The organism is Modicisalibacter tunisiensis (assembly GCF_020148005.1).
Classification (GTDB): domain Bacteria; phylum Pseudomonadota; class Gammaproteobacteria; order Pseudomonadales; family Halomonadaceae; genus Modicisalibacter; species Modicisalibacter tunisiensis.
Map to the genome: position 1 here is coordinate 2743593 of NZ_JAGXFD010000001.1, position 55801 is coordinate 2799393.

Annotated in this window: 55 protein-coding genes and 2 pseudogenes (1 of these 57 running past the window's edge); 23 read left to right on the plus strand and 34 right to left on the minus strand. The window is 64.0% G+C overall.

Annotated elements, in window-relative coordinates:
• Both KGQ91_RS12910 and KGQ91_RS12915 read right to left on the minus strand, forming a co-directional pair.
• Nucleotides 1–160: pseudogene (locus tag KGQ91_RS12910) on the minus strand (helix-turn-helix domain-containing protein); the annotation flags it as partial.
• A 240-nt stretch (nucleotides 161–400) separates the two neighbouring features.
• A pseudogene (locus KGQ91_RS12915) lies at nucleotides 401–1125 on the minus strand (IS5 family transposase); the annotation flags it as partial.
• A gap of 41 nt (nucleotides 1126–1166) precedes the next feature.
• Between KGQ91_RS12915 and KGQ91_RS12920 the strand changes: the two are divergent.
• Complete coding sequence (locus KGQ91_RS12920) at nucleotides 1167–2162, plus strand: YjbH domain-containing protein (protein WP_263479101.1); 996 nt, start codon at nucleotides 1167–1169, stop codon at nucleotides 2160–2162.
• A gap of 72 nt (nucleotides 2163–2234) precedes the next feature.
• On the opposite strand, the gene KGQ91_RS12925 is transcribed toward KGQ91_RS12920, so the two are convergent.
• The 6 genes from KGQ91_RS12925 to KGQ91_RS12950 form a co-directional block, all read right to left on the minus strand.
• Nucleotides 2235–2999: an aldolase/citrate lyase family protein gene (locus KGQ91_RS12925; RefSeq protein WP_163650572.1), complete on the minus strand. Its 765-nt coding sequence runs from the start codon at nucleotides 2997–2999 to the stop codon at nucleotides 2235–2237.
• Between the two features lie 167 nt (nucleotides 3000–3166).
• On the minus strand, nucleotides 3167–4171 hold the full coding sequence (locus tag KGQ91_RS12930) for an Ldh family oxidoreductase (protein ID WP_163650571.1): 1005 nt from the start codon (nucleotides 4169–4171) through the stop codon (nucleotides 3167–3169).
• Nucleotides 4168–5097, minus strand: a complete 930-nt coding sequence (locus KGQ91_RS12935) for a hydroxyacid dehydrogenase (protein ID WP_163650570.1) — start codon at nucleotides 5095–5097, stop codon at nucleotides 4168–4170. Before KGQ91_RS12935 ends, KGQ91_RS12930 begins: the two co-directional genes overlap by 4 nt.
• 17 nt (nucleotides 5098–5114) lie before the next feature.
• Nucleotides 5115–5597, minus strand: coding sequence for a tripartite tricarboxylate transporter TctB family protein (locus tag KGQ91_RS12940; protein ID WP_163650569.1), 483 nt, complete (start codon nucleotides 5595–5597; stop codon nucleotides 5115–5117).
• A complete protein-coding gene (locus tag KGQ91_RS12945; RefSeq protein ID WP_224421139.1) occupies nucleotides 5587–7098 on the minus strand; it encodes a tripartite tricarboxylate transporter permease in 1512 nt (503 codons plus the stop codon). Before KGQ91_RS12945 ends, KGQ91_RS12940 begins: the two co-directional genes overlap by 11 nt.
• A gap of 66 nt (nucleotides 7099–7164) precedes the next feature.
• Nucleotides 7165–8148 (minus strand): tripartite tricarboxylate transporter substrate binding protein, encoded by a 984-nt coding sequence (locus KGQ91_RS12950; protein WP_224421140.1) that lies wholly within the window; start codon nucleotides 8146–8148, stop codon nucleotides 7165–7167.
• A gap of 409 nt (nucleotides 8149–8557) precedes the next feature.
• On the opposite strand from KGQ91_RS12950, the gene KGQ91_RS12955 reads away from it, so the two are divergent.
• The gene (locus tag KGQ91_RS12955; RefSeq protein ID WP_224421141.1) at nucleotides 8558–9283 is read left to right on the plus strand and encodes a GntR family transcriptional regulator; all 726 of its coding nucleotides are present in this window, start codon (nucleotides 8558–8560) and stop codon (nucleotides 9281–9283) included.
• 83 nt (nucleotides 9284–9366) lie between these two features.
• On the opposite strand, the gene KGQ91_RS12960 is transcribed toward KGQ91_RS12955, so the two are convergent.
• The 7 genes from KGQ91_RS12960 to KGQ91_RS12990 all read right to left on the minus strand — a co-directional run bounded on the left by KGQ91_RS12960 (nucleotide 9367) and on the right by KGQ91_RS12990 (nucleotide 15912).
• A complete protein-coding gene (locus KGQ91_RS12960) occupies nucleotides 9367–10356 on the minus strand; it encodes an alcohol dehydrogenase catalytic domain-containing protein (protein ID WP_205596290.1) in 990 nt (329 codons plus the stop codon).
• A 19-nt stretch (nucleotides 10357–10375) separates the two neighbouring features.
• Nucleotides 10376–11137, minus strand: a complete 762-nt coding sequence (locus KGQ91_RS12965; protein WP_224421142.1) for an SDR family NAD(P)-dependent oxidoreductase — start codon at nucleotides 11135–11137, stop codon at nucleotides 10376–10378.
• 1 nt (nucleotide 11138) lies between these two features.
• Complete coding sequence (hisD, locus tag KGQ91_RS12970; protein WP_224421143.1) at nucleotides 11139–12452, minus strand: histidinol dehydrogenase; 1314 nt, start codon at nucleotides 12450–12452, stop codon at nucleotides 11139–11141.
• Between the two features lie 147 nt (nucleotides 12453–12599).
• Entirely contained in the window at nucleotides 12600–13907 is a 1308-nt protein-coding gene (locus KGQ91_RS12975) for a TRAP transporter large permease (RefSeq protein ID WP_224421144.1), read from the minus strand.
• Nucleotides 13908–13918: 11 nt separating this feature from the next.
• Nucleotides 13919–14464, minus strand: coding sequence for a TRAP transporter small permease (locus KGQ91_RS12980; protein WP_224421145.1), 546 nt, complete (start codon nucleotides 14462–14464; stop codon nucleotides 13919–13921).
• Nucleotides 14457–15641, minus strand: coding sequence for a TRAP transporter substrate-binding protein (locus tag KGQ91_RS12985; protein ID WP_224421146.1), 1185 nt, complete (start codon nucleotides 15639–15641; stop codon nucleotides 14457–14459). The genes KGQ91_RS12980 and KGQ91_RS12985 overlap by 8 nt, the downstream gene beginning before the upstream one ends.
• Nucleotides 15642–15705: 64 nt before the next feature.
• A complete protein-coding gene (locus KGQ91_RS12990; protein WP_163650560.1) occupies nucleotides 15706–15912 on the minus strand; it encodes a hypothetical protein in 207 nt (68 codons plus the stop codon).
• Between the two features lie 176 nt (nucleotides 15913–16088).
• Between KGQ91_RS12990 and KGQ91_RS12995 the strand changes: the two genes are divergently transcribed.
• Nucleotides 16089–17126 (plus strand): LacI family DNA-binding transcriptional regulator, encoded by a 1038-nt coding sequence (locus KGQ91_RS12995; protein ID WP_163650559.1) that lies wholly within the window; start codon nucleotides 16089–16091, stop codon nucleotides 17124–17126.
• Between the two features lie 52 nt (nucleotides 17127–17178).
• Here the strand turns inward: KGQ91_RS12995 and suyB are convergent, their stop codons facing one another.
• From suyB to KGQ91_RS13010, 3 genes are all read right to left on the minus strand, one after another.
• Nucleotides 17179–18348 carry a (2R)-sulfolactate sulfo-lyase subunit beta gene (gene suyB / locus KGQ91_RS13000; protein ID WP_163650558.1) on the minus strand — a complete coding sequence of 390 codons (1170 nt, stop codon included), beginning with the start codon at nucleotides 18346–18348 and terminating at the stop codon, nucleotides 17179–17181.
• 2 nt (nucleotides 18349–18350) lie between these two features.
• The gene (locus KGQ91_RS13005) at nucleotides 18351–18635 is read right to left on the minus strand and encodes a UxaA family hydrolase (protein ID WP_163650557.1); all 285 of its coding nucleotides are present in this window, start codon (nucleotides 18633–18635) and stop codon (nucleotides 18351–18353) included.
• Between the two features lie 218 nt (nucleotides 18636–18853).
• Complete coding sequence (locus tag KGQ91_RS13010; protein WP_163650556.1) at nucleotides 18854–19744, minus strand: LysR substrate-binding domain-containing protein; 891 nt, start codon at nucleotides 19742–19744, stop codon at nucleotides 18854–18856.
• Nucleotides 19745–19856: 112 nt separating this feature from the next.
• Here KGQ91_RS13010 and KGQ91_RS13015 point away from each other — a divergent pair, with 112 nt between their 5' ends.
• Nucleotides 19857–20855: a YeiH family protein gene (locus KGQ91_RS13015; RefSeq protein ID WP_163650555.1), complete on the plus strand. Its 999-nt coding sequence runs from the start codon at nucleotides 19857–19859 to the stop codon at nucleotides 20853–20855.
• A 99-nt stretch (nucleotides 20856–20954) separates the two neighbouring features.
• Here KGQ91_RS13015 and KGQ91_RS13020 read toward each other — a convergent pair whose 3' ends face one another.
• The 8 genes from KGQ91_RS13020 to KGQ91_RS13055 form a co-directional block, all read right to left on the minus strand.
• A complete protein-coding gene (locus KGQ91_RS13020; protein WP_224421147.1) occupies nucleotides 20955–22292 on the minus strand; it encodes a UDP-glucose dehydrogenase family protein in 1338 nt (445 codons plus the stop codon).
• Nucleotides 22293–22314: 22 nt separating this feature from the next.
• On the minus strand, nucleotides 22315–23322 hold the full coding sequence (locus KGQ91_RS13025; RefSeq protein ID WP_163650553.1) for an NAD-dependent epimerase: 1008 nt from the start codon (nucleotides 23320–23322) through the stop codon (nucleotides 22315–22317).
• A gap of 85 nt (nucleotides 23323–23407) precedes the next feature.
• Nucleotides 23408–23914 carry a hypothetical protein gene (locus tag KGQ91_RS13030; RefSeq protein ID WP_224421148.1) on the minus strand — a complete coding sequence of 169 codons (507 nt, stop codon included), beginning with the start codon at nucleotides 23912–23914 and terminating at the stop codon, nucleotides 23408–23410.
• Between the two features lie 103 nt (nucleotides 23915–24017).
• Nucleotides 24018–24251, minus strand: coding sequence for a hypothetical protein (locus tag KGQ91_RS13035; protein WP_163650551.1), 234 nt, complete (start codon nucleotides 24249–24251; stop codon nucleotides 24018–24020).
• 71 nt (nucleotides 24252–24322) lie between these two features.
• Nucleotides 24323–25270: an OmpA family protein gene (locus KGQ91_RS13040; RefSeq protein WP_224421149.1), complete on the minus strand. Its 948-nt coding sequence runs from the start codon at nucleotides 25268–25270 to the stop codon at nucleotides 24323–24325.
• Nucleotides 25263–26081 (minus strand): motility protein A, encoded by an 819-nt coding sequence (locus KGQ91_RS13045; protein ID WP_163650549.1) that lies wholly within the window; start codon nucleotides 26079–26081, stop codon nucleotides 25263–25265. The genes KGQ91_RS13040 and KGQ91_RS13045 overlap by 8 nt, the downstream gene beginning before the upstream one ends.
• A 178-nt stretch (nucleotides 26082–26259) precedes the next feature.
• Entirely contained in the window at nucleotides 26260–26604 is a 345-nt protein-coding gene (locus KGQ91_RS13050; RefSeq protein WP_224421150.1) for a hypothetical protein, read from the minus strand.
• A gap of 144 nt (nucleotides 26605–26748) precedes the next feature.
• Complete coding sequence (locus tag KGQ91_RS13055; RefSeq protein ID WP_224421151.1) at nucleotides 26749–27126, minus strand: histone-like nucleoid-structuring protein, MvaT/MvaU family; 378 nt, start codon at nucleotides 27124–27126, stop codon at nucleotides 26749–26751.
• A 284-nt stretch (nucleotides 27127–27410) separates the two neighbouring features.
• Between KGQ91_RS13055 and bioA the strand changes: the two genes are divergently transcribed.
• Nucleotides 27411–28715, plus strand: coding sequence for an adenosylmethionine--8-amino-7-oxononanoate transaminase (gene bioA / locus KGQ91_RS13060; RefSeq protein ID WP_224421152.1), 1305 nt, complete (start codon nucleotides 27411–27413; stop codon nucleotides 28713–28715).
• Between the two features lie 233 nt (nucleotides 28716–28948).
• Here the strand turns inward: bioA and KGQ91_RS13065 are convergent, their stop codons facing one another.
• On the minus strand, nucleotides 28949–30244 hold the full coding sequence (locus tag KGQ91_RS13065) for a D-amino acid dehydrogenase (RefSeq protein ID WP_224421153.1): 1296 nt from the start codon (nucleotides 30242–30244) through the stop codon (nucleotides 28949–28951).
• 75 nt (nucleotides 30245–30319) lie between these two features.
• Nucleotides 30320–30493 carry a hypothetical protein gene (locus KGQ91_RS13070; RefSeq protein ID WP_224414813.1) on the minus strand — a complete coding sequence of 58 codons (174 nt, stop codon included), beginning with the start codon at nucleotides 30491–30493 and terminating at the stop codon, nucleotides 30320–30322.
• Nucleotides 30494–30748: 255 nt separating this feature from the next.
• Here KGQ91_RS13070 and KGQ91_RS13075 point away from each other — a divergent pair, with 255 nt between their 5' ends.
• From KGQ91_RS13075 to KGQ91_RS13105, 7 genes are all read left to right on the plus strand, one after another.
• On the plus strand, nucleotides 30749–32104 hold the full coding sequence (locus KGQ91_RS13075; RefSeq protein ID WP_224421154.1) for an 8-oxoguanine deaminase: 1356 nt from the start codon (nucleotides 30749–30751) through the stop codon (nucleotides 32102–32104).
• Nucleotides 32105–32173: 69 nt separating this feature from the next.
• A complete protein-coding gene (locus KGQ91_RS13080; protein ID WP_163650543.1) occupies nucleotides 32174–33523 on the plus strand; it encodes a uracil-xanthine permease family protein in 1350 nt (449 codons plus the stop codon).
• 202 nt (nucleotides 33524–33725) lie between these two features.
• Entirely contained in the window at nucleotides 33726–34895 is a 1170-nt protein-coding gene (locus KGQ91_RS13085) for an isovaleryl-CoA dehydrogenase (protein ID WP_224421155.1), read from the plus strand.
• A 12-nt stretch (nucleotides 34896–34907) separates the two neighbouring features.
• A complete protein-coding gene (locus KGQ91_RS13090; RefSeq protein WP_224421156.1) occupies nucleotides 34908–36515 on the plus strand; it encodes a carboxyl transferase domain-containing protein in 1608 nt (535 codons plus the stop codon).
• A gap of 19 nt (nucleotides 36516–36534) precedes the next feature.
• Nucleotides 36535–37356 (plus strand): enoyl-CoA hydratase-related protein, encoded by an 822-nt coding sequence (locus KGQ91_RS13095; protein ID WP_224421416.1) that lies wholly within the window; start codon nucleotides 36535–36537, stop codon nucleotides 37354–37356.
• Nucleotides 37353–39407 (plus strand): acetyl/propionyl/methylcrotonyl-CoA carboxylase subunit alpha, encoded by a 2055-nt coding sequence (locus KGQ91_RS13100; RefSeq protein WP_224421157.1) that lies wholly within the window; start codon nucleotides 37353–37355, stop codon nucleotides 39405–39407. Before KGQ91_RS13095 ends, KGQ91_RS13100 begins: the two co-directional genes overlap by 4 nt.
• 203 nt (nucleotides 39408–39610) lie before the next feature.
• Nucleotides 39611–40513, plus strand: coding sequence for a hydroxymethylglutaryl-CoA lyase (locus KGQ91_RS13105; protein ID WP_163650539.1), 903 nt, complete (start codon nucleotides 39611–39613; stop codon nucleotides 40511–40513).
• Between the two features lie 85 nt (nucleotides 40514–40598).
• Here KGQ91_RS13105 and KGQ91_RS13110 read toward each other — a convergent pair whose 3' ends face one another.
• The 5 genes from KGQ91_RS13110 to KGQ91_RS13130 all read right to left on the minus strand — a co-directional run bounded on the left by KGQ91_RS13110 (nucleotide 40599) and on the right by KGQ91_RS13130 (nucleotide 44800).
• Entirely contained in the window at nucleotides 40599–41546 is a 948-nt protein-coding gene (locus KGQ91_RS13110; RefSeq protein WP_163650538.1) for a LysR family transcriptional regulator, read from the minus strand.
• Between the two features lie 129 nt (nucleotides 41547–41675).
• Entirely contained in the window at nucleotides 41676–43316 is a 1641-nt protein-coding gene (locus tag KGQ91_RS13115; protein ID WP_224414806.1) for an acyl-CoA synthetase, read from the minus strand.
• On the minus strand, nucleotides 43313–43462 hold the full coding sequence (locus KGQ91_RS13120; protein ID WP_224414805.1) for a hypothetical protein: 150 nt from the start codon (nucleotides 43460–43462) through the stop codon (nucleotides 43313–43315). The genes KGQ91_RS13115 and KGQ91_RS13120 overlap by 4 nt, the downstream gene beginning before the upstream one ends.
• Nucleotides 43463–43523: 61 nt before the next feature.
• Nucleotides 43524–44306 (minus strand): enoyl-CoA hydratase, encoded by a 783-nt coding sequence (locus tag KGQ91_RS13125; protein ID WP_224414804.1) that lies wholly within the window; start codon nucleotides 44304–44306, stop codon nucleotides 43524–43526.
• A gap of 44 nt (nucleotides 44307–44350) precedes the next feature.
• Nucleotides 44351–44800 (minus strand): OsmC family protein, encoded by a 450-nt coding sequence (locus KGQ91_RS13130; RefSeq protein ID WP_163650536.1) that lies wholly within the window; start codon nucleotides 44798–44800, stop codon nucleotides 44351–44353.
• A 287-nt stretch (nucleotides 44801–45087) separates the two neighbouring features.
• On the opposite strand from KGQ91_RS13130, the gene KGQ91_RS13135 reads away from it, so the two are divergent.
• From KGQ91_RS13135 to folD, 11 genes are all read left to right on the plus strand, one after another.
• A complete protein-coding gene (locus KGQ91_RS13135) occupies nucleotides 45088–46509 on the plus strand; it encodes a dihydrolipoyl dehydrogenase (RefSeq protein ID WP_163650535.1) in 1422 nt (473 codons plus the stop codon).
• A 503-nt stretch (nucleotides 46510–47012) separates the two neighbouring features.
• Nucleotides 47013–47477, plus strand: a complete 465-nt coding sequence (locus KGQ91_RS13140) for an iron-sulfur cluster assembly scaffold protein (protein ID WP_224414803.1) — start codon at nucleotides 47013–47015, stop codon at nucleotides 47475–47477.
• Nucleotides 47478–47528: 51 nt separating this feature from the next.
• Nucleotides 47529–48719, plus strand: a complete 1191-nt coding sequence (locus KGQ91_RS13145; protein ID WP_163650166.1) for an NAD(P)/FAD-dependent oxidoreductase — start codon at nucleotides 47529–47531, stop codon at nucleotides 48717–48719.
• Between the two features lie 16 nt (nucleotides 48720–48735).
• Nucleotides 48736–49182, plus strand: coding sequence for a helical membrane plugin domain-containing protein (locus KGQ91_RS13150; RefSeq protein WP_205596272.1), 447 nt, complete (start codon nucleotides 48736–48738; stop codon nucleotides 49180–49182).
• A gap of 549 nt (nucleotides 49183–49731) precedes the next feature.
• Nucleotides 49732–50109, plus strand: coding sequence for an Lrp/AsnC family transcriptional regulator (locus tag KGQ91_RS13155; RefSeq protein WP_224414802.1), 378 nt, complete (start codon nucleotides 49732–49734; stop codon nucleotides 50107–50109).
• Nucleotides 50051–50230, plus strand: coding sequence for an Lrp/AsnC ligand binding domain-containing protein (locus tag KGQ91_RS13160; protein WP_224414801.1), 180 nt, complete (start codon nucleotides 50051–50053; stop codon nucleotides 50228–50230). Before KGQ91_RS13155 ends, KGQ91_RS13160 begins: the two co-directional genes overlap by 59 nt.
• A gap of 413 nt (nucleotides 50231–50643) precedes the next feature.
• Entirely contained in the window at nucleotides 50644–51837 is a 1194-nt protein-coding gene (locus KGQ91_RS13165; RefSeq protein WP_224414800.1) for a glycine cleavage T C-terminal barrel domain-containing protein, read from the plus strand.
• A 282-nt stretch (nucleotides 51838–52119) separates the two neighbouring features.
• On the plus strand, nucleotides 52120–52596 hold the full coding sequence (locus KGQ91_RS13170) for a methylenetetrahydrofolate reductase C-terminal domain-containing protein (protein ID WP_224414799.1): 477 nt from the start codon (nucleotides 52120–52122) through the stop codon (nucleotides 52594–52596).
• The gene (locus KGQ91_RS13175; protein ID WP_224414798.1) at nucleotides 52593–53606 is read left to right on the plus strand and encodes a methylenetetrahydrofolate reductase; all 1014 of its coding nucleotides are present in this window, start codon (nucleotides 52593–52595) and stop codon (nucleotides 53604–53606) included. Before KGQ91_RS13170 ends, KGQ91_RS13175 begins: the two co-directional genes overlap by 4 nt.
• A 143-nt stretch (nucleotides 53607–53749) precedes the next feature.
• Entirely contained in the window at nucleotides 53750–54625 is an 876-nt protein-coding gene (gene purU / locus KGQ91_RS13180) for a formyltetrahydrofolate deformylase (RefSeq protein ID WP_224414797.1), read from the plus strand.
• 13 nt (nucleotides 54626–54638) lie between these two features.
• Nucleotides 54639–55499 carry a bifunctional methylenetetrahydrofolate dehydrogenase/methenyltetrahydrofolate cyclohydrolase FolD gene (gene folD, locus KGQ91_RS13185; protein ID WP_224421158.1) on the plus strand — a complete coding sequence of 287 codons (861 nt, stop codon included), beginning with the start codon at nucleotides 54639–54641 and terminating at the stop codon, nucleotides 55497–55499.
• Nucleotides 55500–55647: 148 nt separating this feature from the next.
• On the opposite strand, the gene KGQ91_RS13190 is transcribed toward folD, so the two are convergent.
• Nucleotides 55648–55801: the 3' end of a YbcC family protein gene (locus KGQ91_RS13190; protein WP_224414795.1), read on the minus strand. Its footprint extends 2330 nt past the window's final position; only the last 154 of its 2484 coding nucleotides appear in the window; its start codon lies off the right edge, out of view; its stop codon occupies nucleotides 55648–55650.

Consider the following 55801-nt stretch of genomic DNA (forward strand, 5'->3'; position numbering starts at 1 on the left):
GGTCATGGACATCGTCACGGTACCGCCAGCGCCGGATCGTCGCGGGGGAGACGCCATACTGGCGAGCCAGCTCGCTATCCGTGATGCTGGACGGTGCCGCCTGGATTTCAGCACGGACCTTCGGTGTCGTGGTGGCCTGCTTATGCAGCTTGATGTCCATGAACCTGCTCCCGAATGAATTGCTGTAGAAGCTCTCTGGCTGCCAGCAGAGAATAACTCCTATAACTCATTTGATCATCCGGGCCCCTACATTTATGCGCTCGTGATCAAAACCGGGCAGCCATGTAAAACGCCCAGCGAGCTGGGCGTTTTACGGAAAAGGCGAGAAAATATTAGATTTTATATATACAGATCATTTCGGTAACAATGTTTCAGTTACCCAACCTATTAAGAGCGCCTTTCAAAACCTGCCTTGAAGCTTGTTCAGATAGACCAAGGAACAGCCCAGCAGCGTAAAGGCATAATGGATATCGACTCGTCGCTCATAGCGCGTGGTGAGTCGCCTCATCCGGCCCAGCCAGGCAAAGGTTCGTTCGACAACCCAGCGATGGCAGCCGAGTCGCTGACTATCCTCGACACCTCGACGAGCAATACGGGGCTGAATGCCACGTCGCCGACAGGCTCGGCGGCAACGGCGATGATCGCACGCCTTGTCCGCATGGAGTTTGTCGGGACGACGGCGAGGCCGTCCCGGTCGCCCCGACGAAATCGGTGGAACGCTATCGAACAGAGCCGTTAATGGCACACTATCGTTCATGTTGGCTCCCGAAAGCAGGACAGCCAACGGGACTCCCTGACGATCGGTCAGGAGGTGCCGCTTGGTGCCCGGTCTTCCTCGGTCTGTCGGGTTGGGGCCGATCGATGAGCCCCCTTTTTTGCCGGTAAGGAGGCACTGTCCATACAGGCTCGCTCCCAATCCAGTTGATCCGCATGCTGCAAGTGTTCCAGCAGCGTCTGATGCAAGCGTTCCCAGACGCCCGCTTCCTGCCAGTCACGCAGGCGCCGCCAACAGGTCACGCCGGAACCGCATCCCATCTCTTGAGGCAACATCTCCCAAGGGATACCCGAGCGCAGGACGAATAGGATGCCTGTCAGGGCTGCACGATTGGAAACTATCGGCGGACGTCGATACCTTCCGCTACCGCTGGCAGTCCCGCGGCCTGGGGCTGCGGGAGGATATCCAGCCACGTCGTGCCTTTCTCGCCGCCAGCCGGTCGGCGGCCCACGATGCGATCTATCGCCACAGCCTTTACGCCACCGCCCTGACCCGGCCCGACGCCACGCCGCCTCGCGGCGAAGTGCTCCACGAATCCTCGTTGCGCGACTTTTCCTGGGCCCTGTCGCCGGGGCTCAACCAGAACCTCGGTGGGCCGGACGGCTATCTGTATCAGCTCTATGCGCGCCTGGATGCCGAATACCGCACCGACACCAACGGCTGGTTATCCGGCGAAATCGGCGTCAACCTGGCCGACAACCTCGACAATTACACCTACATCGCCGACTCCGAGCTGCCCCGCGTGCGCACGCACATCGGTGACTACCTGGCCGGCAGCCGTGTCGGCATCCACACTCTCCAGTACACCCGCACCACGCATTTCGCCCGCAACTGGTACGCGATGGGCTATGGCGGCCTGCTGGAGATGATGTATGCCGGTGCCGGCGGCGAGGTGCTCTATCGCCCGTTCAACAGCCCGCTGGCCCTGGGCGCCGACCTCAACTGGGTCCGGCAGCGTGATTTCGACCAGCGCTTCGACCTGCGCGATTACAGCACCTGGACCGGCCACGCCACCGCCTACCTGCAGACCGGCGTCGGGGACGTGCTCGCCAAGCTCAGCGTGGGTCGCTATCTCGCCGGAGATCTCGGGACCACGCTCGACCTGTCGCGCCGGTTCGCCAACGGCGTGAACGTGGGCGCCTGGGTGACCCTGACCGATGCCGGCAACGCCTATGGCGAAGGAGATTTCGACAAGGGTGTCTACATCAGCATCCCGCTCGATGCGTTCTTCGTCGAATCCAGCCGCGGTTACTCGACCATTGCCTGGCAGCCACTGACCCGGGACGGTGGCGCGCGTCTCGCCCGGCGCTACTCCCTCTACGGCCTGACGCAGGAGCGCGACATGGGCAGCTACTGGGAAGACGCCAGGACGATCATGGAGCCGTAGCGAAACCTCGCTCGTCCATGGCCGCCGGTCAGCCGCGAGCCCGCACGTCATGGACGACCGGCAAGCGCCTCCTCAGCGGTAACGCCGGGCCAGTTCGCGCATCGCCCCGGCCAGCAGCAGGGCATCGACGCCCACGCCGACGAAGGTGCAGCCGGCGTCCCGCCAGGCCCGGGCCTGGGCGTCATCCAGCGTGATGATGCCGGCGGCCTTGCCGGCGTCGCGAATGCGCCGGATGGCGTCGTCGATGGCCCGCGTGACGGCCGGGTGGTCCGGCTGCCCCGGGTAGCCCATGGCGGCGGAGAGATCCGCCGGGCCGATGAACAGGCCATCCACGCCCTCCACGGCGGCGATGGCCTCGATATTGTCCAGTGCCGCCGGGCTCTCGACCTGCAGGATCAGGCAGACCTCGTCATCGGCCCGGGCAACATAGTCCTCGATCTCGCCCCAGCGCGAGGCCCGCGCCAGCACGCTGCCGACCCCGCGAATGCCCGCGGGCGGATAGCGCGTCGCGGCGACCAGCCGCGCGGCCTGCTCGGCATCCTCGACCATGGGGATCAGGAAGTTCTGCACCCCGATGTCCAGATACTGCTTGAGCAGGACCGGGTCACCGGTCGGCGGGCGCACGACCGGGTGACTCGCATGCGCGGCCATGACCTGCAACTGCCCCAGCAGGCTCTGCAGATCGTTCGGCGCGTGCTCGCCATCGAGCAGCAGCCAGTCGAAGCCGGCCGTGGCCGCCATGTCCGCCACATAAGGGCTCGCCAGCCCCAGCCAGATCCCGTGAAGCACGTCGCCGGCGCTAAGCCGGCGCTTGAAGTCATTTTCGCCCATTTGCATCGTTCATCTCTCCCCATCCCGGATTTCCCGACGTGACGGCGTCAATGACCGTCACGTCACACAACCTGTCATGCAAGCATACACAAGACGTTCGGAATGGCGAGAGCGAACAGCCGATGCTTCAGGCGTTCAGGCAGAGGGCCGATGACGCCGCCCTGCCGCCGAACTCAATCGGCCGGCGTTCCACAATAGGCCCTGAGCTCCTCGACGAGTGCCGCGGGGAGTTCGATGCGCTCGGCATGACGCGCACGCGTGGCATAGCGACGAGCGCCCGGCAGGCGCACGCCATCCTGCTCGAGCATCGCCGTCAGCAGGGTCTCGACATGGGCCGTGTAACCTTCGCCGAAATGCGCCGGATCGAAGGCCAGGATCAGGTGGCCGACCCCGGGCGGCTCCCCTTCGGCTTCGAAGAAGGAAGACGCCTGGAAGCCGAAGTGGCTGCCGGTGAGCCCGGCGGTCAGCAGCTCCACCATCAGTGCCAGCGCTGCGCCCTTGGCATCCCCCGCGGGCACCATGCTGCCGGCGATGGCGGCATCGGGGTCGGTGGTGGGCCGGCCCTCGGTATCGAGCGCCCAGCCCTCGGGAATCGACTCCCCCGCCTTCTTCGCCAACATCACCTTGCCCCGGGCGACCTTCGACAGCGAGAGATCGATCACCAGCGGGTCGGCCTCCGCCCGCGGCGTGGCGAAGGCGATCGGGTTGGTGCCATACAGCGGCCGCTTGCCGCCCCAGGGGGCCATCGCCGAGGGCGCATTGCTGAAGGCCAGCGCCACCAGCCCTTCCCGCGCCAGTTGCTCGACCGGCGCTCCGGCAACACCGAAGTGATGGGACTGGGCGATGGCCACCGCGACCATGCCCAGCTCGCGGGCCAGCGGGATCGCCCGTTCGACGCCGCGGGCGATCGCCGGGAACGCCAGGCCGTGCCGGGCATCGACCCGAATCACCGAGCCCTTGACGTCGACCCGGGCGCGGGCATCGGCGACCACCTTGCCGCTGCGCGCCTGGGCCAGGTAGAACGGCAGGCGCGACAGCCCGTGAGACGGCAGGCCGTCGCGTTCGGCGTCCAGCAGGGCGCGCGCGCAGACACCGGCCTCCCACTCGGGAACACCGACGGCCAGCAGCGCATCGTGTGCCAGAGCCTGCGCCTCGTCCAGCGTCAGTTGCGTCTTCATGCGGGGACTCCCAGCGCGCGGCGCACGTTGTCGATGGTGATCCAGCTGATGCGGGTGTTGGACTCGTGGGTGACCCCGGCGATGTGCGGCGTGGCGATCAGCCCCTCGACCCCGGCCAGCACCGAGCCTGCAGCAAGCGGCTCGTTCTCGAAGACGTCGAGCATCGCCCCGCCCAGGTGGCCTTCGCTCAGGCTGGCCGCCAGGGCCGCCTCATCGACGATGCCGCCACGGGCCGTGTTGATCAGTACGCTGCCGGCTTTCATCCTCGCCAGCGCCGCGGCGTCGATCAGGTGTCGCGTGCCTTCGGTCAGCGGTACATGCAGGCTGACGGCATCCGCCTTCTCCAGCAGCGTCTCGAGTTGCTCGACGCGCCCGACCGTCGCCCAGGCGGCATCGTCCTCGGCCACGAAGGGGTCGAAGGCCATCACCTGCAGCCCCAGATACTGGGCACGCCGCGCCAGATCCCGGGCAATGCCACCGAAGCCCACCAGCCCCAGCACGGCACCCTGGGTTTCATGTCCCATCAGCGCCTGACGCGGCCATTCACCGTCGAGAACCCGCGGTGTCGACAGATAGGCCCCGCGACGCAGCATGAAGATACCGGTCAGCACGTACTCGGCGACCGACACGGTATTGCCGCCGGTCGCCGGCAGTACCTCGATGCCCCGCTCGCGACAGCTATCGAGATCGATGTTGTCCAGCCCGACCCCCAGCCGCCCCACGGCTGTCAGGTCGGGGAACCGATCGAGCAGTTCACGATCGACACGAGTGCGATTGCGCACGATCAGCGCCTTCACACCCTGCCCCAGCCCCAGCAGACGCTCGCGTTCCTCCACCAGCGTCGGGTCGAAGGTGACCTCGCAATCCTTCGCCAGGGCCGCGACGGCCGCCTCGTCCATGAACTCACTGATCAACACATCCGTCATGCCGTTTTCCTCGTTAATCACAATTGACGCCACAGCAGGCCCACCGGCAGCGGCACGTTCAGCACCACGGCGAACAGGGTGTAGAAAGCGCCGATAATGGCCGCCAGGGCGATGGCGTAGCCCCCGACGCGTCGCGGCGTCCAGGCGTGGTAATGCGCCAGCACGGCCAGCGCCGCGGCGCTGATCAGGCTCGCCGCCAGAAAGCCCAGCCACTTGAGCGCGAAGCTCCAGACCAGCATCACCGCGATCAGCCCCAGGCGCCGGCCGACGCTGCCCGGCTCGGGCCGCGCACGCCGCGGATGGACCACGAAGCTCTTGATCAGCAACGCCGCGCTGAAGACCAGCAGCAGCGTGGCGATGGTGCGCGGGAAGACGCTGGCCATGATCGACATGTCCCGGCTGAAGACGATCGCCCCGGTAGCGATGACGATCATCACCACGGCCAGCACGCGATCCGACGGACGGGCGTCGAGCGTCGACGTTTCGTGGTCAGTGGCCATTGGCGGTCTCCTTGGGTGAACGGGTGCGCCAGGCGCGCCACAGCGGGAAGAGCACCGAGAGCAGCACCAGCGCGATGATCGCCAACGACAGCGGCCGACCGAAGAAGGCGCCCATCACCGAGCCGGAGGCATTGCCCATCAGGTAGCCCTGGACGAAGCCCTGCTCGGCGATCGGTCCCAGGATCAGCCCCAGCACGATCGGCGACGGCTTCACGCCGTAGCGCGACAGCACCCAGCCGACCACGCCCAGCACCACCATCACCACCACGTCGAAGGGATTGTTGCGGATGGCGTAGGTGCCGATGATGGTCATGAAGGCGATGCTCGGCACCAGCAGTGCCTTGGGGATGCTGACGATCGACTTGAAGGCATAACGGCCGATCAGCAGCCCGATGGGCAGCATCAGCAACGTGGCGATGAACAGCCCGCCGATGAAGGTGTAGGTGACGCCGACATTGGTGGTGAACATCTCCGGCCCGGTGCGGAATCCCTGGACCAGCAGCGCACCCAGGATCACCGCGTCGGGCGGTGTGCCCGGAATGCCCAGCACGAAGGTAGGGATGAAACCGCCGCCGACGGTGGCATTGTTGGCGGTCTCGGTGGCGATCACGCCGTCCGGCTCGCCCTTGCCGAACTGGTCACTGCGCGGCGAGGTGCGCCGGGCCTCGGAATAGGACACCAGGCTGGCAATCGAGCCGCCGGCCCCCGGCAGGATCGCCACGGCGGTGCCGATGATCGCGCTGCGCAGGGCATTGAACTTGCCCCGCCACATCAGCGAGAGCCCCTCGCCGAAGCGGATGCCGCGCCCCTCCTCGGGCGGCTCCAGGTGAGCGCTGGGTGTGGCCACCAGGTCGATCAGTACCGGGATGCAGTACAGACCGATCAGCGCCGAGATAACTTCCACCCCGCCGAGCAGGAACTGCGAGCCGAACGCGTAACGGATATCAGCGCCGATCACCGAGACGCCGACCGTCGACAGCAGCAGCCCCAGCCCGGCGCCGATGAAGCCCTTGAGAGCGGAGCCTTCCGATAATGCAGAAATCAGGGTCAGTCCGAAGATTGCCAACCAAAAATACTCGACGGATCCGAATTTAAGCGCAACCTGTGCCAGAAGCGGCGCCAGTGTCAAAAGCGCTAACGCCCCCACTAGCCCCCCGACCATCGAGGACATCGTAGAGAGGGTAACCGCCAGATCACCGTCACCACGTTGCGCCATAGGATAGCCGTCGAATGTCGTGGCGATCGCCGCTGGAGTGCCCGGCGTATTGACGAGGATGGCAGCATAGGAGCCGCCATAGATGGCGCCGGTATAGATCGCCCCGAGCATGATCAGTGCGGCTTCGGGCGGCATGCCGAAGGTGACCGGTACCAACACCGCCACCGCCATAGTGGCGGATAGTCCCGGCAAGGCCTCGATGAAGATCCCCGCGGCAACACCCAATACAGCGAGTAGAAAGTTTATTGGGGAGAACGCCACCATCATGAAACTCAAGTTTTCCATAGAACTACCTCCGTACAGGATAACCCTCGAGGTCGGAGTACCGTTTTCCAGGAATTACCGATTGGCTCATTCGATGATGCCCATGCTGCGTGCAACCTCCTCGTAGGCCTGTTTCTGCTCGGCCATGAACTCATCCACATCGCCGTAGGGCACATTGATCAGCACGAAGCCCAGGTTTTCCATCTTCTGACGGAACTCTGGATTCTGGTTGATCTGCTGGAAGAGGCTCGAGAGGTTCTCGGTCACGTCCTCAGGCGTTCCCTTGGGTACCGCCATGCCGCGGTAGGCCCCGCCGGTCATGTCGTAGCCGAGCTCCTTGAAGGTCGGCACGTCCGGGAACAGCGGATGACGCTCGTCGGCGGCCACCGCCAGCATGCGTACCTTGTCCTTGTGGTTGGCCGCGGTGGTGGTATAGCCCCACTCGGCCTGCACCTGGCCGCCGAGCAGCGCGGTGACCGCCGCCCCGGTGCCCTTGAAGGGGATGTAGGTGGTCTTGACGTCGGCCATGGACTCGAAGCGCCGGTTGGCGATGTCGTTGGCCGACTGGGTCCCGCTGCCCGAGACGGTGACGCTGCCCGGCGCCTTCTTGGCGGCGGCGATCAGGTCATCGAGGGTCTTGTAGGGACTGTCCTTCTTGACGATCAGCGCGTCCGGCGAATAGTGGAAGTAGAAGAAGTTCTTCAGGTCCTCGGTCTTGAAACCCGGGTCCTTGCCCATCGGCTTGAGAATGATGTGCGGCAGGTTGGTGCCCATGATGGTATAGCCATCGCCATCCATCTCGTTGAGCTGCGACCAGCCGACCGCACCCCCGCCACCGGCCATGTACTGGATGATCAGCTGCTGGCCGGTGATGTCCTGGAAGTACTTCTGCTGCAGGCGGGCGCTGATGTCCGACTCGCCGCCCGGGCCGAAGGGAATGATGTACTGGATGTTGTGATCGGGAAAGGAGCCCGCATCGGCGGCCATGGCAGGGCCGGCGATGGCGGCGGCGCTGAGCAGCCCGCCCATGAGGGCACCCAGTTTCCAGGTCTTGAAGCGTGTCTGGCGCATGTTTCGGTCTCCGATTCGGTTTGTTGCTGTTGTTGTGCTTCGGTATGGAGCGAGCCCGCGGGCCCGGCGACACATCGCCCATCGCCATGTCGCGATGCGCGGTGTTGCTCTTGTCGTTCTCGGTTGGCGGCGGACCGGCCCCAGTATTACGCATTCCGGCCTCGCCGCGCTGTCTGTCGATACCGTTCTTTGGTCTAGACGCCCTCGGCCTTTTTGCTCAAGGCCATGCTGTTCTCGCCAGACGAGGCCGTCATGGTGCCGTGAGGGAGAAGCGGTTTACCTCGCCTGCAACTCATGTATATGACATAGTATATAAAACAGTCAAGGAGATGTCGGCATGCCCTTTCCCCGGTATACTTCGGCCCACGACACATCCTCATCGCCAAGGACGACCCAGGCCCCCTCCAACATGAGTGCTCCGAAAAGCCCCACGTTTCAGCCCCTCTACCGGCAGATCAAGGACCTGCTGCTCGAGCGGATCACCGCCGGCGAATGGCCGCCGGGGACCTTCATCCCCAGCGAGGCCTCGCTGGCCGCCAGCTACAACGTCAGCGTCGGTACCCTGCGCAAGGCGCTTGACGAACTGGTGGCCGACAACGTCGTGGTCCGTCGCCAGGGCAAGGGCACCGCCGTGGCCACCCACGATGCCGACCGGGCCCTGTTCCGCTTCTTCAACGTGGTACGTCGGGACGGTGAGCGCAGCCTGCCGGTCTCCCGGGTGCTGGGCCGCTCGCGCCGCCGGGCGACGGACGAGGAAGCCACGGCGCTGCAGCTCCCCGCGGACGCCGAGGTGATCCATATCCGGCGCATTCGCGAGCTGGAAGGCAAGCCGACCCTGCTCGAGACCATCGTGCTGGATGCCGGCACCTTCGCCACGCTCGAGCATCAGCCCGAGGTGCTGCCCAATACCCTCTATCAGCTCTATCAACAGCAGTTCGGCGCCACCGTCGCCCACGCCGACGAGCAGCTCGTGGCGGTGCGTGCCGACGTTCAGGACGTGGCCCACCTGGGCGTGGAACCCGGCGAGCCGCTGATCGAGATCCGCCGTGTCGCCCAGGACTATCAGGACCAGCCGCTGGAGCTGCGCATCTCGCGGCTGGCGACAAATGAGTACTGCTATGCCAGCCGGCTGTAGCATCGAGAATGAATCCAATGACGCGGCCGCCGGGCGTTGCCGGCGGCCGTGTGTCGTGAGTGAAAGGAAGGCGCGGGGCGAGTTCAGGGGGTAAGCACGATCTTCGCGGCGGCGGTACGCCCCGCGGCCAGGTCGGCGAAGGCATCGGCGCCGTCGGCGAGCTGGCGGATCTCGACCCACTCCAGGTTGCCGAGGGCCCTGGACGCCAGCAGGTCGACCGTCGCCCGCAGGTCGTTCTGCGTGTAGGTGTAGGCGCCGAGAAAGGTGACTTCCTTGAGGGTGAGGCTGCGCACATCCAGCGGCCCGTCGTTGTCCTGCAGGCCCAGGTGCATCACGGCCCCGCCCGGGCGCACCGCCTGTATCGCCATCGCGCGTGTCGCCGACGCCCCCACGCAGTCGAACACCGCCTCCACGCTGTCGGCGTCGACAGCCGTGTCGCGCGGGTCGATCACCGTCAGCCCCGCCTTCTCGGCGGTCTCGCGGCGCAGCGGGTTGGTGTCGGCCAGGGTCAGCCGACGCACGCCGCGCTGGCGCAGCATCAGGCCGACCAGCAGCCCCACCGCCCCGGCACCGATCACCAGCGCATTGGCCTCGGCCAGCGGCCGGGTGAGGCTGCGCTCCAGGCGGTTGATGGCGTGCAGCGCCGTCGCCGCCGGCTCGGTGAGCGCCGCGGCCACCGGCTCCAGGTCCTCGGGCAGCTCGATCAGGCAGTGATCCGGCACCACCACGCTCTCGGCAAAGGTGCCGGGCCGGTTCATCCCCAGCATGGTGCGGTTGCTGCACAGGTTCTGGCGGCCCTCGAGGCAGTAGTCGCAGTGGCCGCAGACCACCAGCGGGTTCATGGTCACCCGCTTGCCGGCCAGCGCCCCCTCGATGACCTCGCCGGCCGCTTCGTGACCGAGGATCATCGGCGGCACCCGACGCGGGTCGTGGCCGTGGTAGGCATGCAGGTCGGAGCCGCAGATCCCGGTCGCCAGGATGCGCACTCGCGACTCGCCGGCAGCCAGCGGCGGCACCTCGGTCTCGCGGATCTCGAGCCGATCGGGGCCCGTATAGAAAAGCGCTTGCATCATGTGTTCCTCCAGTGAGTCGCTAGCGCGCGGTAAAGCCGCCGTCGACGAACAGCGTCTGCCCGGTGACGTAGGCCGAGGCCGGCGAGGCGAAGAAGACCGTGGGCCCGGCGATATCCTCCAGGGTGCCGTTGCGGCCGATCGCGGTGCGCGCCGCCAGTTCGCGGGCGCGTTCCGGGTCGTCGAACAGCGAGGCGGTCAGCTCGGTGGGAAAGAAGCCGGGAGCGATGGCGTTGGCGTTGATGCCGTCCCGCGACCAGGCCTCGGCCATCGCCCGGGTCAGCTGGACGATGCCGCCCTTGCCGGCGCCGTAGGGCGCACTGTCCGGGAAGGCGCGCTGTGACTGCAGCGACGCCAGGTTGATGATGCGCCCGTAGCCACGCTCGCGCATGCCGGGCACCAGGGCCCGGGCGAGAAAGAACGGCGTGCCCAGATGCAGCTGCAGGGTCAGGTTCCAGCTGGCCAGGTCCACCTCGTCGATGGGCTGGCGCAGGTTGACCCCCGCCGCGTTGACCAGCACCGTGACCGGGCCGAACGGCTCGGCGGCGCGCTGTGCCACGCTCTCGAGTGCGGCCGCATCGGCGAGATCGGCGACCAGGGCGGCCGCACGACCGCCCTCCTGCTCGATGGCCGCCACCGTGTCGTCGAGCGCGGCTCGCCGCCGCGCCGCGACCACCACCGCGGCCCCGGCCGCGGCCAGCGCCTGGGCCATGCCCCGACCCAGTCCGCTGCTGCCGCCGGTGACCAGCGCCACCTGCCCCGTGAGATCGAAGGCCGGGCGCATGTCACACCTCCTCGTCGATCACCAGATCGAAGTGCTCGCCGGGATAGTACTTGGCCAGACGCACGTCGCCGGTCCGCGCATGCCCTTCCATGCCCTCGCAGCGCGACAGCCGCGCGGTCGTCGCCGCCACGTCGCGGGTCGCCTCGCGGGACTGGCGCTGGTAGGTGACGATCTTGAGGAACTTCTGGGCACACAGGCCGCCGGTGTAGCGGGCCGCCCCCTTGGTGGGCAAGATGTGGTTGGTCCCGGAACACTTGTCGCCGAAGGCGACCGTGGTCTCCTCGCCGACAAACAGCGACCCGTAGCTGGTTAATTTCGCCACCCACCAGTCCAGATCCTCGACCTGCAGCTCGAGGTGCTCGGAGGCGTAACGGTCGCTGACCTCGACCACCTCCTCGCGGCTGTCGCAGATCACGATCTCGCCGTAATCGCGCCAGGCGGCATCGGCGGCCTTGGACTGGGTCTCCGGTAGATCCGCGATCAGCCCGGGAATCCGCTCGCTGACCGCATCGGCCAGCGCACGCGAGGTCGTGAACAGCCAGGCCGGTGAATCCGGACCGTGTTCGGCCTGGCCGACCAGGTCGGTGGCGACGATATGCGGGTCTGCCGAGTCATCGGCAATGATGCCGATCTCGGTGGGCCCGGCGAACATGTCGATGCCGCAACGACCGAACAACTGCCGCTTGGCCTCGGCGACGAAGCGGTTGCCGGGCCCCACCAGGATGTCGGCGGGCTTGCCGGTGAACAGCCCGAAAGCCATCGAGGCGATGCCCTGCACGCCACCCATCTGCAAAATGGTGTCGGCGCCGGCCAGATCCATGGCGTAGAGGATCGCCGGATGGATGCCGTTCTCGTCGCGCGGCACCGAGCAGGCGATGACGTTCTTGACCCCGGCGGTTCGGGCCGTCGCCACGCTCATGATCGCCGAGGCGATGTGCGCGTAGCGCCCGCCCGGCACGTAGCAGCCGGCGGTCTCCATGGGGATCAGCTTCTGCCCGGCGAACAGGCCCGGCGAAAGTTCGGTCTCGAACTCGCGGATGCTGTCGCGCTGCGCCGCGGCAAAACGCGACACCCGTTCGTAGGCGAACTGGATATCGGCCTTGAGCTGCTCCGGAACCTTGGCCTTCGCCGCCTCGATCTGCTCGCGCGAGACCACCACGTCGCCTTCCCAGCCATCGAGTTTCTGGCAGTACTCCTTGGCCTTCGCCTCGCCGTCGGCCTCGATCTCGGCCAGCATCCGCGACACGATCTCCTGGGTCTGGTCATAACCCGTCGAGGCATTCTTCTCCGCTTTCTTGTAGTAATCGATAGCCATTGCCGTTCTCCTTCGTGCTTGTTGTGGTCGTGGCGCCCTCCGTGAGGACCGCTTCACGACGTTTTGGATAGCGAGACATACCATTTATGTAAGCGCTTACAATTCGTCACGCATCCCATTGCCCATCAAAGCTGGTTCACTGCCTGCCTACAGGGCCCAGGTCGACAGCCAGGGCACGAAGGCCACCAGCAGCACCACCGCCAGCATCCCGATGACGAACGGCACGGCATGCCGGGCCACCGCCAGTACCGAACAGCGGGTCAGACCGGAGACGACGAACAGGTTCAGCCCCAGGGGTGGCGTGATGAAGCCCAGCCCCAGCGTCGTCACCATCAGGATGGCGAAGTGGAACTCGTTCATGCCCGCCTGCTGCGCCAGCGGCAGCAGCAACGGCGAGAGGATGACGATGTTGGGCGTGGTCTCCATCACGCAGCCGGCCAGCACCAGGATGCCGATCATCATCAGGATGATCAGGGTCGGCGAGTCGGTCATTGCGCTCACCCCGCCGACCAGGGTCTGCGGAATGTTGAGGCTGGAGAGCGTCTGCGCCAGGGGCAGCGAGACGGCGATGATCGGCACGATCACCCCGCAGACCCGCGCCGAGGACTCGAGCATCCGCGGGATGTCGCCCAGCACCAGTCGCTTCTGCAGCAGACCGATGATCACCACCACCACCACGGCCACCGCTGCGGCCTCGGTGGGCGTGAAGATGCCCGAGTAGATGCCGCCGAGGATCACCACCGGCACGAACAGCGCCCAGCGGGCATCCCAGACCGTGCTCAGCCAGCGCCGCCAGGAAAAGGGCGACTTTTCGGCCTCGTAGCCATAGCGCCGGTTGATCAGCATGTTGGTGAGCATCACCGACATCATCACCAGTACCCCGGGGATCGCCGCCGCCAGGAACAGCGTGGAGGCGGACATGCCCAGCACCAGCCCCATCACGATGTAGGCGATGGAGGGCGGGATCAGGATGCCGGTACAGGCCCCCGACGCCACCAGCGCACAGGCCGCCGGCAGCGGATAGCCGCGATCGACCAGGCGATGGATGGTCATGCGCCCCACCGCCGCCGCCCCCGCGGCATCCGAGCCCGAGATGCAGGCGAAGAAGCCGCAGCCGAGGGTGGTCGAGTTGCCCAGCCCGGTCCGCAACCCGCCGACCGTGGCCTCGGCCACGTCGAGCAGCTTGTCGGACAACCCCGATCGCACCAGGGCGTCACCGGTCAGGATGAACAGCGGGACCGCGATGAGCGCGAAGGCATTGATGCCGTCGAAGAGCGCCTCGCCGAATACCGACAGCGGCAACGTCTCGGTCAGCGTCAACATGCCCAGGGCGCCCAGGCCGATCGAGACCCAGACCGGCACGCCGAGCGCGATCATCGCCACCAGCAACCCAAGCGGCAGATAGAAGGTCCAGTCCAGCGACGACACGGCCTGCTGTGCAGCGAGAAATTCCATGCGTCACCTCCTCAATCGAAAAGCTTGTTGCCATCGAACGGTGGCTGGCCCCGGCGCATGCGCTGGATATCCATCACCATCGACTGCACGACCCGCCCCGCGACGACCAGAAAGCCCAGCGGGATCGCGACCAGGAAGATCGCCTGCGAGACCCGCAGCCCCGGCGTCACCGAACCGAACTGCAGCGAGGTCATCACCGGCGACAGCGAGAGCCAGAGTGCCCAGATCGCCAGCACCAGCGTGGCGATGTCCGACAGCCACCAGGCCAGCCGGCGGACCCGCGGTCCGCCGAGATTGACCAGCACGTCGATGCGAATGTGCGCACGGTCCCTGACCGCGGCGGCCGCGGCAATCCACGCCAGGTAGATGAAGGCATAGCGCGACAGCTCCTCGCCCCAGACGGACGAATAATCGAGCAGGAAGCGACGCAGCACCTCGACCGACACGGTGGTGATGATCAAGGCGTAGAACGTCAGCAGGACCCAGCGCTCGACCCGGCGATCGAGGACCGAGAACCGGTCGCCCCATGAGCGGCGTTGCGGCTTTTTCTCAGACATTGCTGTCGACGTGATAGCCATTTGACACCCCCGTCGCCTCCAGCAACGCGTTGAAGTTGTCCATCGACCCGGCCAGCTGGACCTTGAGGTCGTTCCAGGTCTCCAGCTGATGACCGCACTTGGCCTTCCACTGGGCGACCTCGTCCTCGGTCGGCGAATAGATGTCGATGCCGGCGTGACGCATCTCGTAGTAGGCGTAGGCCCGCGCCGCCGGCACCTTGGCCAGGTTCTCGCGGAAGGTCACGTCGGAAGCACGCATGATGGCGTCCTGAACGTCCTTGGGCCGAGCGTCGAACCACTGCTTGTTGCAGGTGTAGACCTGGGCATCGGGCACCGACTGGATGGTCGAGATCGAAGCCAGCACATCGGTGAAGCCGTAGACGAAGAGCGCCTGAACGCTGGGATCCAGCGCATCCGCCACGCCCTGCTTCATCGCCGAGGAGGTCTCGCCCCAGGCCACGGGCGTCGGGTTGGCGCCGGCCAGCTTGTAGACCTTCTGCAGGATCTGCGAGGACGGCACGCGGAACTTGATGCCGCGAATGTCGTCGGGAGTGCGCACCGGATGGTCGAGCAGCCCCTTGCGCACGGCCACCGTCCGCGGGTCGATGCAGACGTAGGACAGTACCTTGAAGCCGCGATCCTCGACCTTGCCGTGCACCACGTCCTTCCAGGTGTCGGAGGTGACCAGGTTGATCAGGTGCTGGTTCTCGCCGCACCAGTAGGGAATGTTGATCAGGTCGACCTCCGGTGCGAACGCCGAGAGGTTCGACATCGAGTGCTGAGCCATGGCGATGGTGCCGTTCTGCACCTTGGTGATCAGGGCGCCGCCGGCGCCCAGCTGGCCGCCCGGCTGCAGACGCACGTAGAGCTTGCCGCGGCTGAAGTTCTGCAGGTTCTCCTTGAAGTTGAGCTGCATGATCGGATAGGCGCGCGAGGCCCCGAGCCGATAGCCGGTGGCCATGACCAGCACCGTGTCCGCGGCCTTTTCACGCTCGGCCTCCTCCTGGGAGATGGCGGCCATGGCCGATTCCGAGAACAGGCTGCCGCCGAGCGCCCCGATCAGCGCGGTCGTGAAGCCGTAGCGGCCGACCATGTTCAGAAAGTGACGGCGCTCGGGGCGCTGTGGCTCGGCGTTGTCGCCGGACGTGCGTGTGAAGAGTCTGGATTGGCGTAGCATGCTGAAGCTCCTGTGTTGTTATCGTGGTGCTGCATGGTGGGATTTCGACCGCCCACCTGGCCCGCTACTCGAGTCGGATGCAGGCCGTGATGAAGCAGGCGACGGCCGCAACGAGCAGCACCGCCTCCTCCGCCGGTGACAGCGAGAAAAGCGGGATTCCGGCGCTTTCCAGGGCCACTCGCGCGAGAAAGACCGCCATCAGCAGGCCCGCGATGGCCAGCAGGATGCGACCATGGCGGCGATGGGACGTGGTTTTCGTCGTCTGCATCATGCCTCTCCTGTTGTTGTTGTGCGGTCGCTTACAAGCCATTATTGTAAGCGCTTACAATTAAGCTACTCTCAAAGCTAGTCAAGGGTCCACATGCTGTCCAGTTAGACGTTCGTCAACATGACTGGGGCCTGCCGGACGCGGGTGGTACGCTCAAGCAAACACTCAAGAGGCTCATCATGAACAGGGATGCCAAACGCACGTTGCTCCAGGACGTCGCCCGGGAAGCCGGCGTCTCCACGGCATCGGTGTCGCGGGTGCTCAACCGGGCACCGCATGTCAGCGAGCGGCTGCGCAACCGGGTGGAAGCGGCGATCGACAGCCTCGGCTATGTCCCCGACGGCACCGCCAGGGCGCTGGCCTCGCGGCGTATCGGCGCCATCGGCGCGCTGGTGCCGACGCTCGACAACCCGGTCTTCAGCGCGATGATCGATAGCCTCGAGCAGCGCCTCAAGCAGTACGACTGCCGGCTGCTGATCGCCACCTATCGCTACAGTCTCGATGAGGAAGTCGAATCGCTGCGCACCCTGATCCAGCAGGGTATCGATGGTGCGGTGCTGATCGGCCATGATCACCTCCCCGCCACGCTGGAACTGTTCCGGCGTCACGAGGTGCCCTACCTGACCTGCTGGCACAGCGAGGAAGACCCGGACTGGCCGAGCATCGGTTTCGACAACGCCGCCCCGGCCCGGCATCTGGCCGAGCACCTGATCGACCTCGGGCACCGCCGATTCGGCGTCATCTCGGCGCCCGTCGACGGCAACGACCGCGCCCGCGCTCGCCTGGCGGGCTTTCGTCAGGCACTCGAGACCGCCGGGCTCGACCTGGCCGACGACCATGTCGTCACCGTCGAGTACGGGATCGAGGAAGGGGCGGCGGCATTCGCCGAACTGATGCGGCTCATGCCCCGCCCCACGGCGATACTCTGCGGCAACGACGTGCTGGCGTTCGGGGCCATGTTCGCCGCGGCACAGGCAGGTATCGCGATTCCCGACGACCTGTCGATCACCGGATTCGACGACCTGCCGCAGTCGCGCTTCATGCACCCGGCACTGACCACCGTGGCCGCGCCTTCCGCCGAGGTGGGCCGGCTGGTGGCCGACACCCTGGTCGCGCGCATTCGCGGTGACCAGACGCCTCATCGTCAGGTGCTCGAGGCGCGAGTGGTGCTGCGGGGCACCACGGCCCCGCCGCTGCACGAGATGGAGCCGGCGTGAGGCAGCTCGTCGCTGCCCCATCCGCCGCCCGTGCCTCTGGCAACCCATCGCCTTACGCACTCTCGTAGAGGCGCGTGAACACGAACTCCCGGTGCCCCAGTGCCTCGGCGCTGGTATTCCGGCCGTTGGCCGTGCGCAGCAGCATTTCCAGCAGCTGATCCCCTGCCTCCGGCATGTTGATCTCGCGGCGCAGCAGGCCCGAGACATCGACGTCGATGTGCTCGCCCATCGTGCGCACCGTGCGCGGATTGGCGCAGATCTTGATCACCGGCAGGATCGGGTTGCCGATCACGTTGCCCTGGCCGGTCGGGAAGAAGTGCGCCACGTAGCCGGATGCCGCGCACAGCGTCACCATCTCTGCCGCCGCCGACGAGGAATCCATGAACCACAGCCCCGGCCCGGTGGGTGTCTCGGCCTTGTCGAGCACGCCGTCGACCCGGCATTCCTTGCCGATCTTCTGGATGTTGCCCAGCGCCTTTTCCTCGATGGTGGTCAACCCGCCCTCGATGTTGCCCTTGGTGGGCTGCGACTCGGACAGGTCGCTGGTCTTGTGGCGATCGATCATCGCGCTGTAGCGGTCGAACATCGCCTGGAATTCCTCGCGCACCTTGTCGTTGGCGCAGCGCGCGGCCACCAGATGCTCGCCGCCGGTGAGCTCGGAGGTCTCGCCGAACACCAGGGTACAGCCCTCGGCGTAGAGCTTGTCGAAGGCATCGCCGACGGTGGGGTTGGCACCGCACCCGGAGGTGGTGTCGGATTCGCCGCACTTGGTGGAAACCCACAGCTCACCGATGTCGCACGGTTCGCGCTGCAGCTCGGTGGCGTACTGCACGAATTCGCGGGCCTTGCGCGAGGCCGCGGCGATGGTGTTGTGGTCGCCGTTCTGCTCGATCCAGAAGCCTTCCACCGGCTTGCCGGTGGCACGGATGCCGTCGACCACCTTGCCGGTCCAGCCGGGCTCGATGCCGATCACGATCACCGCGGCAACATTGGGGTTGGAGCCGGTGCCGATCAGGGTGCGGAAGTGCAGATCCAGGTCGGCGCCGAACTGCAGCCGGCCATAGGGGTGCGGCAGCGCCAGCGTGCCCTTGATGTTGTTGGCCACCGCTTCCGCCGCGGCATTGGAGATGTCGTCCACCGGCAGCACGATCACGTGGTTGCGGATGCCGACCCGGCCGTTGTCCCGACGATAGCCCAGGAAGGTACGTCCCTTGAGTTCCATGCTTACCACCTCTTGGTCTTGACGTTGTGAACGTGAACGTGCTCGCCCTGGCGAATCGGCTTCACCACCCGCCCGATGTCGACGCTGTACTTGATCACCGTCTCGCCCTCGGCGAGATCGCGGATCGCCAGCTTGTGGCCGATCGGGATCGCGTCCTTGACCTCGAACTGCAGGGTCTTGTCCTGATCCATTACCCAGCCGGTCAGCGTCTGACCCGCCTGGACCCCTTCCACCACCACCACGCCGACCGCGTCGTCGGCATCGTGGACCACGAAATCGATGCTCATGCTCCTCTCCTTGTTGTTGCCCGAGCGACGCCTCGGCGTCGCCTCAACTCATGTATATGACATAGTATATAGGACAGTCAAGCAATCTCGACAAGATTATCAATGCGGCCGACAGACGCACACATGCCTGCCACGGCCCTGAAAGGCGCCGCAGTGTGGAACACGAAACAACGGAGGGAACGAAGCGAGAGGGCCGGAACGGACGCCGGCGCCGGTGATCAGCGGGACTCGAGCAGGAAGACCTTGAAGGCCTGCCAGAGGGGACTGCGATAGCGTTCGGGGTGCCAGACCAGCGAGAAGGCCCGGGTCAGGTGCAGGGGCGACGGCAGGGCCACCAGCTCGCCGCGTTCGAGCTCGCCGGCCACGCTCAGCCGGGACAGGCAGCCCAGGCCGAAGCCGGCGCGCACGGCCTGCTTGATCGCCTCGTGCTGATCGAGCTCCATGCGCACACGGATGCGCTCGACGTGGGCATGAATCGCCGCCTCGAAGATCGAGCGCGTCCCCGACCCGGATTCCCGCAGGATCCACTGCGCCGCCTGCAGCGCCTCGGCATCCAGGCTGTCGCGCTGCGCAAACGGGTGCTGGGGGCCGGCAACCACCACCATCTCATCCTGACGCCATACCTCGCTGACCAGCCGAGACTCGGTGCACTGCCCTTCGATCAGCCCCAGGTCGGCATCGAAACGCAGGATGTCGCGCATCACGTCTTCGGTGTTGCGCAGGCGCAGCTGGAGATCCACATCGGGATGCTGCTCGATGAAGCGTCCCGCGAGGGTCGGCAGCAAATAGGTCCCGATCGTCGCGCTGGCCGCGACGTGGAGAGTGCCCTGCAGCGCTCCCTCGGGCTCGCGGGCGGCGACCACCAGGTCGTCGAGCCCGTTGAGCACCTTTTCGGCGTGGGGGAGCAGGCGCCGCGCTGCGTCGTTGAGCTCGAGGCGTCGTCCAAGCCGCTCGAAGAGCACCACGCCAAGCTGGCGCTCCAGGTCGGCCAGGGCCTGACTGGTCGCCGAGGGTGACAGACTGAGATGGCGCGCCGCGGCGCTGACGGTGCCGAATCGCACCACGGCGACGAAAACCTGCAATTGTCGAAAGGTGACATGGGGTAGCATACGGTTCTACTTAATAGTCATTTCGTTATTATCCAATAACACATAACGCTATTCCCGATTAGCCTATTGAGCAATACAACGACGACATCGTCAGACACGGGAGAGCGTTACCATGTGGCAAGGTCTATTACTCTGCGCCGGCCTGACCTTCGGCGGGTTCCTGCTGGCTCATGCGCCCGGCATCGCCGACAGCGGGATCAGCCCGCTGGTCTTCTCGCTGTTGCTCGGTCTGGTGATCGGCAACCTGCCCTTCATCGGTCGCCTGCCCCAGGCCCGTCCGGGGCTGCAGTTCGCCACCCGCTGGCTGCTGCGCAGCGGCATCGTGCTGTTCGGCCTGTCGCTGACCCTGCAGCAGGTACTGGGCCTGGGCCCCAAGGTCATCCTGCTCGACACCCTGGTCATCACCACGGTGCTCCTGGTCGGCTACTGGGTGGGCACGCGCCTGCTGGGGCTCGATCGCGAGACCGCCCTGCTGACCAGTGCCGGCAGCGCCATCTGCGGCGCCGCCGCCGTGCTGGCGACCGAGACCACGATTCGCTCGAAGCCGGCGGCCACCTCGATGGCGGTGGCCACCGTGGTGCTGTTCGGCTCGCTGGCGATGCTGGTCTATCCGCTGCTCTACCCGCTCACCGGCATGGATGAGGGGCTGTTCGGCATCTACATCGGCGCCACCGTGCATGAAGTGGCGCAAGTGGTCGCCGCCGGCGACGCGGTCGGCCCGCAGGCACTGGCCAATGCCGTCATCGTCAAGCTGGTGCGGGTCATGCTGCTGGTCCCCTTCCTGCTGGTGGTCGGCCAGTGGTGGATCCGCAGCCGGGCCGCCGACGACACGACCGAGGTGGTCCGTGGCGGACTGGTGATTCCGTGGTTCGCCTTCGGCTTCCTGGCGGTGGTGATCTTCAACAGCTTCATCGCCCTGCCCGCACCGCTTCACGAGGGGCTGGTGGTGATCGGCCAGATCGCCCTGGCCATGGCGATGGCAGCCCTGGGCTTCGAGACACGCCTGGAAAGGCTCAAGGCGCTGGGCATCAAGCCATTCCTGCTGGCGCTGTGCCTGTTCGCCATGCTGATCGGCGGCGGCATGCTGGTCACCCCGCTGCTGATGGGCTGACCCGCCGTCGCCCCGGCGACACAGACGCAAAGAGACGAAGGGGCCCCGACTCAACGAGTCGGGGCCCCTTCGTCTTCGTCGTGGGTCACGACGCGCGTGTCAGTCGACCAGCGAGGCGCCACGCCCCACGGCATAGTAGAGCAGCCCGGCCTGGCGCGCCGCCTGCGGGTCATAGAGATTGCGCCCGTCGACCACCACGGGGGTCGTCAGGGTCCGCCGCAGCCAGGCAAAGTCGACACTGCGAAAGGCCTTCCACTCGGTGCAGATCACCAGGGCATCGGCACCGGTCACGGCGGCCTCGCGGCCCTCGACCAGCGCCAGATCGTCGCGCTCGCCGTACAGCCGGCGACACTCGGCCATCGCCTCGGGATCGTAGGCCTGCACCCGGGCGCCGGCGGCCCAGAGCGCCTCCATCAGCACCCGGCTGGGCGCCTCGCGCATGTCGTCGGTGTTGGGCTTGAAGGCCAGCCCCCACAGTGCCACCGTCTTGCCGCTCAGATCGCCGTCGAAGGCCTGGGACAGCTTGGCGAACAGTGTCGCCTTCTGACGATGGTTGACCGCCTCCACCGCCTCGAGCAGCTCGGCCCGGTACGCCACCTCGCCTGCCGTGCGCGCCAGCGCCTGGACGTCCTTGGGAAAGCAGGAACCGCCGTAGCCGCAGCCCGGGTAGATGAAATGGTAGCCGATACGCGGGTCGGAGCCGATGCCCCGGCGCACCTCCTCCACGTCCGCCCCCAGCCGCTCGGCGAGGTTGGCGATCTCGTTCATGAAGCTGATCTTGGTGGCGAGCATGGCATTGGCCGCGTACTTGGTCAGCTCGGCGCTTTTCACGTCCATGAACATCAGCTTTTCATGGTGGCGATTGTAGGGGGCATAGCACTCGCGCATCAGCGCCTCGACGCGCGGCGAATCGGTACCGACGATGATCCGTGCCCCGTGGGTGAAGTCCTCGATCGCTGCGCCTTCCTTGAGGAATTCGGGATTGGAACAGACATCGAAATCGAGCTCGCTGCCGCGTGTCGCCAGTGCCCCGCGCACCGCCTCGCGCACCCGGCCAGCGGTGCCCACCGGTACGGTGGACTTGTCGACGATGACCCGGTACCCGTCCATGTGCTCGCCGATGGTACGCGCCACCGCCAGCACGTACTGCAGGTCGGCGCTGCCGTCCTCGTCGGGCGGCGTGCCCACGGCAATGAACTGCAGGGTGCCGAAGGCCACGGCGGCGGCCGGATCAGTGGTGAAGCGCAGGCGCTCCTCGGCGACGTTGTGGCTGACCAGGGCCTCGAGCCCCGGTTCGTAGATGGGAATCTCGCCGGCCTCGAGACGGGCGATCTTGTCGGCATCGACGTCCATGCACAGGACCTCGTGGCCGACATCCGCCAGACAGGCGCCGGTGACCAGACCTACATAGCCCGTGCCGAAGATGGTGATCTGCATGAGGCGTTCCTTGAGTCGGAAATCAACACTGATAGAAGTCGCGATACCAGTCGACGAAGCGGGACACGCCCTCGTCGACGCTCATCTGCGGCCGGTAACCGGTCACCTCGAACAGCGCCTCGGTGTCGGCCCAGGTCTGTACCACGTCGCCGGCCTGCATGGGCTGGAAGTCGCACAGCGCGGTCTTGCCGGTGGCGCGCTCGATGGCACGGATGAAGTCCATCAACGCCACCGGGCTGCCGTTGCCGATGTTGTAGAGCGTGAACGGCGCCCGGGCGGTGTCCGGCGTGGTGGCCTCCTGCGGCCACTCGGGGTGTCCGGTGGGCACCACGTCGAGGATCCGCACCACGCCCTCGACAATATCGTCGATATAGGTGAAGTCCCGCGACAGCTCGCCGTGGTTGTAGACCGGCAACGGCTGCCCCTCGAGGATCGCCCGGGTGAACTTGAACAGCGCCATGTCGGGGCGCCCCCAGGGGCCGTAGACGGTGAAGAAGCGCAGCCCGGTCATGGGAATGCCGTACAGATGGGCATAGGTGTGCCCCATCAGCTCGTTCGACTTCTTGGTCGCGGCATACAGGCTGATGGGGTGATCGACCGGGTCCCGGGTATCGAACGGCACCTTGGGGTTCATGCCGTAGACCGAACTCGACGAGGCATAGACCAGGTGGCCGACCTGCTGATGGCGGCACCCCTCGAGCACGTTGAGATGCCCCACCAGATTGGACTGGACGTAGGCATGCGGATTGTCGAGGGAATAGCGCACCCCGGCCTGGGCGGCCAGGTGCACGACGCGATCGAAGCGCTCGGCGGCGAACAACCGCTGCATGGCCTCGCCGTCGGCCAGGTCGATACGCTCGAAACGCACGTTGTCGAAGGCGTCCAGGTCCGCGAGACGGGCCTGCTTGAGCGTGATGTCGTAATAGTCGTTGAGGTTGTCGATGCCGACGATGGCGTGTCCTTCACGAGCCAGCCGTCTGGCAACCGCATGACCGATGAAGCCGGCCATGCCGGTGATCAGAATGTTCATGAACGCAATGCACCAGGCAATGTCGGGCACACGACCGCGTGTGTCCCGCAGGGCGAAAACGGGTGAATGGAGGCCATGCCGAGCATCAGGTCGCCCGCCGTGCCGAGAGCCGTCCCAGCACGCCCAGAACGATCAGCGCCAGCGCACCCAGCGAGATCGCGGCGAGCGCGTTGTCCAGCGAACTCAGCCGCGGGTCGTTCAGCGCGCCCTGCGCCTGACGCAGGCCGTAGAGAGACAGCTGACCGGCCCCGGCGATCAGCCCCAGCAGCAGCCCCAGCGGCAGGCAGGCCGCCATGCCACGCGGAAAGGGCACTCGCAGGGTCGGCATGGCGGGCAGGCGCCAGCCACGCCGGGAACCAGAGGAGGCGGACTTGCCACCGGCGCGACCGGTGGAACGGTTACCACTGCCAGTCGAGGAACGCTGGCGACGGGCGCCGGAGGCCTTGGGCGAGCTGCCGGACCGGCGCCGCTTGCGGGCGCCGGCGGGCGGGGTATTGCGAGCCGCGATACGGCGCCTCGCGAGACGCACCAGGGAAACGGCCAGGATACCGCTCAGTGCCAGCAACGAAGTGAAGAAGATCAACGCGGGCATGTTCGGCTCTCGTCCACGGCAAAGCCATACAGGGTAGCGCGATCCCTTGCTGACGTCAGGCGGGTCCGTCCGATGGCCCGCCGCTTTCTCGGACGTACCTCGATTAATACAGGCCGGCGTTCTTCAGTTCGGAAGCGAACTGATGGGCGACCCGGTTCATCTGCGTGGGATCCACGCCCGGCAGCATCTTTCGGAGTTCGGCGAACAGGCTTTCCGCATCGCTGTGACGCCCCGAATAGATCAGCAGGAACAGGTACTGCTCGATCTGCTTGTCCGTATAGATGCTGCCGGACTGGTGCTGACGTGCCTTCCAGGTATTAACGCGCTTGTTCGACATGACCTGCCACAATCTCGTGGATTGCCCGATAACGGGACGATGATTCACTGGTTTTATTCATGATACCGCATTCAATGCGCTTCCGGGGCATGAATGATGACCTCGACCCGGCGGTTGGCCGCTCGTCCTGCGGCGGAACGGTTGCTCTGCAGCGGCCGAGTGTCAGCGTAGCCGACGGCGCGCAGGCGGTCGGGGTCGACACCGGCCTGGACCAGGTAACGCAGAATGGCCGTGGCCCGGGCGCTCGACAGCTCCCAGTTCGAGGGAAACCGCGGCGTGTCGATGGGCACGCTGTCGGTATGGCCCTCGACCGAAATCTCGCCGTCGTAGCGCTGGAGAATCGCCACCAGCTGATTGATCATCTCGCGCCCGCCCCCGGTGAGCGCGGCATCGCCGGATCCGAACAGCAGATGATCCTGGATGCGCAGGTTGATGCCCCCCTTGACCCGCGACACCTCGACCCCATTGATGACGGGCAGCGGACGCGATGCCGCCTCGGCGACACGCAGCGCGGCGTCTCTGGCCGCCGGATCGAGCCGGACAGGCGATGCCACCGACAGCCGTTCGGCGGCGGCGATGGCGGCATCTGACAGCCTGGGCGGCGATGTACCGACAGGCGACAGCATGGGACCGGCAACCAGCCGGGCACTGGCCAGCGCCACCGGCGTCAGGCGTGGCGGCGCCAGCAGGGCCGATACCCGAACCCCGGTCATCCGGTTCGTCTCGAGCGGAAAGCGTGGCGAGGTGACCGCCGGCGCGGCCTGCACGGCCGCCGCCGCCCGCGCCGCCGCTTCGCTCACCTGCACAGCCGGCACGGACACTCCATCGCTCACCACATCGCGGGCCACGGCGGACAGCACACCGAACTTGCCACTGAGCGTCAGCAGCAGCACGAACAGCGTGACCAGCAGGGTCATGATGTCGATGTAGCTGATCATCCATCCCTCGCCGTCGCGCCCCTCGTGGCGCACCGACAGCAGGCGCTCCCGACGACTGCGGTGCCTCGGCACGTCAAGCATTGACGGCGGCACCCCGCTTCTCGCGAGCGGATCTCGGCAGGGTCTCGCGAATCTCGTCCGGCGGCGCGGCCACGAACGACTTGAGGGTTTCCTCGATGAAGGACGGGACGCGACGCCGGGCGATCAGCGATACGCCTTCCATGACCATGTTCATGGCGATCAGCCGCTGCTCGGTACGACGCTCCAGCTTGACGGCGATCGGCTTGCACACCAGGTTGGCCAGCAGGATCCCGTAGAGGGTGGACAGCAGCGCCACCGCCATGCGCGAGCCGATGGTGGCGATATCGCCGACCTGCATCACGTCGAGCATGTCGACCAGTCCCACCAGGGTGCCGATCATGCCGAAGGCCGGCGCATAGGCCGCCATGGTCCGGAAGATCTGCGCCTCGGCCAGCTCGCGCGCCTTGAGACGCGCGATACGCCAGTGCAGCAGATCGATGACCTCCTCCTCGCGGGTATTGTCGATGACCAGCTGCACACCGGTGCGCAGGAACGGGTTGCGAGTCTCCTCCAGCGCGTTCTCCACCGCGCGGATGTCCCCCTTGAACCACAATCGCGCCATGGCGACCAGTTCCTGAATGTCCTCCTCGGCGTAATCATCCTCGCGACGAAAGACCACCAGCACCAGCCGCACGACACGCACGACCTCGCGAAGGGGATAGCTGATGAAGGTGGCGGCCAGGGTACCGGCCAGCACGATGATCAGCCCCGGCAGGTTGACGAAGCTCATGGCTGAATCGGCACTCAGCAGAACCACGCAGGCCAGAAGCAGGACGCTGGCGATAATGCCGATGAAAGTGGAGGCGTTCATGGGGGATCGACTGTCGATGGATTCGGTGAAGCTGCCATCCTAACGTCGCCCCCGTATGGCAAAGCCTTGAAAAGCGACGCCCGGGCGCCACTCTTCAAGGCTTGTTGCTGCCGACGCGAGACGGCGATGAGCCACAATCGCCACGGGGCGAAGCGATGGCCCCAAACATGCGACAGGATCAGCCGGCTTCGTTGTTCAGCATGAGCGACAACATGTTTCGCACGCTGTCCTCGGACTGGTGAAAGTCAGCCATGAGGGTACGCAGACGCTGCTCGAAATCCTCCGACGGACTTTCCCCCTGACGGGAGTCGGGGGCATCCAGTTCGCGCAATGCCCTGGCAAAGGCATCATCAAGTTCACTGAACTTGCGCAACTTCTCGCGCTCGCTGAGCTGGGCGGGCTTTTTCGAACCGTAGTTTTTCATAGGTTGACTGTTGCAGGGCCATCGGAACAGGCCGGTCTTCGATGCTCCTTGTCGCGACATGCCACGACGATAAAGAAACTCACCCGTTACGTGATCCACGGGCGTTCATGCATGACAAGGAGGGAAAGGCATGGTAGCCCAAGTCAGACAGAATGAAAACACGGCACTGCGACATCACCACGCATCACGGCAGCGCCGGCCCTCACCGAAGGCAACGGGCCAACGCCACGAGAATCGGGAGTATCAGTCCTCGGTACGCACCAGCCAGGACTCCACGGTCCTGGTACCATGCTCGTCCTTCCAGGCTTTCAGTGTCTTCTGGTTGCCGCCGCGAGTCTCGACGACTTCACCGGTATGCGGGTTCTTGTAGATCTTCAGCTTGCGCTTGCGGCGACCGCCACTGCTCTTGGGCTGTGCAACCGTTGCAGACGCCTGCGGCTTCGGATCCAGCATGTCGATCACGTCGCGCGGAGACTTGTCGAACTCCGCCATCAGGGCCTCGAGGCGTTCCTTGAACTGCAACTCGCTCTTGAGACGGTCATCGCCTTCCAGCTGCTTCAACTCCTCGGAGATCTGCTTGAGCAGCTGTTCCTTTTTCATGTATTCGCTTAACAGGGACATTATCTTGCACCTCGGGATTTCGGGATAGGGGATGCGCTGCGCATTATCCGTTGTTTTATTCATTATGCCAAGTCCATATACGGAACAACTCTGCAAACACCGGTGCGCGCTAATGCAATTTAAGAAAAGATTAACCAATTAATCGCTACGACCGATTTCAACAGCAAGCGAAAAGACGGCGACCCGTTATTTCGGCTCACCCTCCCCTGCCCGCCACCGGCTTGGACAAGCCGGCCCTCGCCACCCTATCATAGTAAACCTTTTTATTTTTCAAGGTTAACAGAATGCAGCCGACGCTATCTTCCTCTTCGCTCTGGCACCCGTATGCCCAGATGCAGACCCAGCCTCCGGCCCCGCAGGTGGTCGGTGGCGACGGAGCGCGCTTTCATCTGGCCGGCGGCGAGTCACTCATCGATGCCACCTGCTCCTGGTGGTGCATGATTCATGGCTACGGCCACCCGCGCCTGACCCGCGCGCTCAAGGAACAGGCCGATCAACTGTGCCACGTCATGCTCGGCGGATTGACGCACGAGCCAGCACAGGCGCTGGCGGATGCCCTGGTACGCATCACGCCGCCGGGGCTCGAGCATGTCTTCTTTTCCGACAGCGGCTCGGTGGGCATGGAGGTCGCCATGAAGATGGCCGTGCAATATCAGGTTCAGCGCGGCCGCCCCGGCAGGCACCGCATGCTGTCGCTGATGCGCGCCTACCACGGCGATACCAGCGGCTGCATGGCCGTCTGCGATCCCGAGGAAGGCATGCACTCGCTGTTTGCCGGCTTCCTGCCCACCCATCACTTCGCACCGGCACCGACGGCGCCGTTCGACGCCCCGCCCGAGGCTGTCGCCGGGGATATCGCGGCATTGCGGGGCGTGCTCGAGCAGCATCACCAGGAGATCGCCGCCCTGCTGATGGAACCACTGCTGCAGGCGGCGGGCGGGCTGAACATGACGTCCCCCGAGTACGTCAGGGCGGCACGCGCGCTGTGCGATGAATTCGGCGTGCTGCTGATCTTCGACGAGGTCGCCACCGGCTTCGGCCGCACCGGCAAGCTGTTCGCCGCCGAGCACGCCGGGGTGACGCCCGACATCATGGTCCTCTCCAAGGGGCTGACCGGCGGCTATCTGGGTCACGCCGCCACCCTGGCCACCGGGGAGGTCTTCGCCGCCTTCCTGAGCGACGATCCCGATCACGCCTTCATGCACGGGCCGACCTTCATGGGCAATCCGCTGGCCTGCCGTGTCGCCCTGGAAAGTCTCGCCGTGTTCGAGGAGGAGGACTACCTGGGCAGGATCGCCGCCCTCAATGCGCTCCTGCGGGAGGAACTCATGGAGGACGACGCCCTGCACCGGGACCCGCGCGTCGCCGATGTGCGCGTACTGGGCGCCACGGCGGTCATCGAGGTCAGCGATGCCGCCGACCTCGACGGTGTGCAGGCCTTTGCCCGGCAACGCGGCATCTGGCTGCGCCCCTTCGGCCGCTGGCTCTATACCATGCCCGCCTATATCACCCGCGACGACGAACTGCGTGCGATCACCACCACGATGAAGGCTTGGTTTCTGGAGGCACGAGACGCCACGTTGCCATGAGGCCGGCATCTGTCACGGCGTTGTCCGCCAACCGTCACGCACCTGACATCGCCGGCCGCGATCATCGGGCTCGGGATGGCGCAGACCATCTCGCGACGGCAAGGGACACTGCCCGACGCCAGCCAGGGATGCATCGGCGCAGGAGGCGCCCGAGGAGCCATGCGGCAGGGACCGGCCGCGCAGGGAGGCACATCTTCGCGCCACGGTAGCTGCCGTGGCCTCTTTCTACCGCGTCAATGCATGAAACGCCCCGGTGCGAAGGCATCGAGCGCGAGGGCAGGACTCTCGTCATCGATCACCTGCGCGATCAGCTCGGCGCTGCCTGCCGACAGGGTCCAGCCGAAGGTACCATGGCCGGTGTTGAAGTAGAGGTTGTCGCGCCGCAGCTGACCGATGACAGGCGGCCCGTCCGGGGTCATGGGCCGAAACCCGGTCCAGGGTTCGGCCTGCGCCAGATCGGCGGCGCCGGGAAAGCGCGATTCCACGGCCCGGCGCAGCGTCGCCAGCCTCGCGGCGGGGATGCGGCGGTCGAAGTCGGCCAGCTCGACGAAGCCGGTGACGCGCAGCCGCTCGCCGAGCCGCGTGGCCACGACCTTGTAGCGGTCATCGATGACAGTGGAACGCGGGGCGCGTGACGGATCGGCCACATCGACGGTCAGGGAATAGCCCTTCACCGGATAGATCGGCACCTCGATACCCAGCGTCGCGGCCAGCGGGCGGGACAGGCAGCCGGCGCACATCACCACGGCATCGGCCTCGAGGATTTCCGTCGCCCCGCCGGCGCCACCCTTTTCCCCGTCCCCGACCGGCGCCAGCACCAGTGCCTGGATCAGCCCGTCACGGCGCACCAGATCCGTCACCTCCGTCCGGCAACGAAAGGTCACGCCCGCGTCACGACAGCAGTCGGCCAGGGCTCGGGTGAAACGGTGACAGTCGCCGGTGCCGTCATCGGGCAGGCGCAACGCCCCGACCAGCGGCGCCTCGCCGCACAGCCCCGGCTCATGCTCGCGCAACTGCGCCGGCGTCAGCCACTGATGGTCGATATCCAGTTCGCTGAGCAGACCGGCCGTTGCCTTGAGGCCGTCGGCTGCCGCCGTGTCGCTGGCGAGATCGATCAGGCCGCCCTGAGCGCCGTCGAAGGCCAGGTCGTGTCGCACCTCGAGGGCCTGAAAGCACTGGCGGCTGTAGGCGCCGAGGCGCAGCATGGCCCGCTTGTTGCGTTCGTACCGATCGCTCGCCTGGGCGAAGCGCCAGGTCGCGAACAGAAAGCGCAGGGTACGCAGCGAGGGCGGCAGGTGCAGCTTGAAGGGCCCGTCGGCCTGGAGCAGCCAGGGCAGCGCCTTGCGGACCATCGTCGGCGAGGCCCAGGGCGAGACATAGCCGTAGGAACGCTGCCCGGCGTTGGCGCGGCTGGTCTCCAGCCCCACGTCGGCGCAGCGCTCGATGACGGTGACACGATGCCCGCGCGCGACGAGCGCCTGGGCGGTGGTCACGCCGACGACACCCCCGCCAATCACCACCACATGCATGACACCTCCCGTCCATCGCCTCGTGCTTGCCGTCAGGCCGGCGCCGACGGTTCACTGGCAGCCGTCATCGCCAGTTCAGCAGTTGCCCTTCTTCGCCTGGCCGGGCGGGCAGAAATCGCCGCCACGGTCATGATCGTGATGGCCATCGCCGATCTCGACGATCGGTTCCGGGTCGATACGGGCCGGCGTGTAACTGCACCCCGCCAGCACCAGCCCCACCAGCAGCAGCCCGAGGGCACGGATCATCATGGGTTTCTCCTTCGTTCTCAGGGGTCGTTTCATGCCTGAAGCTTAGCGAAAATCGTCCCTCACCATAAGTCGCGTGACGGCGACAGCACAAAGGACACAGGAAAGGGTTGACAAGGCCATGCCGTGTGGACAATTTTGGTATACAACAATAGTACACAAAACATCTCCGGCATCGGACAGGCACCTGAACCACCCTCGCGTGGGTAACCCTTGATCGGTCAAGGGGGTGTGGCGTCATTGGCCGAGGAGACCGATATGACCGAGACACAGCGCACTCTCTGGATTCGTCATCCACTGGCCTGCAGCGACGACGCCGCTGCCGGTGGCGTGGTTGTCCAGGGGCAGCGAATCATCGAAGCGGTGCCTGCCGGGCACCGGCCCGACGCCCACGTCGACGAGGTCTTCGACGCCTCGGCCCATGTGCTGCTGCCCGGGCTGGTCAATACCCACCACCATTTCTACCAGACCCTGACCCGCGCCTACTCACCGGCACTCGACAAGCCGCTGTTTCCCTGGCTGACCTCTCTCTACGACGTCTGGGCGAATCTCGACGAGGCGCAACTGGCACTGGCCAGCGAGCTGGCGATGGTCGAGCTTCTGATGTCCGGCTGCACCACGGTGGCCGACCATCACTATGTCTTCTCGGGCGCGTTGACCCACGCCATCGACATCCAGGTCGAGACCGCCCGGAGGCTGGGTGTGCGCGCCACGCTCACCCGCGGCTCCATGAGCCTGGGCCGGGATGACGGCGGCCTGCCGCCCCAGTCCGTGGTGCAGGACGAAACCACCATCCTCGACGACAGCCAGCGTCTCATCGACCGCTATCACGAGCCCGGGGACGGCGCGATGATCCATCTCGCCCTGGCGCCCTGCTCGCCCTTTTCGGTAAACCGCGAGCTGATGGAAGCCACTGCCCGTCTGGCCGAGACCAACGGCGTGCGCCTGCATACCCACCTCGCCGAGACCGAAGACGAAACCGATTTCTGCCGGCGTCAGTTCGGCATGCGCCCGCTCGACTATCTGGACGCCTGCGGCTGGCTGAGCGATCGCACCTGGCTCGCCCACGGCATCCACTTCGACGACGACGAGATCGCGCGACTGGGCCGCGCCGGCACCGGCATCGCCCACTGCCCGTCCTCGAACATGGTGCTCGGCTCCGGGCTGTGCCGCACGCTGGAGCTGGAGGCAGCCGGCGCCCCGGTGGGCCTGGCCGTGGACGGCTCCGCCTCCAACGACCACTCCAATCTCGCCGAGGAAATGCGTCAGGCCCTGCTGCTGGGCCGGCTGCGCTACTCGCCCGAGACGTTGTCCCATCAGACGGTGATCCGCTGGGCCACCCAGGGCTCGGCCCGCTGCCTGGGGCGCACCGACATCGGCGGGCTGGCGCCGGGCCAGCAGGCCGACCTGGCCCTGTTCCGGCTCGATGAAGCGCGCTTCTCGGGCGCCGAGAATCCGCTGGCCGCGCTGCTGCTGTGCGGTGCGCACCGGGCCGACCGGGTGATGGTCGCCGGCCACTGGCGGGTCACCGACGGCATGCCCCGCGGCATCGATCTGGAGGCGCTCATGGCCCGGCACGACGCTGCCGCCAGGCGCCTGCGGCACGCCCTGTAACCCCGATGCCGCGGTGTGGCATCGCTCATCCCCCTCAACAACAACAAGCAAGGCAAGGAGAGACACACCATGACCACCGCTTCCGAGCAATCCATGCAGGAGGCTCCGCCGAGCGTGCGCAGCACCCATGACGTCAACGCCATGCCGCCGCTGGGGCGGGCCATACCGCTGGGTATTCAGCACGTGCTGGCGATGTTCGTCAGCAACGTCACCGTGCCGATCATCATCGCCGGGGCCGCCGACCTGTCCGAGGCCCAGACCACGCTGATGATCCAGGCGGCGATGTTCGTCGCCGGGGTCGCCACCCTCGTCCAGTCGCTGGGGCTCGGCCCCATCGGGGCCCGGCTGCCGATCGTCATGGGCACCAGTTTCGGCTTCGTGCCGGTGCTCATCCCCATCGCCGTGGGCATGGGCGTGCCCACGGCCCTGGGAGCCGCCCTGTGCGGGGGCGTGGCCATGGCACTGGTGGGGCTGTTTCTACCCTATGTGCGCTTCTTGTTTCCGCCGGTGGTCACCGGCACTTTCGTGATCATGATCGGCACCCTGCTGATGCCGGTCGGCTTCGCCTATATCGGTGGCGGCTTCGGCGCCGCGGACTTCGGGGCCCTGCACCACTGGCTGCTGGCCGCCCTGGTGCTGGTCGTGACCATCGGCTTTCACCAGTTCGGCCGCGGCATCTGGTCGGAAATGTCGCCACTGCTGGGCCTGGTCACCGGTTTCGTGGCGGCGCTGGCTTTCGGCTACGTGGACTTTTCCGGCCTGCAATCCGCCGCCTGGTTCTCGCTGCCGGTGCCCTTCGCCATCGGCGTGGAGTTCCACCTGTCCGCCATCCTGCCGGTGGTGCTGCTGGCGGTGGTCACCTGCGCCGAATCGATCGGCGATATCGTCGGCACCACGGTCGGCGGTGCCAACCGCGAGCCCACTCACAAGGAACTCTCCGGCGGCGTCATGGCCGACGGCCTGTCGAGCGTCTTCGCGGCGATCTTCAACGCCTACCCGCAGATCAGCTTCAGCCAGAACGTCGGCATCGTCGCCCTGACCGGGGTGATCAGCCGCTTCGTGGTCGCCATCGGCGGGCTCTTCCTGGTCATCGCCGGGCTGCTGCCCAAGCTGGGCGCGATCATCTCGGGCATTCCCAACTCGGTCCTCGGCGGCGCCGTGGTGATCATGTTCGGCATGATCGCCAGTGCCGGCATCAAGATGCTCAGCGGCATCGAGTTCAACAGGCGCAACATGCTGATCATGGCCATGGCCCTGGCCACCGCGCTGGGCCTGCCCGCCCAGGAAGGCCTGTATTCGGGGCTGTCGGACAACCTGGCGGCGATCATCGATTCCGGGCTGATTCCCGGAGCCCTGGTGGCCATCGTGCTCAACCTGGTCCTGCCCCACGGCGAGCGACCGATGCGCCAGAACGTCTGACGATCCCTCCCTCGCCTTCCCCTCTCCCCCTGCGCCCCGGCACGCTCGTGCCGGGGTTTCTGTGTGTAACGCCCGTCTGCGACCAAAGCTCTACTTTACGTTAACGTAAACCCTTTCTATGCTGCCCTGCATGACGGACAGCCCGTGGCCAGCTCGCGCCACGCCGACCCGCGAAGCCACCCGGTTCAGGAGACACATCGCCATGCACGCCCCCTACACTCCGCTCGACTTCGGCCTTCCCGACGAACTGAACATGCTGCGCGATCATGTCAACGCCTTCGCCCGTGACGAGATCGCCCCGCGGGCCGCGCAGATCGACCACGACAACGTCTTCCCCAGTGACCTGTGGCAGAAGTTCGGCGACATGGGCCTGCTCGGCATCACCGTACCGGAGGAAGACGGCGGCAGCGGCATGGGCTATCTCGCCCACTGCATCGCCATGGAGGAGATCTCGCGGGCCAGCGCCTCGGTGGGGCTTTCCTATGGCGCGCACTCCAACCTGTGCGTCAACCAGATCAAGCTCAACGGCAATGCCGCCCAGAAGGCAAAGTACCTGCCCGGGCTGATCAGCGGCGAGCATGTCGGCGCACTGGCGATGTCCGAGCCCGGCGCCGGCTCCGACGTGGTATCGATGAAGCTTCGCGCCGAGAAGCGCGGCGACACCTACGTGCTCAACGGCAACAAGATGTGGATCACCAACGGCCCCGATGCCCACGTGCTGGTGGTCTATGCCAAGACCAACCCCGAGGCCGGCTCCAGGGGCATCACGGCGTTCATCATCGAAAAGGACTTTGCCGGTTTCTCCACCGCCCAGAAGCTCGACAAGCTGGGCATGCGCGGCTCCAACACCTGCGAACTGGTGTTCGAGGACTGCGAGGTCCCCGCGGAGAACGTACTCGGCGAGGAGAATCGTGGCGCCAGGGTGCTGATGAGCGGCCTGGACTACGAGCGCACCGTGCTCGCCGCCGGGCCCATCGGCATCATGCAGGCGGCCATGGACGTGGTGGTGCCCTACCTTCACGAGCGCAAGCAGTTCGGCCAGTCGATCGGCGAGTTCCAGCTGGTCCAGGGCAAGGTGGCCGACATGCTCACCACGCTGAATGCCTGCCGCGCCTATCTCTACGCCGTGGCCGGCGCCTGCGACCGTGGTCGCAGCTCGCGCAAGGATGCCGCCGGCGTGATCCTCTACTGCGCCGAGAAGGCCACCCAGGTCGCACTGGATGCCATCCAGCTGCTCGGTGGCAACGGTTACATCAACGAATACCCCACCGGGCGCCTGCTGCGCGATGCCAAGCTCTACGAGATCGGTGCCGGCACCAGCGAGATTCGCCGCATGCTGATCGGTCGTGAACTCTTCAACGAGTCAGCATAAGGGCGACGAGACATGGCTATCCTGACGACCCAGATCAACCCGCGCACCGAGGCTTTCCAGGCCAACGACGCGGCAATGCGCGCCGAGGTCGGCAAGCTGCACGAGCTGACCGCATCGATCGTCCGGGGCGGCGGCGACAAGGCCCGCGAGCGCCACGAGTCGCGCGGCAAGCTGTTCGTGCGCGACCGCATCGACCACCTGCTCGACGAGGGCGCGCCGTTTCTCGAGATCGGCGCGCTGGCCGCCCATGAGGTCTACGGCACCGAAGTGCCCGCCGCCGGCGTGGTGGCCGGTATCGGCCGGGTGTCGGGGGTCGAGTGCGTGATCGTCGCCAACGACGCCACGGTCAAGGGCGGCACCTATTTCCCGCTGACCGTGAAGAAGCACCTGCGCGCCCAGGAGATCGCCCGCAAGCACCGCCTGCCGTGCCTCTACCTGGTCGACTCCGGCGGCGCCCACCTGCCTCATCAGGACGAGGTGTTCCCCGACCGCGACCACTTCGGGCGCATCTTCTACAACCAGGCCACGCTCTCCGCCGAAGGCATCCCGCAGATCGCCGTGGTGATGGGCTCGTGCACCGCCGGCGGCGCCTACGTGCCGGCAATGGCCGACGAGTCGATCATCGTGCGCAACCAGGGCACGATCTTCCTCGGCGGTCCGCCGCTGGTGAAGGCCGCCACCGGCGAGACGATCAGCGCCGAGGACCTGGGCGGCGCCGACGTCCACGCCAAGGTCAGCGGCGTGGCCGACCATTACGCCGACAACGACGCCCACGCCCTGCAGCTCGCCCGCCGCGCGGTATCGCGGCTGAACTGGCAGAAGCGCGGCGCGCTGGCGATGCGCGAATCGCGCCCGCCGCGGCTCGACCCGGACGAGCTCTACGGCATCGTCGGCACCGACCTCAAGAAGCCCTATGACGTGCGTGAAGTCATCGCGCGGCTGGTCGACGACTCCGACTTCGACGAGTTCAAGCGCTACTACGGCGACACCCTGGTCACCGGCTTCGCCCACTGGTGCGGCCATCCGGTGGGCATCATCGCCAACAACGGCGTGCTGTTCTCGGAATCCGCCGTCAAGGGCGCGCACTTCATCGAACTCTGCGCCCAGCGCAAGATTCCGCTGATCTTCCTGCAGAACATCACCGGCTTCATGGTCGGCTCCAAGTATGAGCAGGAAGGCATCGCCAAGCACGGCGCCAAGCTGGTCACCGCCGTGGCCTGCGCCAAGGTGCCCAAGTTCACGGTGCTGATCGGCGGCAGCTTCGGCGCCGGCAACTACGGCATGTGCGGACGCGCCTACGACCCCAACCTGCTGTTCATGTGGCCCAACGCGCGTATCTCGGTGATGGGCGGCGAGCAGGCGGCCAACGTGCTGGCCCAGGTCAAGCGCGATCAGTTCGATCGCAGCGGCGAGACCTGGAGCGAGGACGACGAGAGCACCTTCAAGGCGCCGATCCGCGACCAGTACGAACGCCAGGGCCACCCGTTCTATGCCAGTGCGCGGCTGTGGGACGACGGCGTGATCGATCCGCTGCAGACCCGCGACGTGATCGGCCTGGCGCTGGCGGCGGCGATGAATGCCGAAGTCGAAGAGACACGCTTCGGCGTGTTCCGCATGTGAGGACGCCATGACAGACGCAATCCGCTATTCCCGTCTCGACATCGATATCCGCGGCGTCGCCTGGCTGAGGCTCGCCAGGCCCGACGTCCACAACGCCTTCGACGATGCCCTGATCGGCGAGCTCAACGCTCATCTCGACCGCCTGCATGACGCCGCCGAGCATGGCGAGGTGCGGGTGATGGTACTCGGTTCCGAGGGCAAGCACTTCTCCGCCGGCGCCGACCTGAACTGGATGAAGCGCATGGTCGACTACAGTGTCGACGACAACCTGGCCGATTCCCGGGAGCTGGCGCGCCTGATGCAACGCATCGACAGCCTGCCCTGCCCCACGCTGTGCCGCGTGCAGGGTGCCGCCTATGGCGGCGCGGTGGGACTGGCGGCATGCTGCGACATCGTCGTCGCCTCGGAGGCCGCACGCTTCTGTCTCTCCGAGGTCAGGATCGGCCTCTCGCCGGCGGTGATCAGTCCCTATGTGCAGCGCGCCATCGGCAGCCGCCAGATGCGCCGCTTCGCGCTGACCGCCGAGGTCATGGACGCCACCACCGCGCAGACGCTGGGCCTGGTCCACGAGGTCGCCGGCAGCCACGAACTCGACGAGCGTGTCGAGCACTGCGTCGCCCGCCTCCTCGAGGCTTCGCCCCGGGCACAGCGCGCCACCAAGGCCCTGCTCGCCGAGGTGGCCCGCGCGCCCGACAGCGACGCCACCCGCGAGACCACCTGTCGGGTGATCAGCGAACTGCGCGTCGGCGATGAAGGGCAGGAGGGTCTGGCCGCCTTCTTCGACAAACGCACCCCCGCCTGGCGACCGGCCGGCGACGACGACAAGGAATCCCGCTCATGAGTCTCGCCAATGCACCCCGCCCGCTGGGCTCGGTCCTCATCGCCAATCGCGGCGAGATCGCCTGCCGGGTGATCCGCACCGCCCGCCGCCTGGGGCTGAGAAGCATCGCCGTCTATTCCGATGCCGACGCCAACGCCCGCCATGTCCGCGAGGCCGATGAAGCGGTACGGCTGGGCCCCGCGCCGGCCCGTGAGAGTTACCTCGACATCGACGCCGTGATCGACGCCGCCCGGCGCACCGGCGCCGACGCCATCCACCCGGGCTACGGCTTCCTCTCCGAGAACGCCGAGTTCGTCGCCGCCTGCGAACACGCCGGCATCGCCTTCGTCGGCCCCCCGGCCTCGGCGATCGCCGCCATGGGCGACAAGTCCGCCGCCAAGGCGCGCATGGAGACCGCCGGCGTGCCGCTGGTGCCCGGCTATCATGGCGACGATCAGGACGACGACCACCTCAGGGCCGAGGCCGAACGCATCGGCTACCCGGTGCTGCTCAAGGCCAGCGCCGGCGGCGGCGGCAAGGGCATGCGCGTGGTCGAGTCCAGCGGCGACTTCCAGGCCGCGCTGGACGGCTGCCGCCGCGAGTCGAAGGCGGCGTTCGGCGACGACCGCATGCTGATCGAGAAATACCTGACCCGGCCGCGCCACGTCGAGGTCCAGGTGTTCTGCGACAGCCAGGGCGACGGCGTCTACCTGTTCGAGCGCGACTGCTCGGTGCAGCGCCGCCACCAGAAGGTGCTCGAGGAGGCCCCCGCGCCGGGCATGACCGAGCCACTGCGCCGCGAGATGGGCGAGGCTGCCGTGCGTGCCGCCCGCGAGATCGGCTACGTCGGCGCCGGCACCGTCGAGTTCCTGCTGGATGCCGATGGCCGTTTCTACTTCATGGAAATGAACACCCGCCTGCAGGTCGAGCACCCGGTCACCGAGATGATCACCGGCGAGGACCTGGTCGAATGGCAGCTCGCCGTCGCCGCCGGCCTGCCGCTGCCCAGGGCGCAGGATGAACTCGCCATCAGCGGCCATGCGTTCGAGGCCCGCCTCTACGCCGAGGACCCGGCGCAGGACTTCCTGCCGGCGACCGGTACGCTGGAACGCTTCGGCCTCGACCTGACCGGCGCCGCGCTGGATGCCGACCGGGTGCGGCTGGACAGCGGCGTCGATGCCGGTGATGCGGTCTCGATGCACTACGACCCGATGCTCGCCAAGCTGATCGTTCACGGCGACGACCGCGATCAGGCGCTGGCGACCCTCAATCGCGCCCTGGCGGCGCTCGACGTGGTCGGCGTGACCACCAACCGCGCCTTCCTGCAGCGCCTGGCCGGCCACCCCGCCTTTCAACGCGCCGAGCTCGACACCCGCTTCATCGAGCATCACCACGACGATCTCTTTGCAGTTCGCTCGCCCGACGCCGCCACCTACGCACAGGTCGCGTTGCAGGCGCTCGATCACCTGCAGGGTGAAGCCAGCGACGCTCCCTGGGCGCGTCGCGATGGCTGGCGGCTCAACGCGCCGCGGCAGGTGCGCATCGCCCTGACCGACCCGGCCCACGCCGCGGACGCCGGCGACAGCGCCGCCGTCGTCACCGTGCGCGCCGAACGACCGAACGCCGGCGACGACTGGCACCTGAGCGTCAACGGCGAGCGCTTTCAGGGACACTTGCAACGGCTCGAAGGCGACGCCGTGGCAATCACCCTCGACGGCTACCGTCGCCGCTACCTGGCGCGCCACGAGCGCGCCGCCGATGGCGACCGTCTGATCCTCGGCGATGCCCACGGCGAAGTGCGCCTCGCCTGGCGGCGGCTCGATGGCGTCGACCACGGCCACCACGAGGTCGACGCCACCCTCGCCGCGCCCATGCACGGCACCGTGGTGGCGCTGCTGGTCGAGCCGGGCCAGCGCGTCGACAAGGGCACCCCGCTGATGGTGATGGAAGCGATGAAGATGGAGCACACCCTGAGCGCCCCCGCCGACGGCCACGTCGAGAGTTTCCACTTCCAGGGCGGCGATACTGTCGGTCAGGGCGATGTGCTGCTGAATTTCACCGCCGAAGAGTAGCCCGAGGAGTCCCCGGGCTCGCAGGAGCAAATTGCGGGAGCGACTTCAGTCGCGATGAACCGGCCTCCGGGCCCTTGCCGTCGGGGGTGAATGCCCTCCCACGACAAGCCTGGGGTGCCGGGCCGAACGGCGGGAGCGACTTCAGTCGCGTTGCAACGCGTTGCGTGGAGTCATCACCCGCATCTTGCCACCAGGAGGTCCCAATGCCCTTTCCCCAATCCGTCAGGCTGGTCGAGGTCGGACCCCGCGACGGCCTGCAGAACGAACCCGAACCGATCAGCACCGCCACCAAGCTGGAACTGATCGACCGGCTGGGCGTGGCGGGCCTGCGGCACATCGAAGCAGCGAGCTTCGTTTCGCCCAAATGGGTGCCGCAGATGGCCGATCATCGCGAGGTGATGACCGGCCTAGCCCGTCGCCCGGGGGTGGTGTACTCCGCCCTCACCCCCAACCTCAAGGGGCTGGAAGCCGCACTGGAAGGCGGCGTCGAAGAGGTCGCCGTGTTCGCCGCCGCCAGCGAGAGCTTTTCGCAGAAGAACATCAACTGCTCGATTGCCGAATCGCTGGCACGTTTCGAGCCGGTGCTGGAACGCGCCAGACAGGCCGATGTGCGCGTGCGCGGCTACGTCTCCTGCGTGCTCGGCTGCCCCTATGAAGGCGAGATCGCGCCAAGCAAGGTGGCGGAAGTCTCGAAGGCGCTGCATGAGATGGGCTGCTACGAGGTCTCGCTCGGCGACACCATCGGCACCGGCACCCCGCTCAAGGCCAGACGCATGCTGGAGTCCGTAGCCCGCGACATGCCGATGGACAGGCTCGCCGCTCACTTCCATGACACCTACGGCCAGGCACTCGCCAACCTCTACGCCGTGCTCGAGGAAGGCATCGCCGTCATCGACAGCTCCGTCGCCGGCCTCGGCGGCTGCCCCTACGCCAGGGGCGCCTCCGGCAACGTCGCGAGCGAGGACGTGGTCTACCTGCTCCACGGGCTCGGCATCGAAACCGGCATCGACCTGGAGACCCTGGCCGACACCGGCACCTGGATCACCCGGACCATCGGGCGACCCAATCGATCGAAGGTGGGTGTGGCGCTGGCCGCCAGGGGATGATGCGGCCATGTTACCGATACCGGCCCCGGTCAGCCGGAGGAGGGCCTCGGGGCCTACCACTGGATAGTCGGCTCAGGTCAGCCGGTCAGCGGCTCTCTTCATTTTCGGCCAGCATGCCGGCCTCTTCCAGCAACCAGTCTCGGAACTGACAGGCGATGGGGCGCTCCAGGCTCTCGCCCGCGCTCACCACGTAGTAGGCCTGGTCACAGTTCAGCGGGCGATCGGCCAGCACGACCAGCTTTCCGGCGGACAGCTCCGCCTGGTGGAGGTCCCGGCTGCCGAGCAGGACGCCCTGGCCGGCGATGGCCGCCTCCAGCGCCAGCAACCCGTTGCCGAACCGCAGTTCGCGTAAGGCGCCAGTATCGTCCCCCTGCTGCTGGAACCATTCCTTCCAGCCATAGGGCTCCTTCAAGCGGGACAGGGTGCCGTCACACAGCAACGGCAACCCCTTCAGTGACTCGATACCCGCCCTGGTGGAGGCCAGTTCCGGCGCGCAGATCGGTACCAGGTCCAGGCTCAGCAACCGCCGGGGCGCCAGGCCGGGATAGTTGCCATAGCCAAGACGCACGGAGACATCGATGCCGGCACGCTTGAGATCGGCTACGCCCAGGACGCTTCCTCGGTCCCGGTCCACCGTATGCAGGCTTGCCTGCAGTCTCACTTCGGCGTCGGGGCAACGGGCATAGAACCGGTGCAGGCGCGGCACAATCCACTTGGTGGCGAACAGCGGTTCGGCGCACACGGTGACGATCAGACGTTCCTCGCCGTAGGAGCGGATCTTCTCGACCGCACGCCCCAGGGTCTGGAATCCCTCATGCAACTCCGGCAAGGCACCACGCGCGGCCGGCGTCAGGCTGACCCGCCGATGGTGGCGGACAAATAGATCAACACCGAGATACTCCTCGAGCGCCTTGATTTGATGGCTGATCGCCGCCGGCGTGACATTGAGCTCCTTGGCCGCCGCGGCGAAGCTCCTGGTTCGCGCGGCGACCTCGAAGTAGGAGAGCGCAATCAGGGGAGGAAGTCGTGACATGACCAGTGCTCACTTGAGTGACGGGGGCCACCGGCCCGATCGAGCGACCCGGTGAAGGGCCACTATAATTGTTGCCGGGCTACACACCATACCGTCCACTTCAAGGCCCTCACCTCCTGTCGCGACTTCTCAGGCCGGCAGACGGCTCTCGAGTTGCCGACGCAACTGGAACTTCTGGATCTTGCCGGTCGAGGTGGTCGGGAGCCGGGTGAATATCACCTTCTTGGGGACCTTGAAGCGACTGATGTTCTCTCTGCAGAAATGGATCAACGCCGCCTCGTTCAACTCGCTGCCGGGGCGCAGCTGGACGAAGGCGGCGGGCACCTCGCCCCATTTCTCGTCCGCCATCGCCACCACCGCTGCCAGTTCGACGTCATCGTGCCGCTGGATGACTTCCTCGACTTCCAGGGAGGAGATGTTCTCCCCGCCCGAGATGATCACGTCCTTGAGCCGATCACGGATCTTGACGTAACCATCCGCTTCCACCACGGCAAGATCACCGGAGTGAAACCAGCCACCGGCAAAGGCTTCCCGGGTCGCGGCCTCGTTCCGCAGGTATCCCTTCATGACGATGTTGCCACGAAACATGATCTCGCCCACCGTCTCGCCATCGGCGGGGACGGGTTCCAGCGTGACAGGGTCCAGCACCGCCATGCTTTCCTGCAAGGGGTAGGCCACCCCCTGACGTCCGTTGAGCCGGACCCGCTCCTCCAGGGGGTATTGATCCCAGCTATCCTGCTTGACGCACACAGATGCCGGGCCATAAGTCTCGGTCAGTCCATAGACATGGGTGAGCTCGATGCCGATGGTCTCCATCCGCTCCAGCACCGACGCCGGGGGCGCCGCCCCGGCGATCAGGCCGGACACGGGGTGGTCGATCGGTCGCTGCGCCGCCACGGCGGCATCGGCGATCATCGAGTGGACGACGGGCGCACCACAGTAGTGAGTGACCCCATGCCGCCGGATCAAGTCCAGGATTACCTCCGGATCGACTCGACGCAGACAGACGCTGGTTCCGCCGAGCGCCGCCAGTGTCCACGGGAAACACCAGCCGTTGCAGTGAAACATCGGTAGCGTCCAGAGATAGACCACCTCGGCGGGCAGCGTCCAGGACAGCACGTTGCTGACCGCATTCAGGTAAGCGCCTCGATGGTGGGTGACCACCCCTTTCGGATTGCCGGTGGTGCCGGAGGTGTACCCCAGCGCAATCGCATCCCACTCATCGACCGGCAGCTGCCAGTCGTCCTGCTCCGGCTGCTCGGCCAAAAGCGCCTCGTACTCCAGGTCGCCCACGAAACGCTCCGCGCCCTGGCTTGGATCGGAGACGTTGATCACTCGGGGCGCCGGACCTTTCAGCCGGTCCAGGGCCTTGTCGACCACGTCCGCATACTCGGGATCGACCAACAACAACCGTGAGCGGCTGTGATCCAGGATGAAGGCTACCGCGTCCGCATCCAGGCGAATGTTGATGGCATTCAATACCGCCCCCGCCATCGGCACCCCGAAGTGTGCCTCATACATGGCCGGGACATTCGGCAGCATGACCGCGACCGTATCGCCGCGGCCAATGCCGAAGCGTCTCAACAGGGAGGCCAGTCGGCAGCAGCGGCCATAGGTCTGCCGCCAGGTGTACCGTGTGTCGTTGTAGATCAGCGCCGTCCTGTCTGGATAAACGGCGGCAGCCCGCTTGATGAAGCTCAAGGGAGACAGCGCCACATGATTCGCCGCCGTTTTCTCGAGAGCCTCATTGAAATGGCAAATATCGTTCATGGATCAACCCCTGTTATTTTAGGGAAGGGTTCATAACCCGGGCTTTCAACCGCCATAACCACGGTACGGGCCAATAGCCTTTCAGCCGTCACCACACATGTCGACGGCAAGGCCGTTTCAGGATTTACTTCGATTTTCAAATGCATGACGTGCTGCTCGTCAGTGGCCAAAAAGAATCAACGATTGCAGGCACGTTTCAGGTATTGGCTACTGGCCAGGCTGTTCCCAGACGGGTCGACGCTTGCCGAGGAAGGCATCGATCCCCTCGCCTGCGTCGGGGCTCATCATGTTTTCCGCCATCACATTGCCGGCGTAATCGTAGGCATCGGCCAGTACCATCTGACGCTGGGAATGGAACATGGACTTTCCGAAACGAACCGCCGCCGGACTCTTGCCGAGTATTTGATCGACCTTGTCAGCCACGGCAGCATCCAGGTTGTCGTCATCGGTAACAGCGCTCAACAGGCCCCAGTCAAAAGCCGTGTCCGCATCGATGAAATTGCCCGACACCAGCATGTCGAACGCCCGTTTGGGAGAGATGCTGCGTGACAGCGCGACGGCCGGAGTCGAGCAGAACAGTCCTACATTGATGCCCGATACCGCGAAGCTGGCAGAACGGCCCGCGATGGCCAGGTCACAGCTGGCCACCAACTGGCACCCCGCCGCCGTGGCCATGCCCTGGACCCTGGCGATGACCGGGACCGGCAGGGCCACGATACTCTGCATCACCCGGCTGCAGCTGCGAAACAATTCCTGGTAATAGGCCTTGTCGGGATTGGCACGCATCTCCCGCAGGTCGTGTCCGGCACAAAAACCACGACCCTTGCCGGCGATAACCACACAGCGGACAGCAGGATCGCCCGCTAGCGTATCCAGCTCCCGCTGCAACGCGATCAGCATCGCTTGGGAAAGGGTGTTGAACTTGTCCGGACGATTCAGCGTGAGATAGACGGCTCCATCGCTCTCTTCCCTGAGAAGAATATCGTCCATGGTGTGACTGAGACTCATACATGCCTCGCGACAAAAGTAGATTTTTAAAGGTGATTTATCGTCACCTCGGCGGTGATCGAGTTTCGGATAAAACAGTTCCGGTGAGCCCCGGCATGCATCCGGGATATTGCCTTCTGGTCCGGCATGGTATCACCACTGAAAGTGATGCGCGGTGACAGCTCGATACGCGTCACTTCCCGCCCCTTTTTATCATTGCTCTCCAGATAGCCTACCGGATCATCTTCATAGACTTCGACCTGATAACCCTGAAACTCGGCGATAGCCAGAAAAAACAGCATATGGCAGCTGGACACCGCACTGATCAGCATTTGCTCCGGGTCGGCACAGCCTGGATCGCCCTTGAATTCGGTCGACGCGGAAACATCGATCTGCTGGCCACCGTTCAATGTAACCCGGTGATTACGCGAATAGGTACTTGCATCGCTTTCGTGGGGAGCACGCTGCCAACGGATGACGGACTGATGGACTGACATAGAAATACCTCCTGAGCATGCCCGCAGGCTATGCCATCCGAGGGTAGCCGTAAAACGACGATTGCTAACCCGTAAGATTAGCTTATCTAATGCAAAGCTCACCGGAAAGATCGCCGCCGGCCACGCGGCGTTATCATGGCGGGAGATAACGAGGACCAGGCAATGGAGCGAAAATAGATGAATGACAAAAAGTAAGCCAAATACTTAGAAAGGGTCACTTTACCCCCTTGCATGGGTCCGGCTAGCCTGCATGCGTCATGAGATCACGCGGGACAGGGCGATTGAGCATGAAGACCATTGAGGTTGAATACGCGATCATCGGTGCCGGCACCAGTGGACTGGGTGCCTATTCAAGGATCAGTCGCCAGACCGACAGCCTGGTGATGATCCAGGACGGCCCCTACGGTACCACCTGTGCGCGGGTTGGCTGCATGCCCAGCAAACTGTTGATCACTGCCGCCGACCATGCCCACCATTTGCACACTGGCGATTTCTTCGGGGTGCCCTCCTCGGGCCGCGTGGAAGGACGCAAGGTACTGGAGCGGTTGCGGCGAGAGCGCGATCATCGGTTCGTCGCCCGCAACCTCCGCTACATCGACAAGATTCCGAACCATCACAAGCTCGAGGGGCGCGCCCGGTTTATCGGGCCGGGGCGCCTGATGGTGGGTGAGTCGGTCGAGGTCAGGGCGGAAAAGTTCATCCTCGCCTGCGGCTCGCGTCCCGCGATCAGCGAGGTCTTCAATCCCGTGATGTCCCGCGTCCTCACCAGCGACACGATATTCGAGCTGGAAGACCTGCCCCGTTCGATTGCCGTGATCGGCATGGGCGTCATCGCCCTGGAACTGGGCCAGGCGCTCCATCGACTGGGCGTCGACACGACCCTTTACGGGCGCTCCGGCAGGATCAACGCCCTCACCCACCCGATCATGCAGCGCCAGGCGCTCGAGGTGCTTTCCGCCGAACTGGACATCCAGCCATGTGGCCAGGTACTGAGCACCTGGGAAGACGCGGAAGGCGCCTGGATCGAGTATGAGCAGCCGGACGGCCAACGCATCACCAAGGTATTCGACAGGATCCTGGTCGCCATGGGGCGGGTGTCCAACCTGGACCGGCTGGGGCTGGAGCAAGCGGGTGTGGAGATCACGGACCGGGGCACGGTGAGTTTCGATCCGCACACGATGCGCTGCGGCAACCTGCCCCTCTTCATTGCCGGGGATGCCACCGATCACCTGCCAGTCTGGCACGAAGCCTATGACGAGGGACGAATCGCCGCCGACAATGCACTGAACTCCCCGGCCCCCGCCCCGGCAGGACGTCGACCGCCATTGATGGTCTTCTTCACCGATCCCCAGATCGCCATCATCGGCCAGAGCTTCCAGCAGCTTCAAGGCCGGGAGATCGTCATCGGTGAACTGCCGTTCACCAGCGCCCGCCATGTGGTCTGGAACAAGGTGCAAGGGCGTATTCAGGTCTACCTGGACGCACGAACCGACGTCATCCTGGGTGCCGAGTTGCTGGGATACCAGGCCGAGCACCTGGCACATCTGCTGGCCCTGGCCATCACGCATGGCATGACGGCGGAACAGGTACTGGCGATGCCCATCTACCACCCCAGTGCCGAAGAATTGCTGCGGGATGTGTTGATCGATGCCCGGAAAAAGCGCAAGCGACACGAAGCGGAGACAGTGAGCCTGACTACACCAGCTTAACGCTAGACCTCCATGAAAAAGTAACGGCACGCCCTCTGGCAGCATGCTTGAAAGGATCCGCACCACCTACGGGCCAGGAGTGCAAAGCTCTCATCGACCATCAGGTCAGCCAGACATACCTAGAATATAGGGAGAGGACAACTTCATCGCGATGCTCTGTCTAATCAGCAGTCCCGGCAATCGCGCCCTCAGTCAAGAATATTCAGGTGATGTATCGAAGCCTGATGACAGCGGCAGGCATTAGGCCATGTCAGATAAGAACCTGCGACGGCTGCAAAGCATCAACAACCGTCTCGAAAAAACCCGAGTGCCAGTAACGTTCAAACATCGATGCCACAGACAAAACCAGCCCCCGGATTCTCGGTACGCGATGACCGAGACCGGGACCATCTGCGAGAACCCCAGACCCCACCCGGTACTCACTGTGCTGAGGCAGTAGGGCTTATTTTCCAGCGCTTATTAAAAGCCGTGCTCAATGTTTAATGAGGGTTAAATTGAATAGCATGAATGATGGCATCGAGAACCCTGACTTTATCCTTCAACTGAGAAAATATTCTTCTCGGGCACGTCGTGACCGACGCCTCCAGGGTGGCAATGTCCGTACGATCACTCTCACAATCCAGTCAGAAAGCAAGGATAGCGTCACCATTGATGCAGTGATCGAAGATGGCATTATCCAGGAGGTGGGGTATCGAGTTCGCGCCTGTTCACTGGCACAAGCGACAACGGCACTCGTTGCTGAACGTGCAGCTGGCTTAAACATGGAGTCACTATCAGCTATTGAGCAACAAGTGTCGCTGATTTTTCAAGACAAGCCACCTGATGACGGCGCGCTGATCTGGCCAGAATTGATGATGTTGCAAAACGCAGCAGCCATGCCTTCGCGCCATGAAGTTGCATTTCTGCCATTTCAGGCCCTGAAAAAACTATTGAGCACGGCGGGAGATGTGCATGCAGGCGTGACTTGAAAACCAATTACCCTACATTCGGCCCAGGCAGGGCACTTCCGGAGAAACCATATGGTGAAGGATATCATTGTAGTGGGTGGCGGCATTGGTGGAACAATGACTGCCAACAACCTTGTTCGAAAAATCTACCCCGAGATCAAAAGCGGAAAGGCACGCATCACCCTGATTTCCAACAGTCATTGGCATTACTACAAACCAGCATTCATGTACGTGGCATTTGGAAAGTTCTTCAAGAATGAACTAAGACGCCCCCTGGCATCCCTACTACGCCCGGAAATCAATTTCACACTTGATCAAGTAGAAGGATTTGAATTCAAAAACAGTCGATTAAGAATGCGTTCGGGTGACGTGCATGACTATGACTACCTGGTGGTCTCCACAGGCTGCATCCCCGCCCCGGAACGGATAGACGGTTTGCAGGAAGCGGGAGATCACTTCTACCAGCACAATCCGGCGCGACAGCTTTTTGAAAAAATCTCGACCATCGAAAAAGGTCGCATATTTATTGGTGTAACATTTCCCAAAACCCCGAACGTGCCCCATCAGTGCGGTATCGCACCGATAGAAACCACATTGATGCTGGATGAATTCTTACGTCAACGAGGGGTGCGCGACAAAATTGAACTGGTGTACACTTACCCAACAATTTCTCAGCTAACTCGCAACTGCCTGTTCTTGCAGAAGCCCACCGGTGAAATATTGCCGTCGATTTTTGACTCAAAAAACATCAAGCACAAAAGAGGTTTCACCCTGGCCAGCGTTGACCCCGAAAACAATGTCGCCACTTCAGAAGAAGGCGACGAAGAAAACTTTGACATCCTGATGCAAACGCCCCCCATCCGAGCCGTCGATGCAGTGCTTGACTCGAATATTTCAGAGTCGCCCAATCATGAAGGCTGGTTACCCACCGATCGCCAGTCACTGCAACTTGAAGGCTTTAATAACGTGTTCATCATGGGCGACACTGTTGACTTGCCCATCAGCAAAGCTGGAGGAAGTTGCCACAACCAGTCCCCTGTCATTTGCAACAATATTGCAGGATTGATGCGCATCGGGAAAACAGTCGATGAATACGATGGCAAAGTACAAGCCATTGCCCAAATGGGCCTGGAGGCAGGCATGCCTCTTTGGTACGACTATGATGAAGATGTAAAACCGACACCACCGACCAAGATTGGCGGGCTCATGCGCAAGAGCTTTAATCGTGGAGTGTACTGGTCTGTAGCTCGCGGCCTTATTTAAACAAGGAGAAAAACTCATGAAAAATGATACAGCGGCCGCTTCCATACAGTCACTTGAGACTATACTTGAATCTTCACCGGCCCTGCAAGACCCTGCGACTTTAAAAGGCGTTGTTGAATTGATAGAAAAAGTCTCGCCCTTGCTTCAAGGACGTCGACTGCATAATATCGTTGACTTGCTAGCCGCAGCATCCGATGTCATTGAAATGACAGACGACGCCATGATTCAGAAACTCATGACACTCTATGACGACAGCATCGGAGGTGCCTGGAAAATCACGAGCGCACTTCAATATGCATCAGTTCGAGCGGGACAAAAAGAAGCTCCTCCGACGCTATGGAAAAGTGTCAGGCGGTTAAACAATGATGAGGATGCTCGTCGCGGGCTGGACACCACAATCAATCTAATGTCAGAGCTAGGGCGCCAGTCAAGAATCTCTGGCCAGCCTGTTTTTGAAGACTAGCGGCAGCAACTTGTATCTTTTCATACTCGTCGGCGATGCAGCTCAACATCCTGAATGCCTGGCACGCATATAGTGTGCTCGGCATTCTCGAGATCGACTTCGCCTTTCCCTCGGTCTGCCGGTCTTTACAGAAGGTGGGGGAGTCACTCGGCTGTTCCCTGAGACACGTGACGGAGAGGTACATTTCCCTCGTTCGGCATTCGACCTCCGGTTCCGCGGCGTTACGCTGCCATCCTGCCCGGGGACTGGCTCCGGGGATTCCTGCTTTGCCACGGCACGGGGCGATATGGCGCCTTGCCCTTGAGCTAGCCGATATCAGCGTCTGCAGCGGTTATGCGTGAAGGGTTGCCCTTCGCTCATGCCTGACTGTTCCGGGAGTCGGCGACAGATACCTCACGAACGCCCCTGGATGATTGCAGTGACATCATTATCCCATTACGACATCACCTGTAGCGTGGCCGTCAGATGCCATGCATGGCGCCAGGAAATGTTGCAACTCACTCCTGAATGAGTCACATCTGTAGGGATTACCATGAGGGCTGAGAACCAATGAGGAAAATCGCCATTGATGCGGCAGACATCCGCATTCTGCGTGCACTTCAGCAGCATAGCCAGCTCAGCAAGACCAAGCTATCGGAACTGGTCAACCTGTCACCGACGCCATGCTGGATTCGCTTCTCTCGATTAAAGGAAGCCGGACTGATACGCGGATATCACGCAGATATCGCGCTCGACAGGATCGCGAACACCACCACGGTAATGGTAACCGTTTCGCTCGAGGGACATCGCAAGGAAAACTTCGAACGTTTCGAGAGTTATATTTTCCAGGTCGATGAGATCGTCGAATGCATGACGACGGGGGGGCGGTATGGACTACGTCCTGAAAGTCGTGACGCCCAGCCTTTCCGCCTTTCAGCAAGTCATTGATCGGCTTCTTTCGGCAGAGCTGGGGATCGAACGCTACATGACCTACATCGCCACCCGAGAGATAAAATCGACGCAAGTCAACCTCGCCAATCTAATGGTAATCAACAACGACAAAGCCTGAGCCGGTCTTTCGCCAGACGTTGTACGGCATGCCCCCGGCGGGTTGGAGGCTGACCTGCGCGAAAGGCTCTCCTGAACCTCGAGCTCGAGGCTACGGGGCTGATGCCAACGGCCCGCAGGCCCCCGTCATGCGAGACTTGTTCTCCCAACGCCTTCTTCCATCCTCCAGCAGGGCTTCTTCGATCCCGCCATGCTCTGCAAGGGCCAGGGTCACGAGCGCGATGAGACCGGGGTGGCCCCCTTTCGCAGGCACCGGACCAAACGGACTTCACAGCGCCAATAATTGGCCTTTTCATCCTAGTTTTAGAGTGCTTTTAGGACGCGTTTCGAGGCCTGCCAGAGCTATAGTGAGCCATGCTGAATAAACGGGTTTTCACACCTCAATGAATTCCATATCCTGAAAAGGTGTTCATCATGACAAGCGTATCACCCAGCAATGTAATCCAGATGGAAAGAAAGGCGGATTTCGGTTTCGGAACACAGGTCCGAAAATCTCCCTACTTCGATGCAACACTACGCTGGGGCGCAACAGCTTTCTCAGTATACAATCATATGTATATACCGCGTGACTTCGGAGACCCGGAACAGAACTTCTGGAACCTTGTCAACGAGGCCATCCTCTGCGATGTCGCCGCTGAACGGCAGGTAGAAATCACCGGTCCGGATGCGGCGAAGTTTGTGCAGAACCTGACCCCGCGCGACCTTTCCCAAATGGCTGTCGGGCAGTGCAAGTACATCCTGATCACCAATGCCGACGGCGGCATCCTCAATGACCCCATTCTTCTGCGCCTGGCGGAAAATCATTTCTGGATCTCACTGGCTGACAGCGACATTCTGTTATGGGCACAGGGTGTCGCTGTCAACTCCAGCCTCGATGTCACCATTCGTGAACCCGATGTCTCACCCTTGCAATTGCAGGGCCCACAGTCCGGGGAGATCATGAAGTCACTCTTCGGAGACGACATCACGGACCTGCGCTACTTCTGGCTTCGCGAGATCGAACTCGACGGTATCCCACTGATCGTCTCGCGCACCGGCTGGTCGAGTGAACTGGGCTATGAGCTGTATCTTCAAGACGGCTCCCGTGGCGACGAACTTTGGGAGAAAATCATGGCGGCAGGTCAGCCCTTCGGGCTTCGTCCCGGCCATACCTCTTCCATTCGCCGCATCGAAGGCGGCATGCTCTCCTATCACGCCGATGCGGACATCGACACCAATCCCTACGAACTGGGGATGGACCGTCTAGTGAACCCGGATATGGAGTCTGATTTCATCGGCAAGGCCGCCTTGAAGCGCATCCGTGACAATGGCGTGAGCCGCAAGCAGGTCGGGCTGCGTATCGAAGGGGCACCTCTCAAAGGACCAAACACTACCTTCTGGCCCCTGAATCATGATGGTGAAACTGTCGGCAAGGTTACTTCCGCCGTCTACTCCCCGAGGCTTGATCAGAACATCGCCCTGGCCATGGTGGCTGTTGACCATGCTCGGATCGGAACTGAGCTGGAGGTGCAGACTCTGTCGGGACCGGCAAAGGCTTTGGTTGTCGAAAAGCCGTTCTTCGACCCCAAGAAGAAAATTGCGGCATCCGCTTGCACGTCAGCCAACTGAACGAGGAAGGTGGGCTACTGCGAAGTCGGGAATGGTGGTCCGGGATCGCAGGCCGATACCGTCTATAAGAATTTCGGATCACCGTCCCAAACAATCCCTGAATGCTTGAGGGCTATTGAAACACCGATAACCATCAATGAATGCCTTTATCACAAGGTATCTCCTGGAGGATGCTGTCCAGTCCCCGGGGATCACGATGGCATACGATTTTCAATAGACGCATCAATAATTCAGGAAGCAAGAATTGGCTCCACGGTGGTGCTACCGTGGTAGGAGAAGCTTGTGTATTCCGTTCGCCTTTGGGCCGTACGGCACGCGAGACTGCTTGAACTTACCTATCGAGCCTTCGAGCCGGTAATCGTCAAACTGCATCCGTTGTGGAAAGCGGTTGGCTACCAGCGTGCAGAAAAGCCAGTTGGCAAGCTGGAGGAGCTCAGCAAGGGGCTACTTTTCGATTGCAAGATGTGTGGTCAATGCATTCTCAGCTCTACCGGCATGTCCTGTTCCATGAACTGCCCAAAGACCATGCGAAACGGACCCTGTGGCGGTGTCCTTCAGAACGGGAATTGCGAGGTCTATCCCGAGAAACGCTGTGTCTGGGTTGAAGCCTGGGAGGGGAGCCAGAAGATGAAAGGGGGCGACAAGATACAGGTGGTACAACTGCCGGTTGATCATCGTCTTGAAGGAAGCTCCTCCTGGCTGCGCGTGGCTCGCGAGGCATCGGAACAGCAGGCAGTACAAAAAGGAGGCTCGCAGTGAGCGTTAACGTTGGGCCTGAAGCTGGCCGCATGATATCCGACACAACGGGCTATAGCTCTACCGGACGGCTCGAACGGGTGCTGAAGTCAGGGCATTTTGCCGTCACCACTGAACTGGCGCCCCCCGATTCGGCCAATCCGGAGGAGGTCTATGCCCGGGCGCGAATCTTCGACGGTTACGTTGACAGCATGAACGCCACCGATGGCTCGGGGGCCAACTGCCATATGTCCAGCGTCGCGATGTGTGCGCTGCTGGCACGAGAAGGTTACGAGACAGTGATGCAAATCTCCTGTCGGGACAGGAACCGGATTGCCATTCAAGGGGATGTACTGGGAGGGGCGGCGCTGGGCATCAATAATATTCTCTGCCTGACGGGGGATGGGGTACAAGCGGGAGATCATCCGGAAGCCAAGCCGGTATTCGATCTGGATTCCTTGTCGCTGCTCGAGACGGTCTCCAGGTTACGCGACAAGCATGTATTTGCCAGCGGAAGGACGCTCAGTGAGCCGCCGAGAGTGTTCCTCGGTGCGGCAGAAAACCCGTTCGTCCCCCCCTTTGATTTCCGTCCTTACCGGCTGGCGAAAAAGATTGCTGCAGGTGCTCAGTTCATTCAGACGCAATACTGCTTCGACCTGCCCCGCTTCCGGAATTTCATGGACCGATCCCGAGACCTGGGATTGCTGGACAAGTGTTTCATCCTGCCCGGTGTGGGGCCGCTGGCCTCGGCACGTGCGGCAGACTGGATGCGAAGAAAAGTTCCGGGCATTCATATTCCGGATGCCATCATCAAGCGCCTGGAAGGTGCCCAGGATCAAAAGGCAGAGGGTCGAAACATCTGCATTGAACTGATTCAGCAATTGCGGGAGATCGAAGGGGTCAGCGGTATACACGTGATGGCTCATCGCCAGGAGTCTTCCGTTGCCGGGATTATTGAACGATCCGGGGTACTGGGCGGCCGAGTGCCATGGGTGCCCTCCCGCGAATCCGCTTTCGAGGGAGATTATGCTTGATCATACGGCATTCCAGTTCAGAGCATCAGTCGGCAACCCGATAATCGGCTACGTCCCGGGCCCTTCTTTGCAGACGAGGAACGGGAGCTCGGGATGCCCTCCAACCAGCGGCAAACAACCATTACTCTAGTAGGGTCTCTGTCATGACAACTTCCCCGGACCAGAACAATCAATTCGTCCTGACTGTCAGCTGCGAAACCGGACCAGGCATCGTTTCCGGCATTACCTCTTACCTTTCCGAACGAGGGGGTAACATCATTGAACTGGCCCAGTTCGATGACAAGGTCAGCGGTCAGTTCTTCATGAGGAGCGTATTCAGTCTCCTGCCGGATTCGCTGCATACCTTTGAAGACCTGCGTTCCGGGTTCGTTGATCTGGCAGAGAAGTTCTCCCTGAAGTGGGCCATGCATGATGCCCACATCCCGACCAAGGTCTTGATCATGGTATCTCGATTCGACCATTGTCTGGTCGATCTTCTCTACCGTCATCGCAAGGGAGAGTTGAACATAGAGATCACTGCGGTGGTATCCAATCACCTGGATCTTCGGCCAATCGCCGAACGAGAAGGCATACGCTTTGTCTATCTCCCTGTGACAAAGGACACCAAGCCGGAGAAGGAGGCTGATCTCCTCAATATTGTCAATGAGACCGGTACGGACCTGGTCGTACTGGCACGCTACATGCAGGTGTTGTCCGACAACCTCTGCGAGAAGCTCCACGCCCGAGCCATCAACATCCATCACTCCTTCCTGCCTGGCTTCAAGGGTGCCAAGCCCTATCACCAGGCGTTCGATCGTGGTGTCAAGCTGATCGGAGCTACCGCGCACTACGTGACTGCGGATCTGGATGAGGGCCCGATCATCGAGCAATCCGTGCAACCGGTAAACCACGCCTACTATCCGGAAGAGCTGGTGGCCCTTGGGCGAGATACCGAAACGATAGCGCTGGCTCGCGCCGTGAAACTGCATGCCGAGCACCGGGTCTTTCTGTCGGGCAACAAGACCATCATTTTCAAATAGAGGCTGACGTGCCATGGCTCAATTAATAGACGGAAAGCAGCTTTCGAACCAGGTACTTCAGAAGGTGGCCTCCGAAGTCGAGTACCTCAAGGGCGAGTATGGTGTGGTGCCGACACTCGCGGTGGTGCTGGTCGGAGAGGATCCTGCCAGCCAGGTGTATGTGAGAAACAAGGTGAAGCGGGCGAAAGAGGCAGGGATGGGGTCCATAGAGTACCGTCTCGACACGGAAACCACGCAGGGGGACCTGAACCAGCTGGTTGCTCAACTGAACAATGACCCTCAAGTGCACGGCATCCTGGTACAGCTGCCACTCCCGCCACACCTCGATGAGGACGAGGTCATCGCCTCGATCGATCCGGCCAAGGATGTCGATGGCTTTCACCCTCTCAATGTCGGGGCGCTTGCTGCCGGGCAGGCATCGCTGGTGCCGTGCACTCCCCAGGGCTGCATGATCATGCTGCGTCAAGTCCATCAGGACTTGAGCGGCAAGCATGCCGTGGTGGTGGGTCGTTCCAACATCGTTGGCAAACCGATGATGGCACTTCTGTTGCAGGCCGACTGTACCGTCACCATGGCACATTCTCGCACACGGGATATCGAGTCGCTGTGCCGCAACGCCGATATCGTGGTTGCCGCCGCCGGCCGGAAGGAACTCGTCAACGCCGACTGGATCAAGCCGGGTGCCACGGTCATCGATGTCGGTATCAATGCCATCGAAGCGGATGGCAAGAGAAAGCTTGTGGGTGACGTGGCGTTTGCCCCGGTCTCCGAGACAGCGGGAGCTATTAGCCCGGTGCCCGGTGGAGTGGGCCCGATGACCATCGCCTGCCTGCTCCTGAACACGACGCGTGCCGCCAGACGCCAGCTGGCCTGACCCTCGCTGACCGGCGAAATGACGCCTCGTATCCACAGCCCCCGGGCCGGGCAATCGGCTCGGGGGCCTGTTCTCTCGGCGGAAGACACGCGGCGGTCGCACTCGACGACATGCCGACGAGTTTCCCGGCCGGGTCTCCCCTGCGCCGCTAGGCGGCGACCCAGGCCCCTCCCCGACAGGCAAGGATCTCGCCGCTTTCGTCATCGAGGGTGAACAGGTGCAGCCAGCCGTTCTCCACCAGAGAGCGCAGTATCTCGTGTCGCCCCACGATCGAGTCGACGGCCTCGGGCGGCGCCGCCAGG

What these genes read in the sequence shown, in the direction of transcription:
- KGQ91_RS12925 (WP_163650572.1), bottom strand. Translation starts at nt 2,999, where the DNA reads ATGCAAATGGGCGAAAATGACTTCAAGCGCCGGCTTAGCGCCGGCGAC.
- KGQ91_RS12930 (WP_163650571.1), bottom strand. Translation starts at nt 4,171, where the DNA reads ATGAAGACGCAACTGACGCTGGACGAGGCGCAGGCTCTGGCACACGAT.
- KGQ91_RS12935 (WP_163650570.1), bottom strand. Translation starts at nt 5,097, where the DNA reads ATGACGGATGTGTTGATCAGTGAGTTCATGGACGAGGCGGCCGTCGCG.
- KGQ91_RS12940 (WP_163650569.1), bottom strand. Translation starts at nt 5,597, where the DNA reads ATGGCCACTGACCACGAAACGTCGACGCTCGACGCCCGTCCGTCGGAT.
- KGQ91_RS12945 (WP_224421139.1), bottom strand. Translation starts at nt 7,098, where the DNA reads ATGGAAAACTTGAGTTTCATGATGGTGGCGTTCTCCCCAATAAACTTT.
- KGQ91_RS12950 (WP_224421140.1), bottom strand. Translation starts at nt 8,148, where the DNA reads ATGCGCCAGACACGCTTCAAGACCTGGAAACTGGGTGCCCTCATGGGC.
- KGQ91_RS12955 (WP_224421141.1), top strand. Translation starts at nt 8,558, where the DNA reads ATGAGTGCTCCGAAAAGCCCCACGTTTCAGCCCCTCTACCGGCAGATC.
- KGQ91_RS12960 (WP_205596290.1), bottom strand. Translation starts at nt 10,356, where the DNA reads ATGATGCAAGCGCTTTTCTATACGGGCCCCGATCGGCTCGAGATCCGC.
- KGQ91_RS12965 (WP_224421142.1), bottom strand. Translation starts at nt 11,137, where the DNA reads ATGCGCCCGGCCTTCGATCTCACGGGGCAGGTGGCGCTGGTCACCGGC.
- hisD (WP_224421143.1), bottom strand. Translation starts at nt 12,452, where the DNA reads ATGGCTATCGATTACTACAAGAAAGCGGAGAAGAATGCCTCGACGGGT.
- KGQ91_RS12975 (WP_224421144.1), bottom strand. Translation starts at nt 13,907, where the DNA reads ATGGAATTTCTCGCTGCACAGCAGGCCGTGTCGTCGCTGGACTGGACC.
- KGQ91_RS12980 (WP_224421145.1), bottom strand. Translation starts at nt 14,464, where the DNA reads ATGTCTGAGAAAAAGCCGCAACGCCGCTCATGGGGCGACCGGTTCTCG.
- KGQ91_RS12985 (WP_224421146.1), bottom strand. Translation starts at nt 15,641, where the DNA reads ATGCTACGCCAATCCAGACTCTTCACACGCACGTCCGGCGACAACGCC.
- KGQ91_RS12990 (WP_163650560.1), bottom strand. Translation starts at nt 15,912, where the DNA reads ATGATGCAGACGACGAAAACCACGTCCCATCGCCGCCATGGTCGCATC.
- KGQ91_RS12995 (WP_163650559.1), top strand. Translation starts at nt 16,089, where the DNA reads ATGAACAGGGATGCCAAACGCACGTTGCTCCAGGACGTCGCCCGGGAA.
- suyB (WP_163650558.1), bottom strand. Translation starts at nt 18,348, where the DNA reads ATGGAACTCAAGGGACGTACCTTCCTGGGCTATCGTCGGGACAACGGC.
- KGQ91_RS13005 (WP_163650557.1), bottom strand. Translation starts at nt 18,635, where the DNA reads ATGAGCATCGATTTCGTGGTCCACGATGCCGACGACGCGGTCGGCGTG.
- KGQ91_RS13010 (WP_163650556.1), bottom strand. Translation starts at nt 19,744, where the DNA reads ATGCTACCCCATGTCACCTTTCGACAATTGCAGGTTTTCGTCGCCGTG.
- KGQ91_RS13015 (WP_163650555.1), top strand. Translation starts at nt 19,857, where the DNA reads ATGTGGCAAGGTCTATTACTCTGCGCCGGCCTGACCTTCGGCGGGTTC.
- KGQ91_RS13020 (WP_224421147.1), bottom strand. Translation starts at nt 22,292, where the DNA reads ATGCAGATCACCATCTTCGGCACGGGCTATGTAGGTCTGGTCACCGGC.
- KGQ91_RS13025 (WP_163650553.1), bottom strand. Translation starts at nt 23,322, where the DNA reads ATGAACATTCTGATCACCGGCATGGCCGGCTTCATCGGTCATGCGGTT.
- KGQ91_RS13030 (WP_224421148.1), bottom strand. Translation starts at nt 23,914, where the DNA reads ATGCCCGCGTTGATCTTCTTCACTTCGTTGCTGGCACTGAGCGGTATC.
- KGQ91_RS13035 (WP_163650551.1), bottom strand. Translation starts at nt 24,251, where the DNA reads ATGTCGAACAAGCGCGTTAATACCTGGAAGGCACGTCAGCACCAGTCC.
- KGQ91_RS13040 (WP_224421149.1), bottom strand. Translation starts at nt 25,270, where the DNA reads ATGCTTGACGTGCCGAGGCACCGCAGTCGTCGGGAGCGCCTGCTGTCG.
- KGQ91_RS13045 (WP_163650549.1), bottom strand. Translation starts at nt 26,081, where the DNA reads ATGAACGCCTCCACTTTCATCGGCATTATCGCCAGCGTCCTGCTTCTG.
- KGQ91_RS13055 (WP_224421151.1), bottom strand. Translation starts at nt 27,126, where the DNA reads ATGTCCCTGTTAAGCGAATACATGAAAAAGGAACAGCTGCTCAAGCAG.
- bioA (WP_224421152.1), top strand. Translation starts at nt 27,411, where the DNA reads ATGCAGCCGACGCTATCTTCCTCTTCGCTCTGGCACCCGTATGCCCAG.
- KGQ91_RS13065 (WP_224421153.1), bottom strand. Translation starts at nt 30,244, where the DNA reads ATGCATGTGGTGGTGATTGGCGGGGGTGTCGTCGGCGTGACCACCGCC.
- KGQ91_RS13070 (WP_224414813.1), bottom strand. Translation starts at nt 30,493, where the DNA reads ATGATGATCCGTGCCCTCGGGCTGCTGCTGGTGGGGCTGGTGCTGGCG.
- KGQ91_RS13075 (WP_224421154.1), top strand. Translation starts at nt 30,749, where the DNA reads ATGACCGAGACACAGCGCACTCTCTGGATTCGTCATCCACTGGCCTGC.
- KGQ91_RS13080 (WP_163650543.1), top strand. Translation starts at nt 32,174, where the DNA reads ATGACCACCGCTTCCGAGCAATCCATGCAGGAGGCTCCGCCGAGCGTG.
- KGQ91_RS13085 (WP_224421155.1), top strand. Translation starts at nt 33,726, where the DNA reads ATGCACGCCCCCTACACTCCGCTCGACTTCGGCCTTCCCGACGAACTG.
- KGQ91_RS13090 (WP_224421156.1), top strand. Translation starts at nt 34,908, where the DNA reads ATGGCTATCCTGACGACCCAGATCAACCCGCGCACCGAGGCTTTCCAG.
- KGQ91_RS13100 (WP_224421157.1), top strand. Translation starts at nt 37,353, where the DNA reads ATGAGTCTCGCCAATGCACCCCGCCCGCTGGGCTCGGTCCTCATCGCC.
- KGQ91_RS13105 (WP_163650539.1), top strand. Translation starts at nt 39,611, where the DNA reads ATGCCCTTTCCCCAATCCGTCAGGCTGGTCGAGGTCGGACCCCGCGAC.
- KGQ91_RS13110 (WP_163650538.1), bottom strand. Translation starts at nt 41,546, where the DNA reads ATGTCACGACTTCCTCCCCTGATTGCGCTCTCCTACTTCGAGGTCGCC.
- KGQ91_RS13115 (WP_224414806.1), bottom strand. Translation starts at nt 43,316, where the DNA reads ATGAACGATATTTGCCATTTCAATGAGGCTCTCGAGAAAACGGCGGCG.
- KGQ91_RS13120 (WP_224414805.1), bottom strand. Translation starts at nt 43,462, where the DNA reads ATGCATTTGAAAATCGAAGTAAATCCTGAAACGGCCTTGCCGTCGACA.
- KGQ91_RS13125 (WP_224414804.1), bottom strand. Translation starts at nt 44,306, where the DNA reads ATGGACGATATTCTTCTCAGGGAAGAGAGCGATGGAGCCGTCTATCTC.
- KGQ91_RS13130 (WP_163650536.1), bottom strand. Translation starts at nt 44,800, where the DNA reads ATGTCAGTCCATCAGTCCGTCATCCGTTGGCAGCGTGCTCCCCACGAA.
- KGQ91_RS13135 (WP_163650535.1), top strand. Translation starts at nt 45,088, where the DNA reads ATGAAGACCATTGAGGTTGAATACGCGATCATCGGTGCCGGCACCAGT.
- KGQ91_RS13140 (WP_224414803.1), top strand. Translation starts at nt 47,013, where the DNA reads ATGAATGATGGCATCGAGAACCCTGACTTTATCCTTCAACTGAGAAAA.
- KGQ91_RS13145 (WP_163650166.1), top strand. Translation starts at nt 47,529, where the DNA reads ATGGTGAAGGATATCATTGTAGTGGGTGGCGGCATTGGTGGAACAATG.
- KGQ91_RS13150 (WP_205596272.1), top strand. Translation starts at nt 48,736, where the DNA reads ATGAAAAATGATACAGCGGCCGCTTCCATACAGTCACTTGAGACTATA.
- KGQ91_RS13155 (WP_224414802.1), top strand. Translation starts at nt 49,732, where the DNA reads ATGAGGAAAATCGCCATTGATGCGGCAGACATCCGCATTCTGCGTGCA.
- KGQ91_RS13160 (WP_224414801.1), top strand. Translation starts at nt 50,051, where the DNA reads ATGGACTACGTCCTGAAAGTCGTGACGCCCAGCCTTTCCGCCTTTCAG.
- KGQ91_RS13165 (WP_224414800.1), top strand. Translation starts at nt 50,644, where the DNA reads ATGACAAGCGTATCACCCAGCAATGTAATCCAGATGGAAAGAAAGGCG.
- purU (WP_224414797.1), top strand. Translation starts at nt 53,750, where the DNA reads ATGACAACTTCCCCGGACCAGAACAATCAATTCGTCCTGACTGTCAGC.
- folD (WP_224421158.1), top strand. Translation starts at nt 54,639, where the DNA reads ATGGCTCAATTAATAGACGGAAAGCAGCTTTCGAACCAGGTACTTCAG.